Below are 57,030 nucleotides of genomic sequence, written 5' to 3' on the forward strand. Positions count from 1 at the left end.
TGGGTGTTTTTTATTCTAAAAGGCGAGTTTTCACTACTATTCTACCTCCATACACCCTGTAATCGCCCTGAATAAGGAAAAAAGATGAGCTCAATGAGAAGCTACAAAGGTATAAAGCCTGAACTTGGTGAGCGTGTTTACGTTGACCCAACCTCTGTTTTAGTCGGTGATATCCGAATTGGCGATGATTCTAGCATTTGGCCATTGGTAGCAGCGCGAGGCGATGTAAACCACATTCACATTGGTGATCGAACGAATATTCAAGATGGCAGTGTTTTGCATGTCACCCATAAGAACGCCGAAAACCCAAACGGCTACCCATTGATTATTGGTAATGACGTTACGATTGGCCACAAAGTGATGCTGCACGGTTGTGAGATCCACGATCGTGTTTTGATTGGTATGGGAGCTATTGTTTTAGATGCTGTTGTAATTGAGTCAGAGGTGATGATCGGAGCAGGCAGTTTAGTGCCACCTGGGAAAGTATTAGAAAGTGGCTACTTATATGTTGGAAGCCCAGTAAAACAAGCTCGCCCTCTATCAGAAAAAGAACGAGCTTTCTTGCAAAAGTCTGCCAACAACTATGTGCAAAACAAAAACGACTACTTAAATGAAGTAAAAGACTTGAACTAAAGCCCTGTTAACCGATGATGATATGGCCTTCTTCGTTGAAGGCTTCATCTTCTATTAGCTCTTCAGCCATTTCTTCTAGGTCGAATCGGTAATCAGTAAACACTTTAATTGCCGCTTGCTCAGTTTCAATCAGTGAACCACTGAGCTTTTCTAACTTTTGTTTCGTCACAAAGCACTCTATTAGTGCGCCTGATTGTTGCGCCGAAAAGTTTACCGATTGTGATACTTCATCCCATGATTGAATATCTGGGAATAAGATGGATTGATTCATCGCTTATTGACCTTCAAGGTTCTTTCTTAGTTCTCTGAGAATTTGTTTGGCACCAGGACGTAAGCCACGCCAGAGCATAAAGCTTTCCGCAGCCTGCCCAACTAACATTCCAAGACCATCATACGCATGAGCGGCGCCATTATCTTTTGCCCATAAGTTAAAGCTCGTCACCCCTTTGCCATAAATCATGTCATAGCTTGTACTGTTAGCGGCAAAGATGGAGGATGAAATAGTCGGCAGTTCACCACTTAGAGAAGCGGATGTGGAGTTAATGATGACATCATACTCTTCATCAATACTTGCCATCTCTTTGGCGAGGATAGGACCGTGAGAGACAAACAGCTCTGCAAGCTCCTGTGCTTTACTAAAGGTACGGTTGGTAATGGTTAAAGAGGTCGGCTTTTGATCAAGTAGTGGCTTAATAACACCACGAGCTGCACCACCAGCGCCAATAATTAGGATTCGCGCGCCTTCCAATACAACCTGATGCTGAAGCAGATCTTGCACTAAACCTGCACCATCAGTGTTGTCACCGATGATTTCACCATCGTCTAACTTCTTGAGGGTATTTACCGCGCCTGCTAACTGAGCCCGTTCTGTCAATCGACTAGCAAATTGATAAGCATCTTCTTTAAATGGCATAGTGATGTTGCACCCCTTGCCACCTTCAGCAAAAAACACCTTCGCCGCGTCAATAAAACCATCAACAGGTGCACTTTCTGCGGTGTACACCAAAGATTGATTAGTTTGACGAGCAAACAAGGTGTGAATGAATGGCGACTTACTGTGTCCGATAGGATTACCAAACACGGCATAGCGATCGATTTGCTGGGTCATTTCCTTACCTTTGTTCCTTACTTAGATATAGAGAAAACAGGGCCACCTGATTACAGATGACCCTATCACTATCTATCTATATAGAAAAGGAGATTCCGTGCTTACCACTCTCGTGGCGTTAGGTATCGCTCGTAAAGTTCAGCTTCTGGCGATCCCGCTTCTGGCTCGTAGCAGTACTCCCAGCGAGCGAGCGGCGGCATTGACATCAGAATCGACTCAGTACGCCCACCACTTTGTAAACCAAATAAGGTGCCACGGTCATACACTAAGTTGAACTCTACGTAACGGCCGCGACGATATAGTTGGAATTCACGCTCACGCTCACCATACTCGATCTCTTTACGACGAGAAACGATCGGCAAGTAAGCCTGGCAATAGCCTTCACCCACTGCTTTGATGTAAGCAAAACACTTATCAAATTCCCACTGGTTTAGATCATCAAAGAACAAACCGCCAACACCGCGAGTTTCATTACGATGTGGTAGGAAGAAGTATTTGTCACACCATGCTTTATGCTCTTGGTAAACATCGTCACCAAATGGCGCACAAAGCAGTTTTGCAGTGTCGTGCCATGATTGGCAATCTTCTTCAAATGGATAGAACGGCGTTAGGTCAAAACCACCACCAAACCACCAAATTGGGTCTTCGCCATCTTTTTCTGCAATAAAGAAGCGGACATTGGCGTGTGAAGTCGGTACATAAGGGTTTTTAGGGTGAATAACCAAAGAAACACCCATGGCTTCAAAACGACGACCCGCTAGCTCTGGGCGATGCGCTGTCGCAGATGCTGGCATTTCTTTCCCTTCCACATGCGAGAAGTTCACGCCTCCCTGCTCGAAAACAAGGCCATCACGCAAAACACGTGAGCGACCACCGCCCCCCAGACGCTCTCCTTTTTCACGTTGCCATGCATCTTCGACAAAGACGGCCTTTCCATCTTCTTGTTCTAACTGCTGACAAATGGAGTCCTGAAGTGACATCAAGAACTGCTTTACGGCGTGCTTATCGATCGCTGACATACGTTATTACCTATTACGTGAAACCTAATGATGGCTGGCTAGCAGGGTTAACCCTGTCTTAATATTTGTGAAGTTTTGGCGTCACGAATCTCGCTGGGTTTATCACGACCGCTGGTCTCGCCACGAAGAATGGCGACCAGCTTATCCCCCAACTGCTCTTCGACTTCTTCCGTGGTCATACACGGTGGTAAGCCGGAAAGATTCGCGCTGGTAGAGGTTAACGGCTTTCCGAATGCATTACACATTTTTTGCACCAAAGGATGATCAGTCACACGAACCGCAATTGAATCAAACTGCCCTGAAACCCAGTTGGATACTTTATCGCTCGCTGGCATGATCCAAGTGTATGGGCCTGGCCAAGTGGCATGAACAGTCTGTAATTGTTCTTCAGTCAACTGAGATTCATCAATATAAGGCAAGAGCTGATCATAACTTGCCGCGATGAGAATCAGCCCTTTTTCTACCGGACGCTGCTTGAGCTCTAATAGCTTTTGAATTGCTTCTGGGTTATCTGGATCACATCCGACACCAAAAACCCCTTCTGTTGGATAGGCAATCACTTCGCCTTGCTTGAGTGCGTTGAGCACTTGTTCAAAGTTATCCACCGACTACTTCCTATTTGTTTGACTGTGTTGTTTTCACTAAGTGTACAAATATTCATTCTCAGACACTAAAGCAATTTTTTTATAAAATGTATCAATAGCGCCAACAACAAGACGCAAACGTTTGCTTGAGATAAAAATCCCCGTATAATGCGCACAAATTTATAGCTCACCTAATTTTTTGCAGCTTAAAGGAGTTTGAGATGAAAGTCGGTATCATCATGGGTTCTAAATCCGATTGGCCAACCATGAAACTAGCAGCATACATGCTAGATCAATTTGGCGTGCCTTACGAAACAAAAGTCGTGTCAGCACACCGAACTCCTCAATTACTGGCTGACTACGCTAGTGGCGCAAAAGAACGCGGCATCAAAGTTATCATCGCAGGCGCAGGTGGTGCAGCCCACCTACCAGGTATGGCGGCGGCGTTTACTAGTTTGCCAGTGCTTGGGGTTCCCGTTCAGTCTCGTGCACTGAAAGGTATGGATTCATTGCTTTCTATTGTACAGATGCCAAAGGGAATTGCGGTTGGTACATTGGCGATTGGCGAAGCGGGCGCAGCAAACGCCGGTATCCTAGCAGCGCAAATCCTAGGCACTCATGATGAAAACATCATGGCGAAGGTAGAAGCATTCCGTAATGAGCAAACGGAAACAGTTCTCGCAAATCCAAACCCTGCAGAGGATTAATCAGATGCATGTACTGGTTCTTGGTGCGGGTCAGTTGGCTCGTATGATGTCTCTGGCTGGTGCGCCACTGAATATTCAAATTTCAGCTTACGATGTCACCAGCGGTGATGTCGTTCACCCTTTAACTCAACAGGTACTTGGCCATGGCTTGGAAAATGCGATTACGCAAGTTGATGTGATTACTGCCGAGTTCGAGCATATTCCACATGACGTGCTCAAGGTTTGCGAAGCGAGCGGCAAGTTCCTACCAAGTACGCAAGCCATCAAAGCAGGTGGTGATCGCCGTATTGAAAAAGCACTGCTTGATGATGCCGGCGTGCGCAACGCGAAATACTACGTCATTGAAACTCGTGAAGACTTTGACCGCGCAATTGAACACGTTGGTATGCCAATGGTTCTGAAAAGTGCATTAGGTGGTTACGATGGTAAAGGCCAATGGCGCTTAAAAGAAGCTTCTCAAGTCGACGACATTTGGACTGAGATGTCGGAGTGCATCGCGGCAACACCAACTCAAGCGATTGTTGCTGAAGAGTTTGTTCCTTTTAACCGCGAAGTATCACTGGTTGGTGCTCGAAGCAAAGATGGCAGTGTGGAAGTGTATCCTCTGGCAGAGAACGTCCACACCAACGGTGTATTGAGTCTTTCTACTGCGATTGATGCGCCAGGGTTACAGGAACAAGCAAAGCAAATGTTCACGGCAGTCGCAGATAGCCTAGATTACGTTGGCGTATTAGCGCTTGAGTTCTTTGATGTCGATGGGGCACTTTTAGTGAATGAGATTGCTCCACGCGTGCACAACTCTGGTCACTGGACACAGCAAGGTGCAGAAACGTGTCAGTTTGAAAACCATCTGCGCGCAGTGTGCGGCTTACCATTAGGCAGTACGAAATTGGTTCGTGAAACCTCAATGATTAATATTCTTGGTGAAGACACACTACCAGAAGCATTGTTATTAATGGATGGTTGCCACATTCATTGGTATGGCAAAGAGAAACGTGCAGGTCGCAAGATGGGACACATCAACGTGTGTGGCGACTACCCAGGAGAATTGCACCGTAGGTTGTGCGCTCTGGCAGACATCTTAGACCCAATAGCTTTCCCAGCCGTGCAAGCGTTCGCTAAACAGCCTCAACACTAACGTTTGGCAGCAAAAAAATAAAAAAAGGGTCGCACGATGCGACCCTTTTTAATTCCTTTGATGTATTTACCCTTGTTGGGTGTGCTGGCACTTACGGTTGGCACATTGCAATTTCACACCACTGGCGAGTTTCTTCTCCACCAACAAAGTAAAACCACATTCTTCGCATCGCCCCTTGACCGGAGCAAGGTTCACAGCAAATTTGCATTTAGGGTAGTTGTCACACGCGTAGAATGTTTTGCCAAATCGGGTTTTACGCTCAACCAAATGTCCTTTGCCACATTCAGGGCAAGCGTGTTGCTCTTGTGACTGCGCCTCTGGCTCTGGTTGATTAATCGACTCAATATGATGACAAGCCGGGTAATGGCTACAACCAACGAACATACCGTAGCGCCCTTGGCGGAGAACCAACTCATTGCCACACTCAGGACAAGGCACACCCAACTCTTTCACGATGTGACCATCATTGCTGTGTAGCGGTTTAATGTAATCACAGCTTGGGTAATGGTTACAGCCGAGAAATGGGCCATGTTTTCCGTGCTTGAGAGTCAGCTCACCACCACATTTTGGACACGGCTCGTGTTCCAAAGCGTGTTCATGGGCAGAGAAAAGGGTGTTGTCGATTTTACTACTCATACTTACCGTTTCGTGAAAAACACACAAAAAGACAAGCTCGCGTTTATTCTAGTTAAACTCGAACTTGCCCAGATGGTTAGTGAAGAATCCCTTGTTCCTTGGTGTACAACAGCTCTTCCATTAGCGTGTAAGCGTTTTCGTTGCCAGGCACATTAAACAGCACCATCAGAATGATCCATTTGAGATCTTCAAGCTCAAACTCACTCGTTTCTAATCCCATCACTCGGTCAATCACCATTTCGCGAGTTTCTGTGGTTAACACATTGATTTGCTCGAGAAACAATAGAAAACCTCGGCATTCCAAATCTAAACGCTGCATCTCTTTCGCTGTGTAGATACGAGTTGATGACGAAGCCATGCAAGTCGAGATTGCAGAAGAGGTGTCACTTTGCTGCAATGCGGCAAGCTCTTCTAACCAGACAAGGGCTTTGTAGATATCTTTTTGTTGGAAGCCTGCACGAAGCAACTCTTCTTCCAACTCGTCTTGTTCGACCTGTAACTCTGCATCGCTATGGATGTAGGTTTCGAATAGATACATCAGTATATCCATCATCATAGCTAGCCCCTCCCCTTTCGAATATAGCCACCTGAAACCGCAACGACATGCCCAGAGAGTTCTAACTCTAAGAGCTGCATCATGACTTCTTGGACAGGTATATTGGTCCTGTTTGCAAGAATATCAACCGGTGTAGCTTCACTTCCTACGTTAGCTAACAGCTGAGGAAATGGCAATTCTTCTTCATCATTTAACGTAGAAAATAAATCGGTACTCTGATTAATAGACCAATCAAGCAAGGACTGTATTTCATCTAAGACATCTTTCGTCTTTTCTACGAGGCAAGCGCCATGACGTATCAACTGGTTTCCACCGCAGGCATTGGGGGCATTGATTGACGCTGGCAGCGCAAATACTTCTCGACCTTGCTCAAGCGCGTAACGAGCTGTAATTAACGAGCCGCTCTTTTTCGCCGCCTCGACGACCAGTACACCAAGCGATAATCCACTAATAATACGATTACGACGCGGGAAGTTTTCTGGACGCGGCTTGGCATTAGGCCGAAACTCAGACACCAAGGCCCCATGTTCAATAACACGTTGCGCTAAACCACGATGACGTGCCGGATAAATATTTTCTAAGCCAGATCCTAGCACCGCAATCGTCTTACCACCCGCTTGCAACGCACCATCATGCGCATGACCATCAATGCCTAAAGCGAGACCACTGGTGACAATAAAATCGTGCTGAACAAACTCTGCAGCAAACTGACGTGCATGCTGTAATCCATCAATACTCGCATTTCGACTGCCAACCATCGCGATTTGTGGCTGAGAGAGACAAGTAGGGTTTCCTTGAACAAAAAGTAGAGGTGGCGGTGCAACGATTTGTTTGAGTTGAGGTGGATAACGCGGGTCAGTCAGTGTCAGGATATGATGATTTGTAGAAGCCTCAAGCCAGCTTAAACAAGCATCGACTTCTTTATCTGTTGAAGCCCAAGCTTGAATTTGCTTAGTTGTTAACCCAAGTTGTTGTAGCTGTTCAGGAGAGAAGTTTACGATGTTACGTGGCGTGTCTCTTGCCAGTAGCTTATTCATTTTGACGCCGCCAATGCCTGGTAAACAACTCAGTTTTAACCAGGCAGCGAGATCATCGTTATTTCGTCGATTCATCGATGGTTAATTCGTCCGCCAACGGTGACACCACCGAAATATCTTGGTTAATGGGTTTAGTACTGTTAGTGATCAGTGCCAAGCTAAAGTACTCATAAGGACGAATGACCAGCAACTCACCAACTTTGCTTTGAGGCAAAGTAATTTTCTTATCAAGCACGCCAAACTCTTTCTTGAACTCATCGCCGTCTTTGTAAACTGGGTGCGCGTCTTCTTTTAAATCAAACACACTGCCTTGCTTCAGATTGTCTGACGTGCCTTTATCAATCACCACGACTTGGTTAGTTGAACTAAAGCGAATACCTTCGATATTACCTAGCAACTTTGCCGAACTGCCTTGTGGCGACGGCAGCGGGTAGAACGTAGTCGTGAAGTCAGTATTCTCAACCGATTGATTTGGCAACGCGATATCGTTACGTAGAATTTCTTGCATCTGCGATGTAAGCTTCAAACCTGAATAATCACTCGAAGCTTCAACGAGCTCGCCTTTGGCAATCAAACGCAGCGCGGTAATCTCTTCGGACACATCGTCACGCGAAAAGGTAGCTACTGGTCGGTAAATAGCCCAACCTGTCGCGGTCTGATTACCATTGATATACAGCACATCTTCTGCAGTCAGATACTTACTGCCTTTGCTGCTACCCATCACTTTTGCTGCACTGTTCAACGCATCTTGATCCAGCAACCGATCCGATTTGAGGTAAGGCATCACCAAACCTTCCGCGACCGTTGGTACCGCTTTCTTTTCCGTGATACGTGCTTTCGGGCTCAGCTTCTTAACCGGTTTTAGGCTCAATACGGGCTGACCGTTAATCCACACCAAAGACAGCTTGTCACCGGGATAAATTAAATGAGGGTTGTCGATTTCCGGGTTTACTTGCCATAAACGAGGCCACAACCACGGGCTATCCAAGTACATGGCCGAAATATCCCATAGCGTATCGCCCTTCACGACTACATATGTTTGTGGCGCATCATCTTTAACAGTCAGTGGGTTTGCATCCACATTTGCTACAGCGTTGAAAGAGAAAAGTAACGGCAACGTAACACTGGCAACGTTGCGGAAAATTCGATTCATGACCCTCGTCCTTGGTCTATTAAGCAGGAACCAGAATGGAAATTGGTGCAAGGATGCTGTCATTTAGGCTATAAAATGTCTAGAATTGAGCCAACAAGGTTTGTGCTGTTTCGGCACAGTTCAATATTTCGAGTGAATATGTCTGTATTACAAGTATTAACATTCCCGGATGATCGCCTGCGCACAGTCGCAAAGCCTGTTGAAGCGGTGACACCTGAGATTCAAAAAATCGTCGATGACATGATTGAAACCATGTACGACGAAGAAGGTATTGGCCTTGCTGCAACGCAGGTTGATATCCACAAACGTATCGTAGTGATTGATATTTCAGAAACTCGCGATGAGCCGATGGTGCTAATCAACCCTGAGATTCTGGAAAAGCGTGGCGAAGATGGCATCGAAGAAGGCTGTCTGTCGGTACCAGGTGCACGCGCACTTGTGCCTCGCGCTGCAGAAGTTACCGTTAAAGCACTGGATCGTGATGGCAAAGAGTTCACCTTTGAAGCCGACGACCTGCTAGCGATTTGTGTTCAACACGAGCTTGATCACCTACAAGGTAAGCTGTTCGTGGATTACCTATCGCCACTGAAACGCAAACGCATTCAGGACAAGCTAGCAAAAATCAAACGCTTTAACGAGAAGCAGCAAAACGCTTAATCTCGAACCATACCAATTAGAAGGAAGTCTACCTTGAGTCAGTCTTTACGAATTGTCTTTGCAGGTACTCCGGATTTCGCCGCCCGTCACTTGGCGGCGTTGTTGTCTTCGGAGCATGAAGTCATCGCGGTTTACACAAACCCAGATCGTCCAGCGGGTCGTGGCAAAAAAATGGCTGCGCCACCGGTAAAACAACTGGCGCTAGAACACAATATCCCGGTTTACCAACCTGAAAGCTTTAAGTCCGACGAAGCCAAACAAGAACTTGCCGATCTGAACGCCGACCTCATGGTTGTCGTGGCGTACGGTATGCTGCTGCCACAAGCGGTTCTTGATACCCCTAAACTGGGTTGTATCAACGTACATGGTTCTATCCTACCTCGTTGGCGTGGTGCGGCTCCAATCCAACGCTCTATTTGGGCGGGCGATGCAGAAACTGGCGTGACCATCATGCAGATGGACATCGGTCTCGACACTGGTGATATGCTGAAGATTGCAACTCTGCCAATCGAAGCGACAGATACCAGCGCTTCAATGTACGAAAAATTGGCTGAGCTTGGCCCAGAAGCCCTGATTGACTGCCTAGCAGACATTGCTGCGGGTAAAGCAGTGCCAGTGAAGCAAGACGATGAGCTCGCGAACTACGCGAAAAAGCTCAGCAAAGAAGAAGCACGCATCAACTGGAACGACGATGCGGCGCACATTGAGCGCTGCGTTCGTGCATTTAACCCATGGCCAATGAGCCACTTTGAGGCGGTAGAAAACAGCATCAAAGTATGGCAAAGCCGTGTGGCAGAGCAAACCAGTGACAAGCCAGCCGGCACCATCGTACAAGCAGATAAAACCGGTATTTATGTTGCGACAGGCAACGGCGTACTGGTGCTAGAGCAACTGCAAGTTCCTGGCAAAAAAGCCATGTCAGTTCAGGATATTCTGAATTCGCGTGCGGCTTGGTTTGAAGTTGGCACTCTGCTGGTTTAAGCCATACTAGGGGTTATTATCCCCAATTATACGAACTTTTAGAGGGCAGAGATGCCCTCCTTTACTTTAAGGTACTCATCATGAATGTTCGCGCTGCGGCTGCTAACGTCCTGTATCTTGTCGTCGACAAGGGCCACTCACTTTCAAGCGCTCTTCCAGCGGCTCAACAAACGGTACGACCTCGTGACCACGCTCTGTTACAAGAGATCTGTTACGGTGCGCTACGTTACCTACCTCGCCTAGAAATGATCGCAAACCAATTGATGGATAAGCCGCTAAAAGGCAAACAACGTGTATTCCATCACCTAATTCTGGTTGGTATTTACCAACTGAGCTTCATGCGCATTCCTGCGCACGCAGCTGTCGGTGAAACGGTTGAAGGCACTAAAGAGCTGAAAGGTCCTCGTCTGCGTGGTTTGATTAACGCTGTATTGCGTAACTACCAGCGCAACCAAGAAGAACTCGACCAAATGGCCGTCAGCAACAACGCTGGCAAGTACGGTCACCCAAGCTGGTTACTAAAACTGCTGCAAGAGGCCTACCCAAAGCAATGGGAAAGCATTGTTGAAGCGAACAACCAAAAAGCACCAATGTGGCTGCGTGTGAACCATCAACACCACACTCGTGATGAATACCTTGCGCTGCTCAAAAATGAAAACATTGATAGCACGCCACACACAGAAGCAATGGACGCCATAAAATTGGCCGCACCATGTGATGTGATGAAGCTACCTGGTTTTGAAAAAGGTTGGGTTTCGGTCCAAGATGCGGCGGCGCAGCTCTCGATCAACTACCTAAAACCACAAGACGGCGAACGGATTTTAGATTGCTGTGCTGCGCCAGGTGGCAAGACGGCGCACATTCTAGAGCGCACGTCGGGCAGTGAAGTGGTCGCGATTGACTGCGACGACACACGCTTGAAACGTGTGCATGAAAACCTGAAGCGTCTCAACCTTCAGGCAAAAGTGGTTTGCGGTGATGCGCGTAATCCACAAGAATGGTGGCAAGGCGAGCAATTTGATCGCATTTTGCTGGATGCCCCATGTTCTGCGACTGGCGTGATTCGTCGTCACCCAGACATCAAATGGCTACGTCGTGCAGACGACATCGCCGCATTAGCAGAGCTACAAAGTGAAATTTTTGATGCCATGTGGACGCAACTGAAGCCCGGCGGCACCATGGTTTACGCGACTTGTTCAATCACACCGCAAGAAAACGTGGAGCAAGTAAAAGCGTTTTTAGCACGTACCGCGGATGCGCAACTGCTGGATTCTGATCCCGACCAGCCTGGTCGTCAAATTCTACCAGGCGAAGAAGATATGGATGGTTTCTACTACGCAGTGCTAACTAAAACACACGCGTAACAGCATGCTAAATAGGGCGATTGAAGTGATTTCAATCGCCTTTTTCAGATACGAGAAAAGAGTATGAAGATCATTATTCTTGGTGCAGGTCAGGTTGGCGGCACACTGGCAGAAAACCTAGTGGGTGAAAACAACGACATCACCATCGTCGACAATAATGCCGACCGACTGCGTGAATTGCAGGACAAATACGACCTACGTGTGGTCAATGGCCATGCGAGCCATCCAGACGTGCTACACGAAGCTGGCGCGCAAGACGCCGATATGCTCGTCGCAGTAACCAACACTGATGAAACCAACATGGCCGCCTGTCAGGTCGCGTTCACTCTATTCAATACCCCAAACCGCGTTGCGCGTATTCGCTCTCCAGAATATCTGGCCGAAAAAGAAGCCCTGTTTAAATCTGGTGCTATTCCTGTTGATCACCTTATCGCACCAGAAGAACTCGTTACGAGCTACATCGAACGTCTGATCCAATACCCAGGCGCGCTGCAAGTGGTGAGCTTTGCTGAACAGAAAGTCAGCCTAGTGGCGGTGAAAGCTTACTATGGTGGCCCGTTGGTGGGTAACGCGCTGTCTGCTTTGCGTGAGCACATGCCGCACATTGATACTCGTGTGGCGGCGATTTTCCGTCAAGGCCGTCCGATTCGCCCACAAGGCACCACCATCATTGAAGCCGACGATGAAGTGTTCTTCGTTGCAGCAAGTAATCATATTCGCTCAGTGATGAGTGAGCTTCAGCGTCTAGAAAAACCGTACCGCCGCATCATGATTGTTGGCGGGGGTAACATCGGCGCAAGCTTGGCAAAACGCCTAGAGCAAACTTACAGCGTGAAACTGATTGAGCGTAACTACCAGCGTGCAGAAAAGCTCTCTGAGCAACTAGAAAACACCATCGTGTTCTGCGGTGATGCGGCAGACCAAGAGCTTCTCTCGGAAGAGAACATCGACCAAGTCGACGTTTTCATCGCGCTGACCAACGAAGATGAAACCAACATCATGTCTGCAATGTTGGCAAAACGCATGGGCGCTAAAAAAGTGATGGTGCTGATCCAACGTGGCGCTTATGTAGACCTGGTACAAGGCGGCGTAATTGATGTAGCAATCTCACCTCAGCAAGCCACTATTTCAGCCTTGCTAACGCACGTTCGTCGCGCTGATATCGTAAACGTGTCCTCACTTCGCCGCGGCGCTGCGGAAGCGATTGAAGCCGTCGCTCACGGTGATGAAAGTACATCTAAAGTGGTTGGACGTGCGATTGGAGATATAAAGCTTCCACCTGGGACCACCATTGGTGCTATCGTTCGTGGCGAAGAAGTTCTTATTGCCCACGACCGTACGGTCATCGAGCAGGATGACCATGTGGTGATGTTCCTGGTCAACAAAAAATACGTATCAGACGTCGAAGCGCTATTCCAGCCGAGTCCATTCTTCCTCTAGGATTTTCCTATGGTCAACTTACGTCCCGTACTGTTTGTTATCGGGCTGGTTTTATCCAAACTGGCCCTGTTTATGTACGTGCCGACTTTGGTCGCTTTCTTTACCGGTACGGGGGGATTCCTCGATTTCGCCCAAGCCGTTGTGATCACGCACCTTGCCGCCTTCATCTGCCTAACGATAGGTCGAACCGCCAAGTTCAAACTCAGCGTACGCGATATGTTCCTCATCACCAGTTTGGTTTGGACCATCGCGAGTGCGTTTGCCGCCTTGCCATTTGTGTTTATCAACCACATCAGCTTCACCGACGCCTACTTCGAAACGATGTCGGGTATCACCACGACGGGCTCAACGGTGCTCAGTGGCCTAGACAACATGGCGCCGAGCATATTGCTGTGGCGCTCTATTTTACAATGGCTTGGTGGCATTGGTTTTATCGTGATGGCGGTAGCAGTGTTACCTATGCTGAATGTCGGTGGTATGAAGCTATTCCAAACCGAATCATCAGATTGGTCGGATAAAAGTAGTCCAAGAGCGAAAACGGTCGCCAAAAACATCGTAGCGGTTTATTTAATGCTAACGGGCTTATGTATTTTGGGCTACTTGGTCACTGGCATGAACCTGTTCGAAGCAATCAACCATGCCTTTACTACGCTATCGACGGGTGGATACTCTACATCTGATGGGTCAATGAACCACTTCTCTAATGGCGCACACTGGGTGGCCACTACCTTTATGTTCTTAGGTGGTTTGCCGTTTTTGCTCTTTATCGCCGCGTTACGTAAACGCCGTATTGATGTGTTGGTTAACGACGCTCAAGTTAGAGGATTTGCGTACCTGTTCGTATTCTCAAGCTTAGTGATTTCAGCTTGGTTAGTGATTCGAGATGGGTACACCATTTTGGATGCCCTGCGAGTGTCGATGTTTAATATTGTCTCTGTCGTCACCACAACTGGCTTTGGCTTAGAAGACTTCACCGCATGGGGCGCATTACCCACTACTCTTTTCGCATTCTTAATGATGGCGGGAGCATGCTCAGGATCAACGTCTGGCGGGATCAAAATCTTCCGCTTCCAAATTGCGATGACGCTGCTAAACAAACAAATGATGAAGTTGATTCACCCTTCAGGGGTGTTTGTACAGCGTTATAACCAGCGACCGGTGAATGATGATATTGTTCGCTCAGTGGTGGCATTTGGCTTGATGTTTTTTATCACCATTATCTTTATCGCGGGTTGTTTAAGTGCTCTTGGCCTCGACCCTGTGACCAGTATTTCTGGCTCAATCACCGCCGTTGCCAATGTTGGCCCTGGTATGGGCAGTGTGATTGGCCCGACAGGCAACTTCGCGCCTCTGCCCGATACTGCCAAATGGCTCTTAAGCTTTGGGATGTTAATGGGCCGCTTGGAAATTCTGACTATTCTTGTACTGTTCTTTCCTGCGTTTTGGCGCCGCTAAGCAGACTCTAATTAAAAGGTATAACAATGAAAACATGGATTACTCTGGCGACCCTACTTGCCGCCTCATCCACATACGCCGCCGAGGTCATCACTTTAGCCGATGGTCGAGAAGTGAAGTTGAACGATGACTTTACCTGGGAGTACGTCATGAAAAAACCGGCGCAGCAAGCGACGGAGACACAAACAACAGCAAGCGTAGTTGAAACAATCGCAGCTCCTGCGATTGCGACAATTCCTGTGGTAACGAAAACCGTTGGCACGACCGTGGTGGTAAACGCCAAAAAGCCAACCATGCAGCTATCAGATTCAGGTGTGGATGTATTGATTGGTTCAGCAAGCTATCAAAGCGGTGAGCTTATTTTGCCTACATCAATCACTAACCAAAGCTCTCAATCTGTCATTCAAGTGGAAGTTGAGGTGCAAGTGTTTGATATGTCTGGTCAGCAACTGGCAAAAGAAAACGTGACGGTTTGGCAATCCATCAAGCGCATTGCGGATACCTACCTGCGACCACAGCAAGCGGAACAAGGTAAGAGCATTAAATTGGCTGTACCGCAATCACAGCAATACCAGTTTTCTGCCAAAGTGCTAGAGGTAAAAACTCGCTAATACGTGTTTAATATTCTTTGTTGAGCCTATCGGCTAGATAGGCTCAACAAAGTAATAAATAGCAAAGAAATGGCACACGCAGCCAGCCAAAACAAAGCCGTGCCAAATCGCATGGTTAAAGGGAATGCGCTTCGCAACGTAGAAAATCACCCCCAGTGAATACACAATTCCACCAGCGGCAAGCAGTGTAAGTCCGCCGACATCCAAGTTAATAGCTAATTGATAAATCACAATCAACGATAACCATCCCATCACCAAGTACGTCATCAAAGAAAGCTTTTTAAATCGATAGACGAACGCAACTTTCATGATGATGCCGATCAACGCAATGCTCCAAATAACGATCATCAACCCAAATGCTAGAGGTGTTCTTAAGCTGACTAACAAGAAAGGGGTATAGCTGCCTGCTATCAAAAGATAAATAGCACAGTGGTCGAAGGTTTTTAGCCAACGTTTCGCTTTGGGATAAGGGATCGCATGATAGAGCGTCGAGGCCAAAAATAGCACGATAATACTCGCACCATAAATCGCCATACTGGTAAGCGTTAAAGTGTCAGCTTGATGGTCTATGGCTTTAACTAACAGCAGTATCAAGCCAACAATACCAAAAATCATCCCTATACCGTGGGTGATGGTATTGGCCAGTTCTTCACGTTGACTGTATTGAGGTTTCTGCAGTTCGGACATCAATGCGCCTATACTAGAGTTTGAAATTTGCTCTAGTATGGCACATTAGGCTTACACGTGTAAGCTTAAATTAAGACTCATGAACGGCAGTAGTTTGATCGAGATAATTGAGTACCAGTTCGCCAACTTGATCTGGCTTAGTCGTGGCAGGGATGGTCAGCTCTCGCTTGAGTTTGCCACTACCCAGTAAGCTCGCGAGCATGCCACCTTGCCCCTTGCGTGTGCGGTCAACTTCAAACCACAACTTGAGCTCTTGCTCACTGCGGTGGGCAACAAATTCTAATTCGCGCCACACGCCGTGGTAAGGTCCGTCGGTTGGCACCAGTTCAAACTCTTGCACAAATGGTAGATCGAATCCTTTCACTTCCTCGCATTCCACCTGGCGAATTCGTAAACCTTGCGCTTCAAATGCAGATAGTACCGCATCCATCAGTGGATCAGGTCGGACGGTGAGGATGTCTTTATCAGTCGGATCCAAAGCAGCAGCAACGTCTAAGCCAGTTTCTAACCATACTTTGGCATCACCAATGGTGACAGGCGTGTTCCAAGGCACATCGAGCTTAACATCGAAGGTACGCTCTTCGCCGGAATGGATGGTAAATGCGTAAGGGAGACTCCACTTAGCAAGCACATGAGTTTGAGGTACTCGGCGCATGCTGTGTCCTTCTCGCGCACCACGGTCATCAGGGGCTTCTGCGATGTAGCGGCAACAGAGTTTTAAATCAATGTTGTCGATCGCTTGTTCAGTCGCACCACCATATACATGGATCGACACATCCACACTTTGACCTGGGTATAGCACGTCTTGGTTTAAGATTGAGTCGACCTTCGCGCTCCCAATCCCAAAACTGGCAAGTGTCTTCTTCAAAAATGACATAGGCACCTCCTTCATCGAGATCTCATACTACTACTGCTGATCGTGGGATCAAACAAAAATTGCCTCGAACATCGCGACAAAATGACAAAATCTAAACAATTCAATTGCTCAACTATCGACCAATTATTACAAGGATGCTAATCTTACACTTGATATGCATGCATATCGGTATTCCTGACTCATTAACTGGATTGGCGAGAGCCAGAAGAGTGATTCTTCAATCTTGTTGGAGCCTAGCTCATAATGATTCAGGCCATTACATCGGCAATGGATATGCCTGACAGTTAGGTAAATTAATGCGCCCAACAACAGTCAGGTTCGCACACACTAATACTAGTGCAATGCGCCGCCGCAGTGGCTTTACTACTGCACCAAAGGCAAAGCAAGTTGCGCCAGCAATGACATTGGTTGAGAAGACAGCAATGATGTCGAGTGTTCCGGCCAAAGTTATCAAAGCAGCTTAATCAAAAGCGCGGCGCCAGCTGCGCTTTTTTCTTTGCACGCGACTCATAAAGCTTCAAAGACTTAGAACAAACTACAGTGAAAGAGATAGTTTTTCCTATTTGGTCTTCGCAAAGCAATTTGGTACCTTTACTGCTAATTACACCTATAAATTCTGTGGAGAAAGAAATGAAGTGTCATCGCATTGAAGAGCTGCTTGAGCTACTAGAGCCTGAATGGCATAAAGAGCAAGAGCTGAACCTATTGCAGTTCATCGTTAAGCTGGCAAAAGAAGCAGGCTATGAAGGAAAGCTAGAAGATCTGACCGACGATGTACTGATCTACCACCTTAAAATGCGTAATAGCAGCAAAGATGAAATGATCCCTGGACTCAAAAAAGACCAAGAGGACGATTTTAAAACGGCGATCCTACGCGCTCGTGGCATCATCAAATAACCAGCTCAACAGCCAGTATTCTTTAAGCGACTCTCTCTGTGAGTCGCTTTTTTATAACCAAAGTTTTTAGTCCCACAATTGGTTATAACTGTTCAGCCAATTATCAGGTTAACTGTACTGATTTTTGTTGTTAAACATTGACTGCGTTAAAGAAACGGAATTGTTATTGATTGTATAATCGCCGTTCATCAGTATTTACTAAAATAATTATGTTCGGTCATCTTTATGACGGAACGAGCAGCAATGTCATCGAGCGACATCAATAGAAATGACGCCGTACATTATAAAAGCCTAAGAAGGATGAGTGCATGAGTCAGGACAAGATCGATATCAAAGATGTGACTCCTAAAACCTATAATCCCAAAACCCACAAAGGAAACGGGGATCGGTTTAACCCAAGTAATCGCATCTATGTACGCGAAAGTAAAGGAACTTACCAGAAACTACGTCGTTACGGTGGTTGGTTCTTACTACTTCTCTTCGCTTTGATACCGTGGATTCCTTACGGTGAACGTCAAGCGATCTTGCTCGATATTGGCAACCAGCAGTTCAACTTTTTCGGTACCACCCTGTACCCACAAGATCTTACCCTACTCGCCTTGCTGTTTGTGATCGCGGCGTTTGGGTTGTTCTTTATTACCACCTTCTTAGGTCGGGTTTGGTGTGGCTATCTCTGCCCACAAACCGTCTGGACCTTCATGTATATCTGGTTTGAAGAGAAGCTCGAAGGTAGTGCCAATAAACGCCGTAAACAAGACTCCAATAAGCTGACGGCGAATTTAGCGATGCGTAAAACCGTCAAACATATAGCTTGGTTTGCCATTGCACTCGCCACTGGTTTTACTTTTGTTGGCTACTTCGTACCAATGAAGCAATTGGTTATCGACTTTTTCACCTTTAACGCCAACTTCTGGCCCGTCTTTTGGGTAATGTTCTTTGCCATTTGTACTTATGGTAATGCTGGTTGGATGCGTTCCATCATGTGTATTCACATGTGTCCTTACGCGCGCTTCCAATCTGCCATGTTTGATAAAGACACCTTCATCGTTGGCTACGATGCAAAACGTGGGGAAAAACGTGGCCCACGTCCGCGTAAAGCCGATCCAAAGCAGCTTGGTTTGGGTGATTGTATTGATTGTGATTTGTGTGTGCAGGTGTGCCCAACAGGTATCGATATTCGTGACGGCTTGCAGTATGAATGTATCAACTGTGGCGCCTGTATTGATGCGTGTGACAACACCATGGATCGCATGGGCTACGAGAAAGGCCTAATTAGTTACACCACCGAACATCGCTTATCGGGTAAGAGTACCAAAGTCATGCGTCCGAAGCTGCTAGGCTATGGTGCCGTACTACTCGTCATGGTCGGTCTTTTCTTTGCCCAAATTGCAGCGGTAGACCCAGCCGGCATGAGTGTTATTCGCGACCGTAACCAACTGTTCCGCGTTAATAGCTCGGGAGAAGTAGAAAACACCTACACCCTCAAAGTGATCAACAAAACTCAGCAAGTGCAAGAGTACTCGTTGGATGTTGAAGGGCTATCCGATGTAAGCTGGTATGGTAAGCAGACAATTCAGGTCCAGCCAGGTGAGGTATTAAACCTGCCAATGAGTCTTGGTGCCGATCCTGACAAGCTAAACTCTGCGATTACGACAATTCAGTTTATACTCACCGATAAGAGCAACGAATTCACTATTGAAGTAGAAAGCCGTTTTATTAAAAAACTATAGCGCTACTTCAGTGACTAACGGAAAAAGGCTCAGTAATGAGCCTTTTTGTTTATATGTCCCAAAGTATGTTTAACTTTGACGCCCTTACCCCAGACTTTATGTGGTACGCGTTAGAAAGCATCGGCGTTCGCGCAGAATCAGGCTTTCTTCCCCTCAATAGCTACGAAAACCGTGTTTATCAATTCACTGACGAAGAGCGTCGTCGTTATGTCGTCAAGTTTTACCGTCCTGAACGTTGGAGCAATGAACAGATCCAAGAGGAACACGACTTTACTTTAGAGCTGATTGGCAATGAGATCCCCGTCGCACCACCTGTGCGCATCAACGGTGAAACCCTGCATCACTATCAAGGCTATGCTTTTGCGCTGTTTGATAGCGTGGGTGGTCGCCAATACGAGGTTGACAATTTAGATCAGCTCGAAGGTGTAGGGCGTTTCCTTGGCCGAATCCATAAAGTCGGCAGCCGCCAAGCCTTCCAACATCGTCCTACTATTGGCTTACAAGAATACCTGTATCAACCAAGAGAGATTCTGCAAAACGCCAATATGATTCCAATGCACTTGGAGAACAGCTTCTTCAATGACTTGGATATGCTGATCAAATCAATTGAAAGCCACTGGCAAGAAGGTTTCAATATGATTCGTTTGCATGGCGATTGCCACCCAGGCAATATTTTGTGGCGAGATGGCCCTATGTTTGTTGATTTGGATGACGCTCGTAACGGCCCTGCAGTACAAGACTTATGGATGCTACTGAACGGTGAACGCCAAGACAAACTGATGCAGTTGGATATTGTTTTAGAGGCTTACCAAGAGTTTTGCGACTTTAATCCTGCAGAATTGAAACTAATCGAGCCACTTCGCGGTCTACGAATGGTGCACTATATGGCATGGCTAGCAAAACGTTGGCATGACCCTGCATTTCCTCTCGCTTTTCCATGGTTTAATGAGCCAAAATACTGGGAAGGTCAGGTCCTTGCATTTAAAGAGCAGATCGCCGCTTTAGAAGAAGCACCGCTGTCTTTAATGCCTCAATGGTAAGTCAGGCCAAAAATTCAAAAATGGAGATATTTCGATGAAAAAACTGTTCGCACTGTTTTCTATGCTGATGTTAAGCCTGTCGGCACATGCAGCGCAATTCAAAGAAGGTGAACATTACAAAGTATTGGATCTTGAGGCATCAAAAAAACCTCTTGTGACGGAGTTTTTCTCTTTCTACTGCCCGCACTGTAATAGCTTTGAACCGGTTATCCAGCAACTGAAAAAGCAGTTACCAGAAGGTACTAAGCTATTAAAAAACCACGTTTCTTTCATGGGTGGCAACATGGGCCCATCAATGAGCAAAGCCTACGCAACGATGGTTGCATTAAAAGTGGAAGACAAAATGGTGCCAGTGATGTTTAACCGCATCCACAATCTAAAGAAAGCACCACGTAATGATGAAGAACTTCGTCAAATCTTCCTTGATGAAGGTGTAGATGCGAAAAAATTCGATTCTGCATTCAAAGGCTTCGCGGTTGATTCAATGGTTCGCCGTATGGACAAGCAATTTGAAAACAGCGGTCTAACCGGCGTTCCTGCGGTTATCGTTAACAACAAATACCTAGTTCAAGCACAAAGCATCAAAACGATGGATGAGTACTTCTCTCTGGTGAACTACTTGCTGACACTAAAATAAGCACATCGATATCAATCAAAAGGGGAGCACGTCGCTCCCCTTTTGTTTACTTGTAAATCTCTTGTAGTAACCGATCTTTTTCTTGCCACACATCACTCAGCCATTGTTGAAATTGCCGCTTATAGGGCTTATCGTTGAAGTAATCACCAAGCACTCTTTCATCAACGGGTAACACATTTACACGCACAACCACCTTGCTCATGCGGCCCATCAATAAATCCTTGAACGGTTTATGCGTATTTTCTGGGTACGCCAACGTAACGTCGATAATGCTCTCGAACTGTTCCCCCATCGCCGCTAACGTGTACGCAATCCCGCCCGATTTTGGTTGCAGCAAATATTGATAGTTTGCTTTACTCTTACGCTGCTTTTCTTCGGTAAATCGGGTTCCTTCGACATAGTTAACCACTGTGGTTGGAGTGTGTTTGAATTTAGCGCACGAGCGACGTGTCGTTTCTAAATCTTGACCTCGCTTATGAGGATTGCGGATCAGATACTCTCGCGAATAGCGACGCATAAATGGCATGTCGAGCGCCCAACACGCCATCCCGATGAAAGGCACATACAGCAGTTGTTGCTTGAGGAAAAACTTCGGCATGGGAATACGGTCTTTAAACACGCAGCAAAGCACAACAATATCTGTCCAACTGAGATGATTACTGATCAGCAGATACCACCCGTCTTTTTTAAGCGCTTCACCGCCCTGAACATCCCACTCAACACGGTTAGATACCGCCAGAATGCACGCATTAACGGTAGCCCATAACCACATCACCTTATTGGCACAAACGGTCGCTATCGCTTTTAGCTTTACGCCAGGAAGCAATATTTTAAATACAGCGATAACACAAATTGCGAGTGAACAAACCGCAGAATTGAGAATCACAAAAGAAGCGTTAAAAAAAAATAACAAATATGCCAACATGATAGTCAAACAACAGTGATAATGTGTGAAGAATAAAACAGCGTGTAATTATACTGCGCCTTTGCCACATTGGAACATGCGTGGAAATGGTCAGATTTGTTACCGCAACCAATATGTGCACCACTCATTCGACAACAAGGAGATAACGAATGAAACCAAGGCTACTTCTCTTGCCTTTGGCCTTTGTCGTCAGTTCTGCTCAGGCTCAACTCGCTGAAACCGCAGGTTTTGGCGGTGAAATTTCGCTGAATGCCGGATTCATATCATCAGAATCCAATTTCAATACAGAAAATAGTAACACCATCGATTCTCTCGATAAGCGTGCCGATAGTGACAGTTCCGTTATCGCTGCACCGCTAGGGAGTGTGACATACACCTTTGGTAGCCGACTCAACCACCAAGTTTACGCCGGTACCACACGCTCAGATGTCGCGGTAGGTACACTCGCTTTTCAGTTGGGCTATCAACACGAGCTACAATCTGGCACCGTGCTCGATGTTTCCTATCTGCCGACGGTACTCAAAGGCGAAACTTGGCGCAACCCTTATCAAGTAGGAACCGCACGTAAAGAGACGGATGTTGACGGCAATGCGTATCGCTTTCAGATCAAAGGGTTGATTGATAAGAACTTCAACCTTGATCTTGCTTATGCTGATAAAGACATCGAGCAGGAGGCAGTGACAGACCGCTCACTTGCTCGCGATGCTAACCTTTACTATGTCAAAGGCGACTATCGCATTCCACTCAACCAAACATCTATGTTGCAACCCGCTTTCACCTACATCAATCAAGATGCCGACGGTAAGGCGGAGTCATTTGATTCGTACGGATTTGACATTAGCTGGTTTAAATTTATCAACCGTCATCGATTGGCCCTCACCGCGGGTTATGCATGGAAAGACTATCAAGCAGCTAGCCAAACTTTTGCTAAAACACGAAATGACGACACCATCAGCCTATTTGCGGCCTACGAATATCAAAACGTATTTGACTGGCAAGACTGGTCGTTCATTTCTTTAGCCGGCTATAGCCAAACTGACTCGAATATCACGTTTTATGAGGAGAAAGAGTACCTATTGTCGCTTGGTCTCAACTACACCTTCTAACGTCCTTCATCGCAACAAGGTGCTTACAACACTTGTTGCGATGACACTTTGCTGTCTATACCGCTTGCGCCGTAAGCTGTTTCAGCAAACGGTCCATCGCTCGATACCCAAGAGCCTCGGCCAAGTGCGTTCGTTCAATTTGCTCCGCCCCATCCAGATCGGCGATTGTTCGCGCCACTTTGATAATACGATGATATGCACGAATCGAGAGCCCTAAACGATGCAAAGCGGTTTCAAGAAACTCAGCATCACTCTTATGCAAGGGACAAAACGCCTCAATTTCTCGACTACCTAGCAGTGCATTGACCTTACCACTGCGGTTTAGCATATTGTTACGCGCATGGCTCACACGCGCTTTTACGATAGCAGTCGGCTCACCGCGATCACCACCTTCTGCTAATGTCCCTTTGGGCAAAGCTGGGATTTCTAAAGACATATCAAAGCGATCTAACAGTGGTCCAGATAATCGACCAAGGTAGCGCAAAATAGCTTGTGGATTGGTGCGCGCTTGATTGCCTTCGTAATATCCTGTCGGGCTTGGGTTCAAGGCTCCGACTAATTGGAAACGAGCCGGAAAGCGTGTTTTACCTTGCGCTCGAGAGATAATGATCTCTCCAGATTCGAGCGGTTCGCGTAACGAGTCCAGAACTTTACGATCAAATTCGGGCATTTCATCGAGAAACAATAACCCGTTGTGGGCTAAAGAGATCTCCCCTGGTCTGGGTACCGAACCACCGCCGACTAATGCCGCCATTGAACTTGAATGATGCGGAGAACGAAACGGACGCGACTTCCAGTTATGCTCATTAATTTCACTCTGAGTCAACGATGCCACCGAAGCGGTTTCCATTGCTTCTTCGTCACTCATTTCCGGTAATAAGTCACACAAACGCGAAGCCAACATCGTTTTTCCAGTACCTGGCGGGCCAAGGAAAAGTAAGTTGTGGTTTCCAGCGGCAGCAATCTCCAGTGCTCGCTTACCTTGTTGTTGGCCAATAATATCTTGTAAGTCTCGACCATGTTTTTCGATCGTTTTTCGCTTAGGCGTTTGAAAAAGATTCAGTCGATGTTGACCACAAAGCTCGGCACATACTTCCAGTAATGATTGGGCCGATTTATGTTGTTCCTTCCCCACCAGCGCCGCCTGATCGCCATTCACATGTGGGACGACCAAATGACGTTGAATCTTACTGGCTTCCAGCGCAGCAGGCAGCACACCTTTCACAGGTCTCAGACCACCAGATAACGCTAACTCACCAACAAATTCGTAGTTTTTGAGCTTATCTGTCGCGATTTGCTCCGAAGCGGCCAAAATTCCCAATGCAATAGGAAGATCAAAACGCCCTCCCTCCTTGGGTAGATCTGCCGGAGCCAAGTTCACGGTGATCCGCTTAGCAGGAAATTGAAAGTTAGAATTAATGATCGCACTGCGTACGCGATCTTTGGACTCTTTTACCGTTGTCTCTGGCAAGCCTACTAAGGTAAACCCTGGCATGCCGTTGCTGATATGAACTTCTACACTAACCGATGGCGCTTGCACCCCGACGCTTGCTCGACTATGAATGATTGCCAGCCCCATACGTTCCTCAATTTTTTTGAACACTCTGTAAACAAATGTTTTATCTAGTTGGTTATGTTATATACCGCGTCCCAATTGAGAGTTAATGTGAAAAAAGAATGACTTTTTGCTTGTCATGCAGCGGAATTGTGTGATACCACTAATGACGCAAACAATTTCGTAGAACATTACACAACATTTTTTAACGAAAAAAGAACGACAGACAGATGAACCTTTTCGCTCATATCAACGCACTGCTAGCCCTGATTATCGTGGTCATTATTGGCACCGCGCGGGGTATTGTGGGCGAAAGGTAACCACAAATTACAAAAAACCCCCGCACTGAAAAGTCCGGGGGTTTTTTTACAACTACAAGTTGTCATCTGTCTAACCCTCGGACAGTTTAACGGGAAGAATGGGAGTGCACATGAAGTGCAATAAATATGACAATCGCTACGAGCCACAACGTAGCAAAGGAGGTTTACGATGACTGGTGCACAACTTGTCGTAGCCGCTTTAAGACAGCAAGGCATCGAAACCGTTTTTGGCTACCCCGGCGGGGCCATCATGCCAATCTATGATGCTTTGTATGACGGTGGGGTGGAACACATCCTATGCCGTCACGAGCAAGGGGCCGCTATGGCAGCTATCGGGATGGCTCGTTCCACTCAAGACGTTGCTGTGTGCATGGCAACTTCTGGCCCAGGAGCCACTAACCTTGTTACCGGCCTTGCCGACGCTTTCCTTGACTCCGTACCTCTAGTTGCCATCACAGGCCAGGTTGCTAGCTCTCATATCGGTACCGATGCATTCCAAGAAATGGATGTGATCGGAATGTCCCTAGCCTGTACTAAGCACAGCTATCTCGTGACCGAAATTGAAGATCTAGCTCCGACACTTGCCGAAGCCTTTGAGGTCGCAAAAACCGGTCGTCCGGGTCCTGTCATTGTCGATATCGCCAAAGACGTTCAACTCGCTCAAGCACCTACAGACCTTCTTCCTCCATACATAGCACCAGCAATCGAAGATGTCAGCGCTGAAGATATCAAACGTGCGCAAGATGTGCTGGCAGCATCTACTCGCCCAGTGTTGTATGTTGGTGGTGGCGTGCAACTTGCGAAAGCAACCGATGCAGTACGCGAATTTCTTCGCTTAAACCCAATGCCTGCAGTTAGCACATTAAAAGGCCTCGGTACCATTGAACGCCATGATCCTCACTATCTTGGTATGTTGGGTATGCATGGCACCAAAGCCGCTAACCTAGTGGTTCAAGAAGCCGATCTATTGATTGTGGTTGGCGCGCGTTTTGATGACCGTGTGACGGGTAAGCTCGATACGTTTGCACCAAATGCGAAAGTGATTCACATCGACATTGATGCTGCGGAGATTCATAAACTGCGCCACGCCAACGCACCATTACGTGGCGACATCAACACCATTCTCCCTCAGCTAGAACTGACTCAAGATATCTCACCGTGGGTTCATCACAGTGAAAGTCTGCGCAGCGGCTTTAAGTGGCGTTACGACCACCCGGGCGAGTTAATCTACGCACCGCTATTGCTTAAACAGCTGTCTGACATGATGCCAGATAGCTCAATTGTCTCGACCGACGTCGGTCAGCACCAGATGTGGGCAGCGCAACATATCCAGCCACGCGAACCACAAAATTTCATCACTTCTGCTGGCCTTGGCACCATGGGCTTTGGCTTGCCAGCGGCGATGGGTGCTGCAGTCGCACGTCCTGATGATCAGTCTATCCTTATTACAGGTGACGGTTCATTTATGATGAACGTTCAGGAATTGGGCACGCTGAAGCGTCGTCAGATTCCAGTGAAGATTGTCCTTCTTAATAACCAACGTCTTGGCATGGTTCGCCAATGGCAGTCATTGTTCTTTGACGGTCGCCACAGTGAAACCATTCTTGATGACAACCCAGATTTCGTGATGTTAGCAAAAGCGTTCGATATCCCGGGCAAAACCATCACCAAGAAAGAAGAAGTCGAACCTGCTCTCAAAGAGATGCTAGCGAGTGAAACTTCTTACATGCTTCACGTTTTGATTGATGAAGAAGAAAACGTGTGGCCATTGGTGCCACCTGGCGCATCAAACAGTGATATGTTGGAAAATACATAGGAGACAATCGCATGGACAGATATTTACTCGACATCAAAGCCGATGACAAACCGGTACTGTTGGAGCGCGTTCTACGTGTGATTCGTCACCGAGGCTTCGTGATCAAACAAGTCGCTGCTACGCAAAACCACGAAAGCAAAGTAGCCAGCGTCGAGATCATCGTCGACAGCGATCGACCAATCTCGTTTTTGATCAATCAAATAGAGAAGTTGTGGGACGTTCGTAAGGTTGAGGTGCTAAAAATCCGCAACGATGAACTGCCAAATCACAACTTACAACAACACGTAAGTGCATAAGGAAGGCAACAAATGGCAACGAAAACTGCAGATTTCATTTGGTTTAATGGTGAGATGGTTCCATGGGCAGAGGCGAACGTTCACGTTCTGACTCACGCAATGCACTATGGTACATCCGTGTTTGAAGGCGTGCGCTGTTACAACACACCAAAAGGCCCAATTGTCTTCCGTCACCGTGAGCATGCACAACGTCTAAAAGATTCTGCCAAGATTTACCGCTTTCCGATCCCTTTCTCTGTAGAAGAAATCATGGAAGCGACCCGCGAAACACTGCGCCAAAACAAACTCGACAGCGCTTACATTCGTCCATTGGGTTTTGTCGGTAATGTTGGCTTAGGCGTATGTCCACCAGTTGGCACTGAGATGGATCTAATCATTGCAGCATTTCCTTGGGGCTCTTACTTAGGCGAAGAAGCGCTAGAAAAAGGTGTCGATGCGATGATTTCAAGCTGGAACCGCGCTGCGCCAAACACCATCCCAACTGCAGCTAAAGCAGGCGGTAACTACCTATCTTCACTACTGGTTGGTGGTGAAGCGCGTCGTCACGGTTACGACGAAGGTATTGCGCTAAGCGTAGATGGTTACCTATCGGAAGGGGCTGGTGAAAACATCTTCGTTATCAAAGATGGCGTAATCACCACACCACCAGCAACTAGCGCGATTCTACCGGGCATCACTCGCGACTCGATCATGACAATTGCACGCGATAAAGGCTACGAAGTCCGTGAAGCGAACATTGCTCGTGAAGCCCTTTACCTTGCCGATGAAGTCTTCATGACAGGTACTGCGGCTGAGATTGTACCAGTGGCAACCATCGACAAGATTGAAGTGGGCACTGGTAAGCGCGGCCCTATCACTAAAGAACTACAAGCAGCCTACTTTGGCCTATTTGACGGCACCACGGAAGATAAGTGGGGCTGGTTAGACTATGTGTACCCAGAACAGAAGTAAGAAGGATTAGGAAATGCCAAAATATAGATCAGCTACCACCACACATGGTCGTAACATGGCGGGTGCACGAGCACTGTGGCGTGCAACGGGTGTGAAAGAAGAAGACTTCGGTAAACCAATCATCGCCGTTGTAAACTCGTTTACTCAATTTGTTCCGGGTCACGTACACCTGAAAGACATGGGTCAGCTTGTAGCACGCGAAATCGAAAAAGCTGGCGGTATTGCGAAAGAATTCAACACCATCGCGGTTGATGATGGTATCGCAATGGGTCACGGCGGCATGCTGTACTCACTGCCTTCACGCGAACTGATCGCAGACTCTGTGGAGTACATGGTCAACGCGCACTGTGCCGATGCCATGGTATGTATCTCTAACTGTGACAAAATCACTCCGGGAATGTTGATGGCATCTATGCGTCTCAACATCCCGGTTATCTTTGTTTCTGGTGGTCCAATGGAAGCGGGTAAAACCAAGCTTTCTGATCAGATCATCAAACTAGACCTTGTAGATGCGATGATCCAAGGCGCGGATCCAAAAGTGTCTGATGAGCAAAGTGAGCAGATCGAACGTAGCGCATGTCCAACGTGTGGATCGTGTTCAGGCATGTTCACCGCAAACTCGATGAACTGTCTAACAGAAGCCCTGGGTCTTTCTCAGCCGGGCAACGGTTCTATGCTGGCGACGCACGCAGACCGTGAACAGCTGTTCCTTAATGCAGGTCGTCGCATCGTTGAACTGACTCGTCGTTACTACGAGCAAGATGACGAATCAGCACTGCCTCGCAACATCGCTACGTTTGATGCCTTCGAAAACGCAATGGCACTGGATATTGCAATGGGTGGCTCAACCAACACCATTTTGCACCTACTTGCCGCGGCGCAAGAAGGTGAAGTGGATTTCGATATGGAAGATATCGATCGCCTATCACGCCAAGTACCACACCTATGTAAAGTGGCACCATCTACCCAGAAATATCACATGGAAGACGTGCACCGCGCTGGTGGTGTAATGGCTATCCTTGGTGAGCTTGACCGTGCAGGTCTTCTACACAATGATGCGCGCACCGTGCTTGGCCTTTCGATGAAAGAGCAGCTGGCGAAATACGACATCATCCAAACTGAAGACGAAGAAGTACTCAAGTTCTACCGCGCAGGTCCTGCAGGTATTCGTACTACACAAGCATTCTCACAAGATTGTCGCTGGGATCGACTTGATGATGATCGCGCTGAAGGTTGTATTCGTGCCAAAGACAATGCTTTCAGCCAAGAAGGTGGCCTAGCCGTTCTATCAGGCAATATCGCATTAGATGGTTGTATCGTTAAGACTGCTGGTGTGGATGAGAGCATTCATAAATTCACTGGCCCAGCCGTAGTATTTGAAAGCCAAGAAGACGCCGTAGAAGGCATCTTGGGTGGCAAAGTAAAAGCTGGCGACGTGGTAATTATCCGTTACGAAGGCCCTAAAGGTGGTCCGGGCATGCAAGAAATGCTTTACCCAACCACTTATCTAAAATCGATGGGCCTTGGCAAAGAGTGTGCACTTCTGACTGACGGCCGTTTCTCTGGCGGCACATCAGGTCTGTCAATCGGTCACGCCTCTCCTGAAGCAGCAAACGGCGGTGCAATTGGTCTGGTAAAAGAAGGCGATATGATCGCAATTGATATTCCAAACCGTTCAATTTCACTCCAAGTGTCTGAACAAGAACTTGCTGAGCGCCGTGCAAAACAAGACGAACTAGGCTGGAAACCAGTTGACCGCCAACGTGAAGTTTCATTTGCACTCAAAGCGTACGCGAGTATGGCAACCAGTGCTGACAAGGGTGCAGTACGAGACAAGTCGAAGCTAGAGGGCTAGCAATGATGGAAGCTCAACCCGAAAAACAAGTGAACCAAACTGGCGCAGATTATCTGCGCCAGATCTTGCGTGCTCCTGTGTATGAAGTCGCGACTGTCACACCTTTGCAAGAGATGCCTCGCCTTGCTGCTCGTATTGGCAACAATGTGCAAATCAAGCGTGAAGATCGCCAACCCGTACACTCGTTCAAATTGCGCGGTGCATACAACATGGTGGCGAGTTTATCTGAAGCACAAAAAGCCGCTGGTGTCATTGCAGCATCGGCAGGTAACCACGCACAAGGCATGGCGCTTTCTGGTACTAAGCTTGGCATTAAGACCACTATCGTGATGCCAAAAACCACACCAGACATCAAAGTCGATGCGGTACGCAGCTTTGGTGGCAATGTGGTGCTGCACGGCAGTAACTTTGATGAGGCCAAAGCCGAGGCAGAGCGTCTATCCGAGTTAAACGGGTACACCTTTGTCCCACCGTTCGATCATCCACTGGTGATTGCTGGTCAAGGCACCATCGGCATGGAAATGCTGCAACAAAATGGTCACCTTGACTACATCTTCGTTCCTGTCGGTGGTGGCGGTTTGGCTGCGGGTGTTGCAGTACTCGTGAAGCAGCTCATGCCAGAAATCAAAGTGATTGCGGTCGAGCCAGAAGATTCTTCATGCCTCAAAGCGGCATTGGATGCAGGTGAACCAGTAGTATTAGACCAGGTCAGCATGTTTGCCGATGGCGTTGCAGTAAAACGCATTGGTGAAGAGACGTTTCGTCTATGCCAAAAGTACATTGATGGCCATATTGCAGTCTCTAGCGATGAAATCTGCGCAGCAGTAAAAGACATCTTTGAAGACACCCGTGCGATTGCAGAGCCTTCTGGCGCGCTTGCTCTGGCGGGCTTGAAGAAGTTTGCTGAACTGAACAAGCTGAAAGACAAAAACCTAGGTACGGTATTGTCTGGCGCAAACACCAACTTCCACGGTCTGCGTTATGTTTCTGAACGCTGCGAGCTTGGTGAAAAACGTGAAGGTCTGCTTGCCGTCACCATCCCTGAGCGTCAAGGTGCTTTCTTTGAGTTCTGTAATCTCATTGGCGGCCGTGCCGTGACAGAGTTTAACTACCGCTACAACGATGACTCATTGGCAAATATCTTTGTCGGTGTGCGTTTGCAAGGCGGTCAGGAAGAGCTAGAACATATCATTCGCGACTTACGTGATGGTGGCTACCCAGTGGTTGATTTGTCTGATGATGAAATGGCGAAGCTGCACGTGCGCTACATGATTGGTGGTAAGCCGTCTAAGCCGCTTAAAGAGCGCCTCTACAGCTTTGAATTCCCAGAGTATCCTGGGGCGCTACTTAAGTTCTTAAGCACACTCGGTACTCATTGGAATATCAGCTTGTTCAACTACCGTAACCACGGCGCTGACTACGGACGCGTTTTATGTGGTTTCGAGTTAGATGAAAGCGATTTAGCTCAGTTTTCTGCACATTTACGTGAACTTGGCTATCAATGCAAAGACGAGACAGACAACCCATCGTATAAGTTTTTCTTGTCATAAAACGCCACATTTTAAACATATCAATGAAAACACCTCGCTAATGCGAGGTGTTTTTTATGACTGTAACCAATCTTTATGTAGCTGATTAGGCGACCCAAGATAGTCCACCATCCACTGGATCAATTTATGATTATCATCTTTGCGCCATACTAAGCAGCAGTGACTGAGCGGTTTATCATCCGGCATGACCTTCTCCACCAGCACACCATCATTGATTAAGGGTGTTGCAATATGACGTGGCATGTAACCCACGCCCACCCCATTTTTTAAACATTCAATCGCACTATACCAATTGGGCAATAATAATCGGCGTTGTTGCGGATAATGGCCAGTATGGCGTTTTGGCAGCACGTTCGAAGTATCATCAAGACAGATCGCCGGAAATTGACTCACAAACACTTCAGTAAGCACTTGTTGTCGAACGCAAGGATGAGCGGGTGACATTACAAATGCCCAATCTAATACGCCCATATCTTTGACTTCAAAATCTCCCCCAACGGGAACCGCAGATGTCGCGCCAACGACAATGTCGGCTCGACCTTGTGCTATGGCTTCCCAAGAACCATTGAAGACCTCCATATTGATCTGCAATTCAGCAAATTCAAACTCGCGATAGAAATCTTCCACCAAAGGTTTGAGTTTTTCTAACTTCACCACGTTATCTAAGGTCAGCTTTAACGTGCTTTTCCATCCTTGAGCCGCTCGCCGCGTTTGTGCTTTCACCTCTTCCATTTGACGCAGCAAAGAGCGCGCCTCGGCCATAAAAAGTTCACCCGCTGGAGTTAGCTCGACTTTCCTTGGTAAACGTCGAAACAGCACCACATCTAAATCTTGCTCGACCTGCCTTACTCCATAGCTGATGGCTGAGGGGACTTTATGCAATACCTCAGCCGCAGCGGTGAAACTGCCTAAACGGGCAACCGTATCCAGCATTTCCAAAGACGCTTTAGAGAACATGATTTAACCTTTCAAAAAATTTGATTGATAACCAACAATTTTAGCGTTTTATTTTCTCAAAATCGAAAAATAGAATAATAAGGTAAATAAATCACGGTTGGCGCCAACTGATGTTGATTAAAAAATGATTAAATAATTTGACTGGTTGAATCATGAAAATCTCAAAACTACAGCTCATTTATCTGGCAGCATTATCGATGCTTGGCTTCGTTGCTACCGATATGTATCTGCCAGCATTCAAAGCGATGGAAATCGACTTTGCAACAGGCCCTGAGCAAATTGCGCTCTCTTTAACGGTATTCCTCGTTGGTATGGCGATTGGCCAGCTAATGTGGGGATTGGCATCCGATAAATTTGGCCATCGTAATACACTCGCAGCCGGGTTGGTGCTATTTACTATCGCGTCATTCGGTTTGGCTTTCTGTGATCAAGTATGGCAACTACTCACACTGCGCTTTATCCAAGCTATCGGTGTGTGTGCACCAGCCGTGATCTGGCAGGCTATGGTCATTAAACGCTACTCAAGCAGTAGCCAACAAATTTTTGCGACAATCATGCCACTCGTCGCGCTATCACCAGCACTAGCACCTCAATTAGGGGTTGTGTTGGCAGATAACTTCGGCTGGCACAGTATCTTTATTACGCTAACACTGGTTGGTGTCTTTTTGGTCTTTGCGACCATGGCACAAAAAGACGAGAAAGCAGAAATCAAACAAACCAGTATGTCTGCCGACATCAAAGCGCTGCTGAGTTCTAAAAAATACCTTGGCAACGTGTTTATGTTTGCGACGGCTTCAGCTGCATTCTTTGCTTACCTAACTGGGATGCCAGAAATCATGGCGCAACTGGGCTACGAAGCAAAAGATATTGGTTTGAGCTTTATCCCACAAACCATCGCGTTTATGGCTGGTGGCTACTTAGGTAAAGTAGGCGTTCGAAAATTTGGTGATGAAAAGGTTCTGCGCCAACTGATTGGCCTATTTAGTGTCGCGGCATTAATGATTTTCATTGCTTCACAGTGGGATCTGTCATCGATTTGGCCTATTCTTGCGCCATTCTGTTTGATTGCCGTTGCTAACGGCGCGCTGTACCCAATCGTGGTAAACCGTGCATTGGCCAGCGCACAACAGAGCCCTGCAACAGCAGCAGGTCTGCAAAACAGCCTGCAAATCTGTGTAAGTAGCTTCTCAAGTGCATTGGTAGCCGCAATGGCAAGCCAAGCTCAGATGGTTACTGGCATCGCAATCATCATCTGTATGGGTGGGCTGTGGATGGGATACATTCTGTCGAATCGCGAATTATCCAAGCACTTTACGACTCCTGACAACGCCCGAGTCGTGAGTGAAGACGAACTTTAATCGTTCAGATAATAAAAAGAGCCGCGCAATGCGGCTCTTTCTGTTTATAAGCTTTTCAACCCCCATTTCTTGGCAGTCTGCTTAAAAAAGCCTTGAGTCTTTTTCAACTCTACCCAGTGATTGATGTAATTAATCCATACTTGATCGTCTTGCGGCAACAACATAGCAATTGGGGTTGGTTTACGCGGTGCGGTCACTGGCACTATCGCCAATTGTTTAAACTTATCCACCAACGTCGCTGCTTCCACATTGGACGTCACCGATACATCGGCCCTGCGAGCTAGTAGTTCTTGGAAGTCGCGCGCTGGCGCTTCAATAACAATATGCTGAGCAGACGGGAAGAACTCTTTCACCATTTTTTCTTGTACCGTACCTAACGTCGCCGCGACTTTTACTTCTGGTTTATTAAAATCCGCCCAATCAGAGAATTTGGCGAGATCTTTCTTTTGCACCACAGGTACAAAGGCAAGGTAGAAATATGGCTGGCTATATCCAGCTACTTTCGCGCGAGACATGTTCAGAGATGCGCTGCCAGTAATATCGTATTTGTTGGCGGTAATGCCATTAACTAGCGTCTTCCAATCCGTGGGCACATACTCCACTTTTACACCGAGATCTTTAGCAAGTTCTGTTGTTACATCGATATCGAAGCCACGATAACTGTTTGTCGCGGGGTCTTTCATCGTCATCGGATTCCAATCTCCCGTCGTTCCAACTCGGAGTACGCCATTGTCTAAAATGGATTGAAGACGGCTTTCAGCGTGAGCGACTTGAGTCGCAGCAAGCAAACACATTCCTAGCACTAGTAAAATCTTTCTCATTTTTATTCCCTTAAAAATAATGACCTTATACGGTTTAATAATTAACCTTTATTAGAGCTCTACTGATAACATAGCAGCAACAAAGGAAGTTTTTTAGTTAATTCAGGGAGTAAATGTGACGTTTCGAACTCTATGGCTATTTTCATTGCTATTACTCACTGGTTGTTCAGATTATCAATGGGGCTGGTATGTACTTGACCCTTCGACGGATCAAGGGCTCACCAATCTAAAGTTTTTAATCGCTGGGTTTAATGACACCATTCAGGTATCACTCCTCAGTATGTTATTTGCGATGAGCTTGGGCCTGATCGTTGCGTTACCCGCTCTGTCGGACTCTGCCTCTCTGAAGTGGATAAACCGTATTTATGTCGAGGTGATCCGTTCAGTGCCAGTTTTAGTCTTACTACTTTGGGTGTATTACGGCATGCCTACGCTATTGGATGTCTCACTCAATCACTTTTGGGCGGGTGTTATTGCACTGACTATCGCTGAGAGTGCGTTTATGGCGGAAGTGTTTCGCGGTGGGATACAAGCTATCAGCCGTGGCCAGCATGAAGCAGCTGAGTCTTTGGGCTTAAGCTATTGGCAAAAGATGCGCTTGGTAATTCTTCCCCAAGCGTTTCGACAAATCCTCCCTCCACTGGGCAATCAATTTGTCTACATTCTCAAGATGAGTTCTTTAGTCAGCGTGATTGGTTTAAGCGATCTCACTCGCCGTGCTAATGAGCTGGTAGTGAATGAGTACTTACCCCTAGAAATTTATACCTTCCTCGTTTTGGAGTACTTGTTGCTCATCCTATTTGTATCTCAAGCCGTTCGTTGGCTCGAAAAACGTATTGCTATTCCTAGCTACTAACGATGAAGCCTGAGCTAGAAACAACAAAGCCGCTCTTGTTGAGCGGCTTTGACAGTATAGCGATAGAGTGAGTGCAGGTAATGTTTATTTCTGTTTTACAGGACGCTGCCAGCCAGTAATTTTGCGCTCTTTGACGCGAGTAATTACTAACTCACCTTCTTCAACATCTTTTGTTAGTGTCGTGCCTGCACCGATGGTTGCGCCATCAGCGATAGTGACAGGCGCCACCAGCTGGCTATCAGAACCAACAAAAACATCATTACCGATGATGGTTTTAAACTTGTTCGCACCATCGTAGTTACAAGTGATAGTACCTGCACCGATGTTAGTACGTTGACCGATCTCTGCATCACCTAAGTAAGTTAGGTGGTTCGCTTTTGAACCTTCTCCGATGCGCGCATTTTTCACTTCAACGAAGTTACCCACATGGGAATCGTTACGCATTTCAGCACCAGGACGAAGGCGAGTAAATGGACCAACCGTACATTCTTCACCAACCGTTGCACCTTCAATCACACTGTAAGGGCGAACGATGGTGTTGTCGTCGATTTCACAATCTTTCAGTACACAACCCGCACCGATAACCACGTTATCACCCAGTGAAACTTTACCTTCGATGATAACATTCACGTCGATTTCACAGTCCATACCGCACTGTAACTCACCACGCAAATCAAAGCGTGCTGGATCGCGTAGCATGACACCTTGCTCTAGTAGTTTCTGAGCTTGCATTGACTGGAAAGCACGCTCTAGACGAGCAAGCTGTGCGCGGTCGTTGACCCCTTCCACCTCAATGGCATTGACTGGGTGTACTGCCTCAACGGCACGACCTTCATCGTGTGCAGCTGCAATAACGTCAGTTAGGTAGTATTCGCCTTGTGCGTTGTTGTTGTTTAAGCCAGACAACCAACGCTTAAGATCCCCACCAGTCGCAACCATCACGCCAGTGTTGATCTCTTTAATTTGTTTTTGTTCTTCTGTTGCATCTTTTTGCTCAACGATCGCCACAACAGGACCATTCTTACGGATAATACGACCGTAGCCTGTCGGGTTATCTAGAATCACTGTTAGTAGCGCAATACCGCCTGTTGGCTGTGCATCTAATAGGTTTTCAATCGTTTCAGCTGAAATCAGTGGAACATCACCGTAAAGCACCAGTACTTTTTCATCGTCTTCAAACTTCGGAGACGCTTGATCAACCGCATGACCTGTACCTAGTTGCTCCGCTTGCAGTACCCAGTTTACAGGCTCTTCTGCTAGCGTTTGCTGCATTTGATCACCACCGTGACCATATACTAAGTGGATGTTTTGTGCGCCAAGACCTGTACATGTATCAATCACATGTTTTGCCATTGGCTTCCCTGCCAAAGTGTGTAGCACTTTAGGCATGTTTGAATACATACGGGTACCTTTACCCGCAGCAAGGATCACAGCACTGAATTTCATTAATAACCTATTGACGTTCTATTTTAATTGGGCGTTATTTTAAACACCTTGGAAGGATTAGTTAATGGTGGGATGTAAATTTCCAACTAAAATTAATCAAAAAGGCGACCAATTGGCCGCCTTTTTTCATGCAACGTTGCTAATTGAGCTTAGCGACGCTTTTTTGTCAGCTCGATAACTCGTAGCTGAGCAATGGCTTTAGCCAGTTCACTGGCCGCTTGTGCGAAGTCCATGTCACCATGCTGATTCTGGATTTGCTCCTCAGCGCGGCGTTTGGCTTCTTCTGCCTTCGCTGCGTCTAGCTCTTCACCACGGATAGCTGTATCAGCTAGTACAGTCGCTGTACCAGGCTGAATCTCTACCATACCACCAGAAACATAAATAATTTCTTCGTGGCCGTGCTGTTTCACAATACGCACCATACCAGGCTTGATAGCGGTCAGCAGCGGTGTGTGACCATGGAAAATACCAAGTTCACCTTCGCTACCGGTCACCTGAAACGTTTCAACACGACCAGAGAAGATTTTCTTCTCAGCGCTTACTACGTCTAGGTGAAAGGTTATTGCTGCCATATCGCCTCCTAGTTAGCCTTATAGCTTCTTCGCATTCTCAATAGCATCGTCGATGCTACCGCAGTACATAAATGCCTGCTCAGGAATGTCGTCGTATTCACCAGCTAGTAGGCCTTTAAAGCCACGTAGAGTCTCTTTTAGAGGTACGTAAATACCAGGGTCACCTGTAAATACTTCTGCTACGTGGTAAGGCTGAGTTAGGAAACGCTCAATCTTACGTGCACGAGATACAACTTGCTTATCTTCTTCAGATAGCTCGTCCATACCTAGGATAGCAATGATATCTTTCAGCTCTTTGTAGCGCTGAAGAGTCTGCTGAACACCACGAGCAACTTCGTAGTGATCTTGACCAACGACTAGTGGATCAAGCATACGAGATGTTGAATCTAGCGGGTCGATCGCAGGGTATAGCCCCATTGCAGCGATGTTACGGTTAAGTACAACCGTTGCATCCAAGTGCGCGAACGTTGTTGCTGGAGACGGGTCAGTCAAGTCATCCGCTGGTACGTATACCGCCTGTACAGACGTGATAGAACCTGATTTCGTTGACGTGATACGCTCCTGGAGTACACCCATCTCTTCTGCAAGAGTTGGCTGGTAACCTACCGCAGAAGGCATACGACCTAGTAGTGCTGATACCTCTGTACCTGCAAGTGTGTAACGGTAGATGTTATCAATGAACAGTAGTACGTCACGACCTTCGTCACGGAAACGCTCTGCCATTGTTAGACCAGTCAGTGCAACACGTAGACGGTTACCTGGTGGCTCGTTCATCTGACCGTAAACCATCGCTACTTTTGATTCTTCAGGCTTCTCAACGTTTACAACGCCCGCTTCCTGCATCTCGTAGTAGAAATCGTTACCTTCACGAGTACGCTCACCAACACCAGCAAATACTGATAGACCTGAGTGCTGTAGTGCGATGTTGTTGATAAGTTCCATCATGTTAACGGTCTTACCTACACCTGCACCACCGAATAGACCGATTTTACCACCCTTAGCGAATGGACAAATTAGGTCGATTACTTTAACGCCCGTTTCTAGAAGTGCAATTTCGTTTGATTGCTCTTCGTAGCTTGGTGCACTACGGTGGATAGAGTAAACCTCTTCCGCACCCACTTCACCACGCTCGTCAATCGCGTCACCTAGGACGTTCATGATACGACCTAGAGTTTTAGTACCTACTGGTACTGAAATTGGAGCGCCAGTGTTAACCACTTCTACTCCACGACGTAAACCATCAGAGCTACCCATTACGATACAACGAACTACGCCACCGCCTAGCTGTTGTTGAACTTCAAGAACTAGACGCTCTTTTGAGTCCGTTACGTTTAGAGCGTCATATACACTAGGTACATCGCTCTGTGGGAACTCTACGTCGACTACCGCACCGATGATCTGTACGATCTTACCTGTAGCCATCGTTAATCCTCTAAACTATTTCGTTTTACCTAAGCTTAAACCGCAGCTGCACCACCAACGATTTCTGATAGTTCTTGTGTAATCGCAGCCTGACGGGCTTTGTTGTACACAAGTTCCAAATCGTCAATCAAACTGGTTGCGTTATCCGTTGCAGCCTTCATCGCAATCATTCGAGCCGCTTGCTCACAAGCAAGGTTCTCAACCACACCTTGGTATACCTGAGACTCTACGTAACGCACTAATAGCGTATCCAGTAGAGGTTTTGGTTCAGGCTCATAGATGTAGTCCCATGAATGCTCACGCTGCATCTCTTCGCTGTCCGATTTAGGCAAAGGTAGCAATTGATCGATCGTTGGTTGCTGAACCATAGTATTTACAAACTTGTTGAATACTACATATAGACGGTCCAGTTCACCTTCATCGTATTTCTTCAGCATTACGCCAACAGAGCCGATTAGGTCTTGTAGGCTTGGATTATCTCCAAGACCAGAAACCTGTGCCGCAACTTTTGCGCCACCATGTTTAAAGAAAGCTGTTGCTTTTGAGCCAACAACGGCTAGCTCAATCTCAGCACCTTTCTCTCTCCATGCTTGCATGTCTGTAACGGCTTTTTTGAACACGTTAATATTCAAACCACCACACAGACCACGGTCTGTCGAAACGATGATGTAACCAACACGTTTAGCTTCACGCTCTTCTAGGTACGGATGACGGTACTCTAGGTTTGCGTTAGCCACATGACCGATCACTTTACGCATTGTTTCAGCGTATGGACGAGAAGCTTCCATTGCATCTTGAGAACGACGCATTTTTGAAGCTGCTACCATTTCCATCGCTTTCGTAATTTTCTGAGTGCTTTTAACACTACCGATTTTATTACGTATCTCTTTTGCGCCGGCCATCGTTACTCTCCGTTAGTTGGTGGCAGAAACTGCCACCGACCTAATTACCAAGTTTGGGTTGCTTTGAAGTCGTCAGTCAGTTTCTTCAACTGAGCTTCGATTTCATCGTTGTAAGCGCCAGACTTGTCGATCTCAGCTGCTAGTTCAGCGTATTGACCGCGAGCGTACGATAGTAGAGCCGCCTCGAAATCTAGAACTTTGTTAAGTTCTACATCATCAAGGTAACCGCGCTCTGCCGCGAAGATAGTTAGAGCTTGGTCAAATACAGACATTGGAGCATACTGCTTCTGCTTCATTAGTTCTGTAACTTTTTGACCATGGTCTAGCTGTTTCTTCGTTGCGTCATCAAGGTCAGAAGAGAACTGAGCAAATGCCGCTAGTTCACGGTATGCAGCTAGTGCTGTACGGATACCACCTGATAGTTTCTTGATGATTTTCGTCTGAGCTGAACCACCTACACGAGATACTGAGATACCTGGGTCAACAGCAGGACGAACACCAGCGTTGAATAGCTCAGTTTGTAGGAAGATCTGACCATCGGTAATCGAGATTACGTTAGTCGGTACGAATGCTGAAACGTCACCTGCTTGAGTTTCGATGATAGGAAGAGCAGTCAAAGAACCAGTCTTACCTTTCACTTCACCGTTAGTGAAACGCTCTACGTACTCTTCGTTTACACGAGCTGCACGCTCTAGTAGACGCGAGTGTAAGTAGAATACGTCACCTGGGAATGCCTCACGGCCTGGTGGACGTTTAAGTAGTAGAGAGATCTGACGGTAAGCTACCGCTTGCTTAGATAGATCATCGTAAACAATCAGTGCGTCTTCACCGCGATCGCGGAAGTATTCACCCATCGCACAACCTGCGTAAGGCGCTAGGTATTGAAGCGCTGCAGATTCAGAAGCTGATGCAACTACAACGATAGTATTTTGTAGTGCGCCGTGCTCTTCTAGTTTGCGAACAACGTTAGCGATAGTCGATGCTTTCTGACCGATTGCTACGTAGATAGAGAAAATACCAGAGTCTTTCTGGTTGATGATCGCGTCGATCGCCAGTGCTGTTTTACCAATCTGACGGTCACCGATGATAAGCTCACGCTGACCACGACCGATTGGGATCATTGAGTCAACTGACTTATAACCAGTTTGCACAGGTTGGTCTACCGATTTACGGTCGATTACACCTGGTGCGATCACTTCTACAGGCGAAGTCATTTTCGCTTCGATTGGACCTTTACCATCGATAGGCTCACCCAGCGTATTTACTACGCGGCCTAGTAGTTCTGGACCAACTGGCACTTCAAGAATGCGGCCAGTACCTGTAACTTTCATGCCTTCCTTAAGGTCAGCATATGGGCCCATTACAACCGCACCAACCGAGTCACGCTCAAGGTTAAGTGCCAGTGCATAACGGCCACCCGGTAATTCAATCATTTCACCTTGCATCACGTCCGCTAGGCCGTGGATGCGGATGATACCATCGCTTACCGATACGATAGTACCCTCGTTGCGAGCTTCACTAACAACTTCGAAAGATTCGATACGTTGTTTGATCAGATCGCTAATTTCCGTGGAATTAAGTTGCATGCTCCAATCCCCATTAAGACTGCAATGCATCGCTCAGGCGGTTCAAACGACCACGCGCTGAGTCATCGATGACTAGGTCTCCGGCTCGAATAATAACCCCACCAAGTAGGGTCTCATCTACACTGCAATTCAGCTTCACTTTGCGTTCAAGACGCTTTTCAAGTTTGCTGCCAATGTTTGCAAGTTGTTCATCAGAAAGCTCTGTTGCTGAAATAACTTCAACATCAATTTCTTTCTCATGTTCTTTTTTCAGAGTAAAAAACTCTTTACAAACATCAGGAAGGGCCGCTAAACGACCATTCTCAGCCATTACCTTCAAAAGGTTTTGACCGTGCGCATCAACTTGTTCGCCGCAAACTGCAACAAAAATTTCTGCCATTTTGTCAGCAGAAACCGAACCCGTTAGTAGTTCGTTCATTTGTTCGTTTTTGGCCACTTCAGCAGCAAAAGATAACATTTGGCCCCATTGGTCCAACTGGTCTTTCTCTAAAGCAAAGTCGAAGGCTGCTTTAGCATAGGGGCGTGCGATAGTAGTCAAATCAGACATATGCGCCCCCAGACTTAAAGTTTTGCAGTAATGTTGTCGAGAATATCTTTTTGCGCATCTTTATCGATAGAACGCTCAAGGATTTTCTCAGCACCAGCTACAGCCAGAGTAGCAACTTGTTTGCGCAGCTCATCGCGTGCACGATTGCGTTCAGCTTCAAGTTCTGCTTCTGCTTGCGCTAGGATTTTCTGGCGTTCTGCCTGAGCTTCCTCGCGAGCTTCATCAAGAATTTGAGACTTACGCTTGTTCGCTTGTTCGATGATCTCAGTTGCTGTGCGCTTCGCTTCTTTCAATTGATCAGAAGCGTTGGCTTGTGCTAGATCCAAGTCTTTCGCAGCACGTTCTGCTGCTTGAAGACCATCAGCAATTTTCTTCTGACGCTCTTCGATCGCTTGCATCAATGGTGGCCATACATACTTCATGCAGAACCACACAAATAGTGCGAACGAGATTGCTTGACCTAGCAGAGTTGCGTTTATGTTCACAACAGCTACCCCTCTATTTGGACTTAGTGTTAATCAGTGACAAGCGATAATCGCCCGTCCCGAGTTAAAGGTGATTAACCTAGTTGACCAACGAATGGGTTTGCGAAAGTGAATAGTAGCGCGATTACGATACCGATCATTGGAACCGCATCAAGTAGACCCGCGATGATGAACATCTTAACTTGTAGCATAGGAGCCATTTCTGGTTGACGTGCAGCACCTTCTAGGAATTTACCACCTAGCAGTGCGAAACCAATCGCTGTACCAAGAGAAGCAAGACCGACGATAATACCTACGGCGATTGCAGAAAAGCTCAGTAAAGTTTCCATTACTATCTCCAATTTATAGTTGTTGGCTTAGTGCCCAAATAAAAAGCTTTAAAAAAATTAATGATCAGGATCTTCGTGTGCCATTGACAGGTAAACAATTGTCAACATCATGAATACGAAGGCTTGAATCGTAATAACCAAGATATGGAAGATTGCCCACGGTAGTGAACCCATCCATTGTAAGTACCATGGTAGCATTGCCGCACAAAGAATGAATACAACCTCACCCGCGAACATGTTACCGAATAGACGCATACCAAGTGATAGAGGTTTCGCTAATAGCGATACCACTTCAATTAGTAGGTTAAACGGAATCATCAGTGGGTGATTGAATGGATGTAGTGCAAGTTCTTTTGCGAATCCACCTAGACCTTTTACTTTGATGCTGTAGTAAATCATCAATGCAAAAACGCCTAGAGCCATAGCCATGGTGATATTCACATCAGCAGACGGTACAACCTTAAGGTAAGGAATACCTAGCCAATGCTCTGCTGGGTATGGTAAGAAGTCGATAGGAACTAAGTCCATCACGTTCATCAAAAATACCCAACAAAAGATAGTCAGTGCTAAAGGCGCGATCAGTGGGTTGCGTCCATGGAACGTGTCTTTGACGTTATCGGCGACAAATTCAACGATCATTTCTACAGCACACTGAAGCTTACCCGGTACACCCGCTGTTGTTCTCTTTGCTACTTTGTAAAAAATTCCGAGGAAGATTAAACCAGTAAACCAAGAAAAAAACAGGCTATCGATATGTACGTTCCAGAAACTTGTCTCCGACCCTACTAAACCCAACTTGTATAGCGATAGGTTAGAAAGGTGGTGGGCAATGTAACCGGACGATGTTAGCGCTTCACCTGGCGCAGCCATAACTCATCCTATTTTTTGTTGTTAATGAATAGCACTGGTGCACAGATATTAATACCTAGTACCAGCAAATAGGTTAGTTTGAGGGGAACAAGTTCCACCTGCATATACATGTAGGCAACATAGAACAGTGCAACCGTGATGAGAATTTTCAGTACTTCACCCGTATAGAAGGAAGCAGCGATGCGCTTGGCAGCGCGAGCTCCACTAAACATGAAAGCACACAGCGCGAATACTGCATTGGCAACAACAAAAATGCCTCCGCCAATCAGCGCTGAAAATCCCCAGTCAGGATTTATGGCTACCGCCATTCCTGCTGCCACAAAAATAACCGCGCCAGACTGGATCATTAACAATTGCCTTGCGAGCTCTCGTCCTGGTCTAGCTAACGCAGCTACCATGTATTCGTACCTCTAGTAATATCCACTTCGCACTAAACTCTCTGTGCTGGGAAATTGGCGAAAATTATACGTTCAGTTCAACGTAAAGCAATTCGATTGCATCAAAAACTTACAGTTTTGTTTACAAAACGACAACTTTCGCACAAAATTCGATTAATTAGATTAATTGACCTAAATCAATTATCTCATCTAGGCCTCAAGCTTGGCAATTAGTTGGTCCAATTTGTGAGGCTCATCAAGACTTATCGTCAATTTCGCTTTTCCGTTTGCAGAACGGGTCAGAGAAACTTTTGCATCAAGCAGCTGACTCAATTTATGCGACATTTGCTCGGCTTCGGTATCCTCTTGTTGCCCTTTTTGCTCATTTTGTGGGGCTAAGCACTTTTTTACTAACTGTTCGGTTTGGCGAACAGTCATTTGCTTCTTAGCCACTTGTTGAGCTACTTCGACTTGCTGTTCGCCTTCTAACGCTAACAGAGCTCGAGCATGACCCATTTCCAATTTTTTATCTGCAACCAGACCTTTTACATCAACTTCCAACTGATTCAGACGTAATAGGTTACTCACCGTCGTTCTTGATTTACCAATCACATCGGCCACTTGCTGATGTGTCAGCGTGAATTCATCTTGTAGACGTTCAAGCGCTTGGGCTTCCTCAATCACATTCAAGTCTTCACGTTGAATGTTTTCAATCAACGCCATGGCGATGGCGGCACGATCTTCAACTTTTTTCACCAAACACGGCACGCGTTTTAAACCCGCCTGCCTTGCAGCACGCCAGCGGCGTTCACCTGCGATGATCTCAAACTGACCATTCTCGACCTGGCGAACCACGATTGGTTGAATAATGCCTTGTGATTGAATCGAAGCCGCTAGTTCTTCTAGCGCTTCAGGCGCCATATCTTTACGCGGTTGGTATACGCCCGGCTGCAATTGACCAATCGCTAAATCGGTTAACTCACCGTCTGCCGATAATTCTTGGCTATGCGATGCAATATGCTGTTTTTCACGAGCAAACGAACTGGTCGACAATAACGCATCCAGTCCTTTTCCGAGACCACGCTTAGACATGGGATTGAATTCCTTAGGTTAGAGTTAAACTGGGATTTCTTCGCGGCGGAGCATTTCGCCCGCTAGAGCAAGATACGCTTTGGCACCTGCGGAGTACTTATCGTAGTACATTGCTGGCTTACCGTGACTTGGCGCTTCAGCCAAACGAACATTACGCGGAATGACAGTACGGTAAACTTTATTCCCAAAGTGTTTTTTAAGTTGATCGGATACTTCATTCGATAAGCGGTTGCGTGGGTCGTACATGGTACGCAATAAACCTTCGATTTTTAGGTTTTCATTCACAACAGCCGCTAACTTGCTGATTGTATCCATAAGAGCAGTTAAACCTTCTAACGCAAAGTATTCACATTGCATCGGCACCAGCACAGAGTCAGCTGCCGCCATCGCATTGATTGTAAGAAGGTTTAGAGAAGGAGGACAATCAATAAAGATGAAATCATAGTTATCGCGAACTGACGACAATGCATTTTTTAGACGCACTTCACGAGCGAAAACTTCCATCAATTTGATTTCTGCCGCGGTTACGTCTCCGTTCGCCGCGATCAAATCATACTTCCCTGTTGTTTGGGTACAAACGACTTGATCGAACGGTGTATCTTCGACCAAAAGATCGTATGCGGTGGCGTCGACCATATACTTATCCACGCCACTGGCCATCGTAGCATTGCCTTGCGGGTCGAGATCGATCACCAAAACCTTGCGCTTTGTTGCCGCCATCGAAGCCGCTAAGTTAATGCACGTTGTTGTTTTGCCGACCCCACCTTTCTGGTTGGCGATTGCTACAATTTTACCCACGATTACCTCGCTAATTTTCCTTGCGCGATAAGATTACTAGATGACGATCACCTTCCAACTCAGGAACAGCCAAAGATATGATCTCTGTCACACTGCACCATTCAGGAAGCTGATCCATTTCATCTTTAGGGTGCTGTCCTTTCAGCGCTAGAAACACCCCGTGCTCTTGTTTCGGCAAATGGTGGCACCATTCCACCATGTCTGTCATTGAAGCAAAAGCTCGACTCAAAACGCCATCAAATTTTTCTTCAGGTTGGAATTCTTCGACGCGACTTTGAATTGGTGTCACGTTTTTCAGTCCTAATGTGTGCACGACTTGCTTGATAAAACGAATGCGTTTGCCAAGACTGTCGAGCAAAAAGAAGGTTTTCTCAGGGTTCATTATTGCCAAAGGGATGCCCGGTAACCCCGGACCAGTACCAACATCAATGAAGCGCTCACCGGGCAGGTGTGCGCTTACAACGATACTATCAAGAATATGTTTCACTAACATATCAAGCGGATCACGTACCGATGTTAAATTGTACGCTTTGTTCCATTTGTCGAGCAGTTCGACATAACCAACTAACTGCTCTCGTTGCTGTTCTGACACTTCCAAATCGGTTTTCGCGATCAGTGAATCCAGCTTTGTTCGCAATGCGCTCATTATTCTTCCTCACCTTTCTTCAGCAAACCATGCTTTTTCAAGTGAACAAGTAGAATAGAAATTGCAGCAGGCGTAATACCAGAAATGCGTGATGCAATACCGATGCTCTCTGGTTTGGCCTCGCTCAGTTTAGCAACGACTTCGTTTGATAAACCTTTTACATCGCGGTAATCCAAATCAGCAGGTAACTTGGTATTTTCGTGACGCAGTGATTTTTCGATCTCTTCCTGCTGACGCTTGATGTAACCATCGTATTTCACTTGAATTTCAACTTGCTCAGCCGCTTGCTGATCTTCAAGTGCAGGAGCAAACGCTTCAAGTTGCGTCAGTTGCGAATAAGTGATCTCTGGACGACGCAGAAGATCCTCACCACTCGCTTCACGGGCCATTGGGGTTTTCAGCAGCTTGTTCAGCTCATCAACACCCTCTGACTTCGGATTCATCCACGTTGCTTTCAAACGCTGACGCTCCGTTTCCATATTGTTGATTTTCTCGTTAAAGCGAGCCCAACGAACATCATCAATCAAGCCTAGCTCGCGCGCTTTTTCCGTTAAACGCAAATCGGCATTATCTTCACGAAGTAGCAGGCGGTATTCCGCACGAGAAGTGAACATGCGGTACGGCTCTTTGGTACCCATGGTCGATAAGTCATCAATCAACACGCCCATGTAAGCTTGGTCACGACGTGGGCTCCAGCCTTCTTTGTCTTGGCTAAACAAGCTTGCGTTTAGACCGGCCATCAAGCCTTGCGCTGCGGCTTCTTCGTAGCCAGTCGTACCATTAATCTGGCCAGCAAAGAACAAACCATGGATGAACTTCGTCTCGTACGTTTGCTTCAAATCACGTGGATCGAAGAAATCATATTCAATCGCATAACCTGGGCGAACGATGTGTGCATTTTCAAACCCTTTCATTGAGCGCACGATTTGTACTTGCACATCAAATGGCAAGCTGGTCGAGATACCATTAGGGTATAACTCGTGCGTGGTTAGGCCTTCTGGCTCAATGAAGATTTGGTGGCTGTTTTTGTCAGCGAAACGCATCACTTTGTCTTCTATAGACGGACAGTAACGCGGACCAATACCTTCAATCACACCTGCGTACATTGGACTGCGATCCAAGTTACTACGGATCACATCGTGAGTTTGTTCATTGGTGTGGGTGATGAAACATGGAATCTGACGCGGATGCTGTTCACGTTTGCCCATGAACGAGAATACAGGCGTTGGGTTATCACCATGCTGAGCTTCTAGCACTGAAAAATCAACAGTACGAGCATCAATGCGCGGTGGAGTACCTGTTTTTAAACGATCCACACGGAACGGCAGTTCACGCAGTCGATCCGCTAATGCGATCGATGGTGGATCCCCGGCACGACCACCAGACGAGCTTTCCATACCTATGTGGATCTTACCACCAAGGAAGGTACCCACGGTTAGCACAACGGCTTTCGCATGGAAGCGAAGTCCCATTTGAGTTACCACACCAACTGCGCGATCTTGTTCAACAATCAGATCATCAACTGATTGCTGGAACAACGTTAAGTTAGGCGCATTTTCTAATGCATTACGAACGTACGCTTTGTACAGAGCGCGATCGGCTTGAGCTCGAGTTGCTCGTACTGCAGGACCTTTGGAGGCATTTAGTGTACGAAACTGAATACCTGCATGGTCGATGGCTTCAGCCATCAAACCGCCCATAGCATCTACTTCTTTTACTAAGTGACCTTTACCAATACCACCGATCGCCGGATTACAAGACATCTGGCCTAATGTATCGATGTTATGGGTAAGGAGAAGCGTTTTTTGTCCTGTGCGTGCAGATGCGAGCGCGGCTTCCGTTCCTGCGTGTCCGCCACCGACAACAATGACGTCAAAGTTTTCGTGATAAAGCATGAACTGACCTCAGGTATTCAAAGGGATTTAATGGACAGATAAAGGAGCCGTATTTTACCTGCTTTATGCCAGAGAGAAAAACGTTTTCTCGTTTTATCCGTTTTAAGCTTCAAGATAAATATATATAAGATCTATATATATGATCTTTTATTAGATCTACTATTAGGATCGACCGTTTCTGTGGATAACCTAAAAATGATCAACAAGATCATGGATCTTCTTTGGATTATATCTTGTGATCATGATTGGATCAGATCGAGGATTACCTGGGATCAAAAGTGGTGGTTATACACAGGGGGTAAAATTGATCAAAGTTGTTATTGGGATAACTAAAGGAAAATCACTGGATCTTATTGTAGTTATCCACAGTCTGTTTGGTTGGTTTTTGAGCGGTTAAACAAAATAATTTGGTGGGAGTTATTCACATGGGAGAAAACAGAGTCGAATTTCGACTCTGTTGAAGGGAAAGTCGTGAGTTTAAAAACGTTCGATATTCTCTTTTAACCACATCTCTGCGGCGTCTTCTGGCACATCATGGCTCAGTACATCGATTTTAAAGCAATCTGCGAGAGGGGTTGCACCAATATCCTCTAATAAATCATAAGCGTGTTGACCAGCGGCACAGAACGTATCGTAGCTAGAGTCACCAATCGCAATCACCGCAAATTTTACATCAGTCATTTTTGGCGGTGTATTTTGTAATGCTGCGATAAAAGGTTGGATATTATCAGGATACTCACCAGCTCCATGTGTAGAGGTGATCACCAACCACGTACCTTGATTTTCGATATCACTGAGGGAAGGCTGGTTGTGGATCGTTGTTTCAAATCCATTCTCGTTGAATAGATCACTCAGGTGATCCCCTACGTATTCTGCGCCACCTAACGTGCTGCCTGTAATAATGTGGATCATACTTCTTCCTTATTGAATGCGACGGCTAAAGCTCATGGATGGCTTGCCGTACAAAAAGAAACGCGGTGTGAGTTAAGCTCAGCACCGCGCGTTCGATTATTTACTTCCCGATACAGAATGAAGAGAAGATTCGTCCCAGTAAGTCGTCAGAACTGAACTCACCGGTAATCTCATTGAGATGTTGTTGGGTGATGCGTAGCTCTTCAGCCAATATTTCACCTGCCATATAGCCTTCAAGCTGCTCCTGGCCTATTTGAAGGTGCTGTGCGGCACGTTCTAATGCATCGAGATGACGACGACGAGCCATAAACCCACCTTCACTGTTGCCAGAGAAGCCCATACACTCCTTGAGATGATCGCGCAGAGCTTCAACCCCTGCACCAGTCTTCGCTGACAAACGGATAAGAGTAGGGTTATTGACGTGGCAGATCCCCATATCTTCACCCGTTTGATCCGCTTTATTACGGATCACAGTTATGCCAATGTTGTCTGGTAGGCGATCCACAAAATCTGGCCAGATATCTTTCGGATCGGTGGCATCGGTTGTCGTGCCATCCACCATGAACAACACGCGGTCTGCTTGGGCTATTTCATCCCACGCGCGTTCGATACCGATTTTCTCTACTTCATCGGAAGCATCACGCAAACCTGCTGTATCAATGATGTGTAGTGGCATGCCATCAATATGGATATGCTCACGCAGTACATCACGCGTGGTTCCTGCGATGTCGGTTACGATTGCAGATTCTTTACCCGATAGCGCGTTCAGTAGGCTTGATTTGCCCGCATTTGGGCGACCCGCAATCACGACTTTCATCCCTTCACGCATAATAGCGCCTTGGTTAGCTTCTTTGCGCACCGCATCTAGGTTGTCGATGATGGCTTGTAGGTCACCAGCCACTTTACCGTCGGCCAAAAAGTCGATCTCTTCTTCAGGGAAGTCGATGGCTGCTTCAACATAGATACGCAAATGAATCAGCGACTCAACTAAGGTATTAATACGGCCTGAAAATGCGCCCTGTAAGGATTGCAGCGCCGATTTTGCTGCTTCTTCAGAACTGGCATCAATGAGGTCTGCAATCGCTTCGGCTTGAGCGAGGTCGAGCTTATCGTTCAGAAATGCGCGTTCAGAGAACTCACCAGGGCGAGCAGCTCGAATACCATCTATACCTAGAATGCGTTTTATCAGCATATCCATCACGACAGGGCCGCCATGGCCTTGCAGCTCAAGTACGTCTTCACCGGTAAATGAGTATGGGTTAGGGAAGTACAGTGCGATGCCCTGATCAAGCACAGTGCCATCTTCTGACTTAAACGGCAGGTACTCTGCGTAGCGGGGCTTTAGTGTTTTGCCAGTGACTTCTAACGCCACTTGGTTGGCTTTAGGGCCAGAAACTCGAATAATACCGACACCGCCACGACCAGGCGCGGTCGCTTGAGCGACAATCGTATCTGTAGTCATAATTTTGCCTTTTGAGCTGGGCTATAGGGAAGATACCTAGGGAGCCATCACAATTAATTAGCTGAATTGTAATCAGCCAAAAACAAAAAGGCGACCTTTTGGCCGCCTTTCTCAATCATTTCCTAAAAGGTTACTTGCTGTGTAAGCCTTTTTTCTCTAATCCTTTGTAGATCAGAGTTTGCTGGATAAGCGTTACGATGTTCGACACCAACCAGTACAGAACGAGACCTGATGGGAAGAACAAGAAGAAGAAGGTAAACATAACCGGCATAAAGGTCATGATCTTCTGCTGCATTGGATCCGTTACTGTTGTCGGGCTCATCTTCTGGATTAGGAACATTGACGCACCCATCAGTAGAGGCAGGATGTAGTAAGGGTCCTGCGCTGAAAGGTCATGAATCCAACCGAAGAATGGAGAGTGACGTAGCTCAACCGATTCCATTAGTGCCCAGTAAAGCGCGATGAAGATAGGCATCTGTAGGATAAGAGGTAAACAGCCACCTAGTGGGTTCACTTTCTCTTTCTTGTACAGTTCCATCATTTCTTGGCTCATGCGCTGACGGTCATCACCGATACGCTCACGCATTGCTTGCAGCTTAGGCTGTAGCATGCGCATTTTCGCCATAGACGTGTATTGCGCTTTTGTTAGTGGGTACATTGCACCACGAACGATGAAGGTCAGACAGATGATTGCCACACCCCAGTTGCCAACAAAGCTCTGGATGAATGAAAGCAACATATGAAGAGGCTTCGCAATGAACCATAACCAGCCGTAGTCCACTACTAGGTCTAGGTTAGGTGCCACTTCTGCCATTTCATCTTGCAGTTTTGGACCAACCCAAAGTGTTGCTTCAAACTTAGCCTGATCGCCTGTTGCGATAGTTTTGTTCGGCATACGAACGCCGATGTCGCCGAGGTTGCCAATTACACGAGTGTATAGGTTAGTACCTGGTTCGTTACGTGGGATCCAAGCTGCGGCAAAGTAGTGCTGAATCATTGCTGCCCAACCTTGGCCATCGGCTAGGTTAAGAGACAGGTTGCGATCCTGCATATCATCAAAGCTGTACTTCTTGTAACGCGTATCTTCTGTTGAGTATGCGCCACCACGGTAAGTAGGCATTGTGATGCTACCACCATCGTCCATTAGATTTTGACGTAGGTGAGCGTACATACCAAATGTTGCGTTGTTGCCTGAGTTGTTCACTACATCGTATTCAACATTAAGCGCGTAGCTGCCGCGTTTAAAGATGTAAGTTTTGGTGTATTCGATGCCGTTTGCAGTGAATGTCATCGGAACGCGAAGTTCATCTTGACCGTCAGCCATTGTGAAGCTGTCTGCACTTACGTTGTAGTGAGGGCGATTTGTGCTGCTCAAGTCGATACCTTGAGGACCCACTAGACCGCTTTGAGCGATAAATTGGTGACCTTGAGCGTCTTTAAGCAGAACAAAGGAATCTGATGAATCTAACTCAGCAGAGTATTCGTTAAGGTTGGCATGTACCACATCGCCACCAACGGTGTCGATCGACAGAGTTAAAACATCAGTCGTTACTGTGATAGTTTTTGCAGAAGCTTGCTGTTGACCAGGAACTGGGTCAAGTTCATCAGCAAAAGATGGTGCAGGTAGGGTGCTGCTTGATTGAGCCTGTTCAACTGCTTGAGGTTCTGGATTCTTTGCAACTTGCCATTGTTGAAACAGCAAAAAAGAAACCAGGGCCAAACCGATGAGCAGGATATTACGTTGAGAATCCATCGTTAGTTATCTCTGTCTTGTTTTTGGACTGGTGGAACGGGGTCATACCCCCCTTCATTCAAAGGGTGGCATTTTAATAGACGTTTGCCTGATAACCAACATCCTTTTACAAAACCGTGAGCTCTCAAAGCTTCTAGCGCGTAAGTGGAACAGGTTGGTGTGAACCGGCAACGAGGACCAATCAAAGGGCTGATAAACCAGCGATACAGATAAACGAGCCCAATGGCTATCCACGTGAAGGGCGAGACAGGCGTTGCCATAGCTTATCAAACAACTTAAAAATTTCCTCATTGCTTAAATCTTGCGCGCTTTTCTTTGCAATCACAACAAAATCTTTGTTTGGAAGCTGATGTTGATTGTTACGAAAGCTTTCACGAGCCAAACGCTTAAATCGGTTACGACCGACAGCCGTTTTGATTTGCTTTTTGGGAACCGCTAAACCTAATCGTGGGTGAGAAAGTTTGTTATTGCGAGCAATGATGGTGAAATGAGGCGAGCCAGCTCGATGAGCTTGCTGGAAGACGTTTTGATAATGCTCGGGAGTTAACAAACGTAACTCCCGATTAAACGCGTACGTGTTCAAAATAAACTAGCGATTATTTTGATAGGCGCGCACGGCCTTTTGCACGACGTGCGTTGATAACTTTACGACCGTTCTTAGTTGCCATGCGAGCACGGAAGCCGTGAGTACGCTTGCGCTTTAGAACTGTAGGTTGAAAAGTGCGTTTCATGATAATTACCTTTACTGATCAGTAGTTTTAGGTTCTTGTTAAACCCGGCGTGGGTATTTGCTTTCTTACATAAAGAAGCTCTTTATATAGAGAAGGACAACCGACGCCTCTCAACAAAGAGGCGGAATTGTAATCACACTCACATAATGTGTCAATGACTCAATGAGTACGAAATTCCGGCCGGGCGATTATACGTAGTGTGAGTAAAATCTCAAGGATCAATCGATCCTGATGCTTGATCGTTACTCTATTCCTACTTGGTTAAGGAATTTTTTCAAACGAGGATCTTGTGGATTATCGAAGATATCCTGTGGAGAACCTTGCTCAACGATATTGCCTTCCGCCATGAAGATCACTCTATCAGCTACTTCTTTCGCGAATTGCATCTCGTGCGTCACCACCAGCATGGTTTGATGCTGATTAGCTAACTTCTTCATTAATGAGAGAACTTCACCGACCCATTCAGGATCCAGCGCAGAAGTTGGTTCGTCAAACAACAGCAGTTCTGGTTGCAGCGCCATCGCTCGGCCGATACCCACACGTTGTTGTTGGCCGCCAGACAATGCCGCTGGATAACTATCGCCTTTATCCCCAAGACCGATGTCATCCAGAATTTGTTGCGCTCGTTTGAGAGCATCGGCTTTTTTCCAACCTCGAACGGTCACTAGACCTTCGGCAATGTTCTGGCGCGCATTCATGTGGGCAAACAGGGCATAGTTTTGGAACACAAAGCCAGTTCGACGACGCAGCGCTAATACTTCGGCTTTAGTGTGTTTTTGAGTATCAACGGAGATGTCATCTATCGTGATACGACCTTCATCTGCTTGTTCTAGAAAGTTCACCGTACGCAGCAAGGTTGATTTACCCGTACCACTTGAGCCGATAATCACGATGATCTCACCTTGCTTAATATCGAGGTCGATGCCTTTCAGCACTTCAGTCTCACCAAAACGTTTGTGAATATTTTCTAACTTAATCATCGTACGTACGCCTTATTCAGTTTTGCTTCTGCCCAGATTTGTACGCGAGTCAGAATCACCACCACGCCCCAGTAAATAAGAGCAACCGCAAGGAAAGCTTCAAAGAAACGGAAACTTGATGAGGCTTCCATCTGTGCTTTCGCCATGATTTCGGCCACACCAAGCGTGAAAGCAAGAGACGTTGACTTGATCATATCGATGAAATAGTTCATCAATGAAGGCAGTGCGACACGCGTTGCTTGAGGTAAAATCACTCGGCGCATTGCTTGGGATGTCGTCATACCGACCGATAAGCTCGCTTCCATTTGGCTGCGATCAATGCCAATAATGGCGGCACGAATACTTTCCGCCATATAAGCGGCAAAGTGCAGCGTTAAACCGATAACCGCTGCTGAAAAGGCGTCGATACCGACCATCAATGGAAAAATTTGCGGTAAGCCGTAATAGAGCAGGAAAAGCTGAACCAACAGTGGGGTGCCACGGAAGAAGCTGATGTACAGTTGGCTTAATTGATCCAGAACTGGCAGTTTAAATACGCGAATATTGGCTAAAATGACGGATAAAATCAGCGAAAACACCAATCCCCATGTCGCCATTTCCATGGTTGTGCCAAGATATTTCAGCAATATCGGCAGCAGTTCCAACATGTAATTAAAGTCAAATCCCATACGGCTTACCTAAAGGCTAGAGAAAAGAAAAGGTGGAAAACAAGTTCCACCTTTACGTAAGTTTATTTTAGTCCGAGAGTGATACCACTTTGCGGCCTAAAGTACAAAGAGTTCTTATTTCGTGATGTCAGCGCCAAACCACTTCACGGAAATTTTCTCTACTGTACCATCTGCGCGCATCTCAGCCAGTGCTTTGTTTACTTCTTCTTGCAGCTTACGACCTTTCTCGTTGTCAACGAAAGGCCATGCGTTTTGAATGGTCTCAAACGGTTCGCCTGCCAATTCCAGAGGAAGGCCAGTTTTCTTAATCAGCTCTAACGCAGAAAGACGATCCATTACAAACGCGTCTGCACGACCGAGCGCCACGTCATGTTCGATACCTGTGTCGTACGTTTTAATGTTGATCTTGCCGTCTTTGTCGTATTGACGCAGCAGTTGCTCAAAGTTAGAGCCTAGGTTCACCGCAACGGTCTTGCCCGCAAGATCGTCAACACCTTTGATGCTGTCGTTGCCTTTACGCACGGTAATTTGTGCGCCATCTACAACGTAAGGGTCAGCAAATAGGTATTTAGCTTTACGCTCGTCAGTCATGGTGATTTGGTTGGAGATCGTATCGATACGACCAGTTTCTAAAAGACCAAATAAACCAGAGAAGTTGGCTGTTACGTATTCGATTTTGTAATCGTTACGTTTACCGATTTCATCCCACATGTCGACTTCAAAGCCTTGTAGCTTGTCTTGCTTTACAAAAGTAAACGGGAAGTAGCGACCTGACATACCAACTTTGACTTCAGTAGCGGCTTGTACGGTTGCTGCCGACAGTGCAATGGCTGCAACGGCAACCTTAATCCAGTTTTTCATAATACATCTCCATAATTTTATGGTTGGAAATACTACTGTTAGTTAGCTCAATTAAATAAATAACCAAGAGCAATAACCTAGACCTGTGAGTTATTAGATAATAGAAGAAGAATGTTAAATGTGACGAAAATGCGAACTGAACCTAGCGAAATGATCGACAAAATCAACATTGGGAATAAAATAATACACAGACTTATCACCAATCGCTCGATCTTGTGAATTTTGCCCAATTGTGGATCGTTGTGTGGGCAAATTTGGGGCAAGGTGTGTTGATCTCATCAAGTTTGCAGAAATAATTGTGAATAACTTGGATCTTATTCACTGGATCGTCGATCAATCGCTGGCGATCTTGGTTATCAACAGGTAAAATTGCTAGTCTTTTCCGATAATTCAATTACTCAGTGGGGGCACCGTGTCATCTTCGCTTTGGCTGCAATGTTTGCAGCAGCTTCAAGAAGAGCTACCAGCTACAGAATTCAGCATGTGGGTTCGTCCGCTACAAGCGGAGCTCAATGACAATACTCTCACTCTATTCGCGCCAAACCGCTTTGTGTTGGACTGGGTGCGTGATAAGTATCTGAACAATATTACTCGCTTACTGCAGGAATACTGCGGTGGCGATATTCCTAACTTACGCTTTGAAGTGGGGAGCCGACCTGTCTCTGCTCCAAAACCAGCGCCGACACGTACGCCTGCAGATGTGGCTGCCGAGTCATCTGCACCTGCACAATTACAAGCGCGTAAGCCAGTACACAAAACCTGGGATGACGACGCTCAAGCGATTGCGGCTATCAATCACCGCTCAAACATGAACCCAAAACACAAGTTCGACAACTTTGTTGAAGGTAAGTCGAACCAACTGGGTTTGGCTGCGGCGCGTCAGGTATCGGATAATCCTGGTGCAGCATACAATCCGCTGTTCCTATACGGCGGCACGGGCTTGGGTAAAACACACTTGTTGCATGCGGTGGGCAACGCGATTGTGGATAACAACCCGAACGCAAAAGTGGTCTACATGCACTCAGAGCGTTTTGTGCAAGACATGGTGAAAGCGCTGCAAAACAATGCGATTGAAGAATTCAAACGCTACTACCGCAGTGTGGATGCACTCCTTATCGATGACATCCAATTCTTTGCTAATAAAGAACGTTCACAAGAAGAATTCTTCCATACCTTCAACGCACTATTGGAAGGTAATCAGCAGATCATTCTAACGTCTGACCGTTATCCTAAAGAAATTAATGGCGTTGAAGATCGTCTTAAATCTCGCTTTGGTTGGGGTCTTACTGTTGCGATCGAGCCACCTGAGCTTGAAACGCGTGTGGCGATCTTGATGAAAAAAGCTGAAGATCACCAAATCCACCTTGCTGATGAAGTGGCATT

The 57,030-nt window shown here is 46.6% G+C and carries 60 protein-coding genes (1 of these 60 only partly in view); 23 read left to right on the forward strand and 37 right to left on the reverse strand.

Going from position 1 to position 57,030, the window contains the following annotated elements:
• The first annotated feature begins 84 nt into the window (after positions 1-84).
• The gene (locus R7Q41_RS20790) at positions 85-633 is read left to right on the forward strand and encodes a gamma carbonic anhydrase family protein (RefSeq protein ID WP_158157070.1); all 549 of its coding nucleotides are present in this window, start codon (positions 85-87) and stop codon (positions 631-633) included.
• Between the two features lie 7 nt (positions 634-640).
• Here the strand turns inward: R7Q41_RS20790 and R7Q41_RS20795 are convergent, their stop codons facing one another.
• From R7Q41_RS20795 to R7Q41_RS20810, 4 genes are all read right to left on the reverse strand, one after another.
• Complete coding sequence (locus R7Q41_RS20795; RefSeq protein WP_005379090.1) at positions 641-904, reverse strand: DUF1488 domain-containing protein; 264 nt, start codon at positions 902-904, stop codon at positions 641-643.
• A 3-nt stretch (positions 905-907) separates the two neighbouring features.
• On the reverse strand, positions 908-1,741 hold the full coding sequence (gene aroE / locus R7Q41_RS20800) for a shikimate dehydrogenase (protein ID WP_033906569.1): 834 nt from the start codon (positions 1,739-1,741) through the stop codon (positions 908-910).
• Positions 1,742-1,842: 101 nt separating this feature from the next.
• Positions 1,843-2,760 carry an oxygen-dependent coproporphyrinogen oxidase gene (gene hemF / locus R7Q41_RS20805; protein ID WP_065274969.1) on the reverse strand — a complete coding sequence of 306 codons (918 nt, stop codon included), beginning with the start codon at positions 2,758-2,760 and terminating at the stop codon, positions 1,843-1,845.
• A 47-nt stretch (positions 2,761-2,807) separates the two neighbouring features.
• The gene (locus tag R7Q41_RS20810; RefSeq protein WP_005379084.1) at positions 2,808-3,365 is read right to left on the reverse strand and encodes an L-threonylcarbamoyladenylate synthase; all 558 of its coding nucleotides are present in this window, start codon (positions 3,363-3,365) and stop codon (positions 2,808-2,810) included.
• Positions 3,366-3,565: 200 nt separating this feature from the next.
• On the opposite strand from R7Q41_RS20810, the gene purE reads away from it, so the two are divergent.
• The gene (gene purE / locus R7Q41_RS20815; protein ID WP_215810055.1) at positions 3,566-4,051 is read left to right on the forward strand and encodes a 5-(carboxyamino)imidazole ribonucleotide mutase; all 486 of its coding nucleotides are present in this window, start codon (positions 3,566-3,568) and stop codon (positions 4,049-4,051) included.
• 4 nt (positions 4,052-4,055) lie between these two features.
• Positions 4,056-5,189 (forward strand): 5-(carboxyamino)imidazole ribonucleotide synthase, encoded by a 1,134-nt coding sequence (locus R7Q41_RS20820; protein WP_238764915.1) that lies wholly within the window; start codon positions 4,056-4,058, stop codon positions 5,187-5,189.
• 66 nt (positions 5,190-5,255) lie between these two features.
• Here the strand turns inward: R7Q41_RS20820 and R7Q41_RS20825 are convergent, their stop codons facing one another.
• The 4 genes from R7Q41_RS20825 to R7Q41_RS20840 all read right to left on the reverse strand — a co-directional run bounded on the left by R7Q41_RS20825 (position 5,256) and on the right by R7Q41_RS20840 (position 8,571).
• On the reverse strand, positions 5,256-5,825 hold the full coding sequence (locus R7Q41_RS20825; protein WP_017821580.1) for a type I DNA topoisomerase: 570 nt from the start codon (positions 5,823-5,825) through the stop codon (positions 5,256-5,258).
• 76 nt (positions 5,826-5,901) lie between these two features.
• On the reverse strand, positions 5,902-6,381 hold the full coding sequence (locus R7Q41_RS20830; protein ID WP_005379074.1) for a DUF494 family protein: 480 nt from the start codon (positions 6,379-6,381) through the stop codon (positions 5,902-5,904).
• Between the two features lie 2 nt (positions 6,382-6,383).
• Positions 6,384-7,493 carry a DNA-processing protein DprA gene (gene dprA / locus R7Q41_RS20835; RefSeq protein WP_053350676.1) on the reverse strand — a complete coding sequence of 370 codons (1,110 nt, stop codon included), beginning with the start codon at positions 7,491-7,493 and terminating at the stop codon, positions 6,384-6,386.
• Positions 7,477-8,571, reverse strand: coding sequence for a LysM peptidoglycan-binding domain-containing protein (locus R7Q41_RS20840; RefSeq protein WP_017635610.1), 1,095 nt, complete (start codon positions 8,569-8,571; stop codon positions 7,477-7,479). The genes dprA and R7Q41_RS20840 overlap by 17 nt, the downstream gene beginning before the upstream one ends.
• A 138-nt stretch (positions 8,572-8,709) precedes the next feature.
• Between R7Q41_RS20840 and def the strand changes: the two genes are divergently transcribed.
• From def to R7Q41_RS20870, 6 genes are all read left to right on the forward strand, one after another.
• Positions 8,710-9,228 carry a peptide deformylase gene (gene def, locus R7Q41_RS20845; protein ID WP_005379068.1) on the forward strand — a complete coding sequence of 173 codons (519 nt, stop codon included), beginning with the start codon at positions 8,710-8,712 and terminating at the stop codon, positions 9,226-9,228.
• A gap of 33 nt (positions 9,229-9,261) precedes the next feature.
• Positions 9,262-10,209, forward strand: coding sequence for a methionyl-tRNA formyltransferase (gene fmt / locus R7Q41_RS20850; protein ID WP_318144649.1), 948 nt, complete (start codon positions 9,262-9,264; stop codon positions 10,207-10,209).
• Between the two features lie 80 nt (positions 10,210-10,289).
• Complete coding sequence (gene rsmB / locus R7Q41_RS20855) at positions 10,290-11,573, forward strand: 16S rRNA (cytosine(967)-C(5))-methyltransferase RsmB (RefSeq protein WP_318144650.1); 1,284 nt, start codon at positions 10,290-10,292, stop codon at positions 11,571-11,573.
• A gap of 63 nt (positions 11,574-11,636) precedes the next feature.
• Positions 11,637-13,013, forward strand: coding sequence for a Trk system potassium transporter TrkA (gene trkA / locus R7Q41_RS20860; protein WP_005379062.1), 1,377 nt, complete (start codon positions 11,637-11,639; stop codon positions 13,011-13,013).
• Between the two features lie 9 nt (positions 13,014-13,022).
• Positions 13,023-14,468 (forward strand): TrkH family potassium uptake protein, encoded by a 1,446-nt coding sequence (locus R7Q41_RS20865; RefSeq protein ID WP_005386656.1) that lies wholly within the window; start codon positions 13,023-13,025, stop codon positions 14,466-14,468.
• Between the two features lie 26 nt (positions 14,469-14,494).
• Positions 14,495-15,079, forward strand: a complete 585-nt coding sequence (locus tag R7Q41_RS20870) for a DUF3157 family protein (protein ID WP_213971088.1) — start codon at positions 14,495-14,497, stop codon at positions 15,077-15,079.
• 33 nt (positions 15,080-15,112) lie between these two features.
• Here R7Q41_RS20870 and trhA read toward each other — a convergent pair whose 3' ends face one another.
• Together trhA and R7Q41_RS20880 are read right to left on the reverse strand one after the other, a co-directional pair.
• On the reverse strand, positions 15,113-15,766 hold the full coding sequence (trhA, locus tag R7Q41_RS20875; protein ID WP_005386658.1) for a PAQR family membrane homeostasis protein TrhA: 654 nt from the start codon (positions 15,764-15,766) through the stop codon (positions 15,113-15,115).
• 70 nt (positions 15,767-15,836) lie between these two features.
• A complete protein-coding gene (locus R7Q41_RS20880; protein ID WP_005379045.1) occupies positions 15,837-16,643 on the reverse strand; it encodes a sporulation protein in 807 nt (268 codons plus the stop codon).
• Between the two features lie 296 nt (positions 16,644-16,939).
• Here R7Q41_RS20880 and R7Q41_RS20885 point away from each other — a divergent pair, with 296 nt between their 5' ends.
• The 5 genes from R7Q41_RS20885 (at position 16,940) to R7Q41_RS20905 (ending at position 20,947) form a co-directional block, all read left to right on the forward strand.
• A complete protein-coding gene (locus tag R7Q41_RS20885; protein ID WP_005379043.1) occupies positions 16,940-17,107 on the forward strand; it encodes a hypothetical protein in 168 nt (55 codons plus the stop codon).
• Between the two features lie 166 nt (positions 17,108-17,273).
• A complete protein-coding gene (locus R7Q41_RS20890) occupies positions 17,274-17,540 on the forward strand; it encodes a YihD family protein (protein WP_033906580.1) in 267 nt (88 codons plus the stop codon).
• A 308-nt stretch (positions 17,541-17,848) separates the two neighbouring features.
• The gene (ccoG, locus tag R7Q41_RS20895; protein WP_033906581.1) at positions 17,849-19,270 is read left to right on the forward strand and encodes a cytochrome c oxidase accessory protein CcoG; all 1,422 of its coding nucleotides are present in this window, start codon (positions 17,849-17,851) and stop codon (positions 19,268-19,270) included.
• 53 nt (positions 19,271-19,323) lie between these two features.
• Positions 19,324-20,310: a serine/threonine protein kinase gene (locus R7Q41_RS20900; protein ID WP_005379037.1), complete on the forward strand. Its 987-nt coding sequence runs from the start codon at positions 19,324-19,326 to the stop codon at positions 20,308-20,310.
• 34 nt (positions 20,311-20,344) lie between these two features.
• Positions 20,345-20,947 carry a thiol:disulfide interchange protein DsbA/DsbL gene (locus R7Q41_RS20905; RefSeq protein ID WP_005379036.1) on the forward strand — a complete coding sequence of 201 codons (603 nt, stop codon included), beginning with the start codon at positions 20,345-20,347 and terminating at the stop codon, positions 20,945-20,947.
• A gap of 46 nt (positions 20,948-20,993) precedes the next feature.
• Here R7Q41_RS20905 and R7Q41_RS20910 read toward each other — a convergent pair whose 3' ends face one another.
• Positions 20,994-21,872, reverse strand: coding sequence for an acyltransferase (locus R7Q41_RS20910; RefSeq protein WP_017821568.1), 879 nt, complete (start codon positions 21,870-21,872; stop codon positions 20,994-20,996).
• Between the two features lie 149 nt (positions 21,873-22,021).
• On the opposite strand from R7Q41_RS20910, the gene R7Q41_RS20915 reads away from it, so the two are divergent.
• A complete protein-coding gene (locus R7Q41_RS20915; RefSeq protein ID WP_104975718.1) occupies positions 22,022-22,978 on the forward strand; it encodes a DUF2860 domain-containing protein in 957 nt (318 codons plus the stop codon).
• Between the two features lie 55 nt (positions 22,979-23,033).
• Here the strand turns inward: R7Q41_RS20915 and R7Q41_RS20920 are convergent, their stop codons facing one another.
• Positions 23,034-24,557, reverse strand: coding sequence for a YifB family Mg chelatase-like AAA ATPase (locus tag R7Q41_RS20920; protein WP_005383862.1), 1,524 nt, complete (start codon positions 24,555-24,557; stop codon positions 23,034-23,036).
• A 465-nt stretch (positions 24,558-25,022) separates the two neighbouring features.
• Here R7Q41_RS20920 and ilvG point away from each other — a divergent pair, with 465 nt between their 5' ends.
• From ilvG to ilvA, 5 genes are read left to right on the forward strand one after another with little or no spacing between them, the layout of a single operon-like run.
• Positions 25,023-26,669: an acetolactate synthase 2 catalytic subunit gene (gene ilvG / locus R7Q41_RS20925; protein WP_005378960.1), complete on the forward strand. Its 1,647-nt coding sequence runs from the start codon at positions 25,023-25,025 to the stop codon at positions 26,667-26,669.
• A gap of 11 nt (positions 26,670-26,680) precedes the next feature.
• On the forward strand, positions 26,681-26,965 hold the full coding sequence (ilvM, locus tag R7Q41_RS20930; RefSeq protein ID WP_005378958.1) for an acetolactate synthase 2 small subunit: 285 nt from the start codon (positions 26,681-26,683) through the stop codon (positions 26,963-26,965).
• Positions 26,966-26,977: 12 nt separating this feature from the next.
• Positions 26,978-27,916 (forward strand): branched-chain-amino-acid transaminase, encoded by a 939-nt coding sequence (gene ilvE / locus R7Q41_RS20935; RefSeq protein ID WP_005378953.1) that lies wholly within the window; start codon positions 26,978-26,980, stop codon positions 27,914-27,916.
• A 13-nt stretch (positions 27,917-27,929) separates the two neighbouring features.
• Positions 27,930-29,771: a dihydroxy-acid dehydratase gene (gene ilvD / locus R7Q41_RS20940; RefSeq protein ID WP_053308105.1), complete on the forward strand. Its 1,842-nt coding sequence runs from the start codon at positions 27,930-27,932 to the stop codon at positions 29,769-29,771.
• Positions 29,772-29,773: 2 nt separating this feature from the next.
• Complete coding sequence (ilvA, locus tag R7Q41_RS20945; RefSeq protein ID WP_318144651.1) at positions 29,774-31,321, forward strand: threonine ammonia-lyase, biosynthetic; 1,548 nt, start codon at positions 29,774-29,776, stop codon at positions 31,319-31,321.
• Positions 31,322-31,375: 54 nt separating this feature from the next.
• Here the strand turns inward: ilvA and punR are convergent, their stop codons facing one another.
• Positions 31,376-32,278, reverse strand: coding sequence for a DNA-binding transcriptional activator PunR (punR, locus tag R7Q41_RS20950; RefSeq protein ID WP_318144652.1), 903 nt, complete (start codon positions 32,276-32,278; stop codon positions 31,376-31,378).
• A 152-nt stretch (positions 32,279-32,430) separates the two neighbouring features.
• On the opposite strand from punR, the gene punC reads away from it, so the two are divergent.
• The gene (punC, locus tag R7Q41_RS20955; protein WP_054579443.1) at positions 32,431-33,636 is read left to right on the forward strand and encodes a purine nucleoside transporter PunC; all 1,206 of its coding nucleotides are present in this window, start codon (positions 32,431-32,433) and stop codon (positions 33,634-33,636) included.
• A gap of 44 nt (positions 33,637-33,680) precedes the next feature.
• Here punC and R7Q41_RS20960 read toward each other — a convergent pair whose 3' ends face one another.
• Positions 33,681-34,457 carry a transporter substrate-binding domain-containing protein gene (locus R7Q41_RS20960; RefSeq protein WP_005378944.1) on the reverse strand — a complete coding sequence of 259 codons (777 nt, stop codon included), beginning with the start codon at positions 34,455-34,457 and terminating at the stop codon, positions 33,681-33,683.
• A 115-nt stretch (positions 34,458-34,572) separates the two neighbouring features.
• On the opposite strand from R7Q41_RS20960, the gene R7Q41_RS20965 reads away from it, so the two are divergent.
• On the forward strand, positions 34,573-35,313 hold the full coding sequence (locus tag R7Q41_RS20965; protein ID WP_005383852.1) for an amino acid ABC transporter permease: 741 nt from the start codon (positions 34,573-34,575) through the stop codon (positions 35,311-35,313).
• Between the two features lie 84 nt (positions 35,314-35,397).
• Here R7Q41_RS20965 and glmU read toward each other — a convergent pair whose 3' ends face one another.
• From glmU to R7Q41_RS21080, 23 genes are all read right to left on the reverse strand, one after another.
• Positions 35,398-36,759, reverse strand: a complete 1,362-nt coding sequence (gene glmU / locus R7Q41_RS20970) for a bifunctional UDP-N-acetylglucosamine diphosphorylase/glucosamine-1-phosphate N-acetyltransferase GlmU (RefSeq protein WP_017635597.1) — start codon at positions 36,757-36,759, stop codon at positions 35,398-35,400.
• A gap of 149 nt (positions 36,760-36,908) precedes the next feature.
• Entirely contained in the window at positions 36,909-37,331 is a 423-nt protein-coding gene (locus tag R7Q41_RS20975) for a F0F1 ATP synthase subunit epsilon (RefSeq protein WP_005378937.1), read from the reverse strand.
• A gap of 18 nt (positions 37,332-37,349) precedes the next feature.
• Entirely contained in the window at positions 37,350-38,753 is a 1,404-nt protein-coding gene (gene atpD, locus R7Q41_RS20980; RefSeq protein WP_005378933.1) for a F0F1 ATP synthase subunit beta, read from the reverse strand.
• A 35-nt stretch (positions 38,754-38,788) separates the two neighbouring features.
• Positions 38,789-39,655 (reverse strand): F0F1 ATP synthase subunit gamma, encoded by an 867-nt coding sequence (gene atpG, locus R7Q41_RS20985; RefSeq protein WP_005378932.1) that lies wholly within the window; start codon positions 39,653-39,655, stop codon positions 38,789-38,791.
• Between the two features lie 44 nt (positions 39,656-39,699).
• Complete coding sequence (gene atpA / locus R7Q41_RS20990; RefSeq protein WP_005378931.1) at positions 39,700-41,241, reverse strand: F0F1 ATP synthase subunit alpha; 1,542 nt, start codon at positions 41,239-41,241, stop codon at positions 39,700-39,702.
• Positions 41,242-41,254: 13 nt separating this feature from the next.
• Positions 41,255-41,788: a F0F1 ATP synthase subunit delta gene (gene atpH / locus R7Q41_RS20995; RefSeq protein ID WP_005378930.1), complete on the reverse strand. Its 534-nt coding sequence runs from the start codon at positions 41,786-41,788 to the stop codon at positions 41,255-41,257.
• 14 nt (positions 41,789-41,802) lie between these two features.
• Positions 41,803-42,273, reverse strand: coding sequence for a F0F1 ATP synthase subunit B (atpF, locus tag R7Q41_RS21000; protein WP_005378929.1), 471 nt, complete (start codon positions 42,271-42,273; stop codon positions 41,803-41,805).
• A gap of 74 nt (positions 42,274-42,347) precedes the next feature.
• Positions 42,348-42,602 carry a F0F1 ATP synthase subunit C gene (atpE, locus tag R7Q41_RS21005; protein ID WP_002540812.1) on the reverse strand — a complete coding sequence of 85 codons (255 nt, stop codon included), beginning with the start codon at positions 42,600-42,602 and terminating at the stop codon, positions 42,348-42,350.
• A 57-nt stretch (positions 42,603-42,659) separates the two neighbouring features.
• Positions 42,660-43,472 (reverse strand): F0F1 ATP synthase subunit A, encoded by an 813-nt coding sequence (atpB, locus tag R7Q41_RS21010; RefSeq protein ID WP_005378922.1) that lies wholly within the window; start codon positions 43,470-43,472, stop codon positions 42,660-42,662.
• Positions 43,473-43,480: 8 nt separating this feature from the next.
• A complete protein-coding gene (locus R7Q41_RS21015; RefSeq protein WP_005378921.1) occupies positions 43,481-43,870 on the reverse strand; it encodes a F0F1 ATP synthase subunit I in 390 nt (129 codons plus the stop codon).
• 189 nt (positions 43,871-44,059) lie between these two features.
• The gene (locus tag R7Q41_RS21020; RefSeq protein WP_005383840.1) at positions 44,060-44,941 is read right to left on the reverse strand and encodes a ParB/RepB/Spo0J family partition protein; all 882 of its coding nucleotides are present in this window, start codon (positions 44,939-44,941) and stop codon (positions 44,060-44,062) included.
• A 24-nt stretch (positions 44,942-44,965) separates the two neighbouring features.
• Positions 44,966-45,739, reverse strand: coding sequence for a ParA family protein (locus tag R7Q41_RS21025; RefSeq protein ID WP_005383838.1), 774 nt, complete (start codon positions 45,737-45,739; stop codon positions 44,966-44,968).
• A gap of 10 nt (positions 45,740-45,749) precedes the next feature.
• Positions 45,750-46,385, reverse strand: a complete 636-nt coding sequence (gene rsmG / locus R7Q41_RS21030) for a 16S rRNA (guanine(527)-N(7))-methyltransferase RsmG (RefSeq protein ID WP_005378902.1) — start codon at positions 46,383-46,385, stop codon at positions 45,750-45,752.
• The gene (gene mnmG, locus R7Q41_RS21035; RefSeq protein ID WP_005378901.1) at positions 46,385-48,280 is read right to left on the reverse strand and encodes a tRNA uridine-5-carboxymethylaminomethyl(34) synthesis enzyme MnmG; all 1,896 of its coding nucleotides are present in this window, start codon (positions 48,278-48,280) and stop codon (positions 46,385-46,387) included. The genes rsmG and mnmG overlap by 1 nt, the downstream gene beginning before the upstream one ends.
• Before the next feature lie 477 nt (positions 48,281-48,757).
• Positions 48,758-49,192, reverse strand: coding sequence for an FMN-binding protein MioC (mioC, locus tag R7Q41_RS21040; protein ID WP_136976933.1), 435 nt, complete (start codon positions 49,190-49,192; stop codon positions 48,758-48,760).
• 100 nt (positions 49,193-49,292) lie between these two features.
• Positions 49,293-50,654 (reverse strand): tRNA uridine-5-carboxymethylaminomethyl(34) synthesis GTPase MnmE, encoded by a 1,362-nt coding sequence (mnmE, locus tag R7Q41_RS21045; RefSeq protein WP_318109299.1) that lies wholly within the window; start codon positions 50,652-50,654, stop codon positions 49,293-49,295.
• 130 nt (positions 50,655-50,784) lie between these two features.
• Complete coding sequence (yidC, locus tag R7Q41_RS21050) at positions 50,785-52,407, reverse strand: membrane protein insertase YidC (protein ID WP_005383834.1); 1,623 nt, start codon at positions 52,405-52,407, stop codon at positions 50,785-50,787.
• Between the two features lie 2 nt (positions 52,408-52,409).
• Positions 52,410-52,667 (reverse strand): membrane protein insertion efficiency factor YidD, encoded by a 258-nt coding sequence (gene yidD, locus R7Q41_RS21055; RefSeq protein ID WP_005378822.1) that lies wholly within the window; start codon positions 52,665-52,667, stop codon positions 52,410-52,412.
• Positions 52,634-52,957, reverse strand: coding sequence for a ribonuclease P protein component (rnpA, locus tag R7Q41_RS21060; protein WP_005394102.1), 324 nt, complete (start codon positions 52,955-52,957; stop codon positions 52,634-52,636). Before rnpA ends, yidD begins: the two co-directional genes overlap by 34 nt.
• A 46-nt stretch (positions 52,958-53,003) precedes the next feature.
• Entirely contained in the window at positions 53,004-53,138 is a 135-nt protein-coding gene (gene rpmH / locus R7Q41_RS21065) for a 50S ribosomal protein L34 (protein WP_005378825.1), read from the reverse strand.
• 242 nt (positions 53,139-53,380) lie between these two features.
• A complete protein-coding gene (locus R7Q41_RS21070) occupies positions 53,381-54,118 on the reverse strand; it encodes an amino acid ABC transporter ATP-binding protein (RefSeq protein ID WP_005378827.1) in 738 nt (245 codons plus the stop codon).
• Positions 54,115-54,786, reverse strand: coding sequence for an amino acid ABC transporter permease (locus tag R7Q41_RS21075; RefSeq protein WP_005378829.1), 672 nt, complete (start codon positions 54,784-54,786; stop codon positions 54,115-54,117). Before R7Q41_RS21075 ends, R7Q41_RS21070 begins: the two co-directional genes overlap by 4 nt.
• Before the next feature lie 114 nt (positions 54,787-54,900).
• Positions 54,901-55,647, reverse strand: a complete 747-nt coding sequence (locus R7Q41_RS21080) for an amino acid ABC transporter substrate-binding protein (protein ID WP_005378831.1) — start codon at positions 55,645-55,647, stop codon at positions 54,901-54,903.
• A gap of 412 nt (positions 55,648-56,059) precedes the next feature.
• Between R7Q41_RS21080 and dnaA the strand changes: the two genes are divergently transcribed.
• A protein-coding gene (gene dnaA / locus R7Q41_RS21085) for a chromosomal replication initiator protein DnaA (RefSeq protein WP_005378835.1) crosses the window boundary here: on the forward strand, positions 56,060-57,030 show its 5' portion. It continues 436 nt past the right edge of the window; the window shows 971 of its 1,407 coding nt (coding positions 1-971); the start codon lies at positions 56,060-56,062; its stop codon lies beyond the right edge, outside the window.

Source organism: Vibrio sp. 2096, from assembly GCF_033339595.1.
Lineage (GTDB): Bacteria > Pseudomonadota > Gammaproteobacteria > Enterobacterales > Vibrionaceae > Vibrio > Vibrio alginolyticus.

Coding starts and splice junctions, on each gene's coding strand:
- R7Q41_RS20790 (WP_158157070.1), top strand. CDS start 85: ATGAGCTCAATGAGAAGCTACAAAGGTATAAAGCCTGAACTTGGTGAG.
- R7Q41_RS20795 (WP_005379090.1), bottom strand. CDS start 904: ATGAATCAATCCATCTTATTCCCAGATATTCAATCATGGGATGAAGTA.
- aroE (WP_033906569.1), bottom strand. CDS start 1,741: ATGACCCAGCAAATCGATCGCTATGCCGTGTTTGGTAATCCTATCGGA.
- hemF (WP_065274969.1), bottom strand. CDS start 2,760: ATGTCAGCGATCGATAAGCACGCCGTAAAGCAGTTCTTGATGTCACTT.
- purE (WP_215810055.1), top strand. CDS start 3,566: ATGAAAGTCGGTATCATCATGGGTTCTAAATCCGATTGGCCAACCATG.
- R7Q41_RS20820 (WP_238764915.1), top strand. CDS start 4,056: ATGCATGTACTGGTTCTTGGTGCGGGTCAGTTGGCTCGTATGATGTCT.
- R7Q41_RS20825 (WP_017821580.1), bottom strand. CDS start 5,825: ATGAGTAGTAAAATCGACAACACCCTTTTCTCTGCCCATGAACACGCT.
- R7Q41_RS20830 (WP_005379074.1), bottom strand. CDS start 6,381: ATGATGATGGATATACTGATGTATCTATTCGAAACCTACATCCATAGC.
- dprA (WP_053350676.1), bottom strand. CDS start 7,493: ATGAATCGACGAAATAACGATGATCTCGCTGCCTGGTTAAAACTGAGT.
- R7Q41_RS20840 (WP_017635610.1), bottom strand. CDS start 8,571: ATGAATCGAATTTTCCGCAACGTTGCCAGTGTTACGTTGCCGTTACTT.
- def (WP_005379068.1), top strand. CDS start 8,710: ATGTCTGTATTACAAGTATTAACATTCCCGGATGATCGCCTGCGCACA.
- rsmB (WP_318144650.1), top strand. CDS start 10,290: ATGAATGTTCGCGCTGCGGCTGCTAACGTCCTGTATCTTGTCGTCGAC.
- trkA (WP_005379062.1), top strand. CDS start 11,637: ATGAAGATCATTATTCTTGGTGCAGGTCAGGTTGGCGGCACACTGGCA.
- R7Q41_RS20865 (WP_005386656.1), top strand. CDS start 13,023: ATGGTCAACTTACGTCCCGTACTGTTTGTTATCGGGCTGGTTTTATCC.
- R7Q41_RS20870 (WP_213971088.1), top strand. CDS start 14,495: ATGAAAACATGGATTACTCTGGCGACCCTACTTGCCGCCTCATCCACA.
- trhA (WP_005386658.1), bottom strand. CDS start 15,766: ATGTCCGAACTGCAGAAACCTCAATACAGTCAACGTGAAGAACTGGCC.
- R7Q41_RS20880 (WP_005379045.1), bottom strand. CDS start 16,643: ATGTCATTTTTGAAGAAGACACTTGCCAGTTTTGGGATTGGGAGCGCG.
- R7Q41_RS20885 (WP_005379043.1), top strand. CDS start 16,940: ATGCGCCCAACAACAGTCAGGTTCGCACACACTAATACTAGTGCAATG.
- R7Q41_RS20890 (WP_033906580.1), top strand. CDS start 17,274: ATGAAGTGTCATCGCATTGAAGAGCTGCTTGAGCTACTAGAGCCTGAA.
- ccoG (WP_033906581.1), top strand. CDS start 17,849: ATGAGTCAGGACAAGATCGATATCAAAGATGTGACTCCTAAAACCTAT.
- R7Q41_RS20900 (WP_005379037.1), top strand. CDS start 19,324: ATGTCCCAAAGTATGTTTAACTTTGACGCCCTTACCCCAGACTTTATG.
- R7Q41_RS20905 (WP_005379036.1), top strand. CDS start 20,345: ATGAAAAAACTGTTCGCACTGTTTTCTATGCTGATGTTAAGCCTGTCG.
- R7Q41_RS20910 (WP_017821568.1), bottom strand. CDS start 21,872: ATGTTGGCATATTTGTTATTTTTTTTTAACGCTTCTTTTGTGATTCTC.
- R7Q41_RS20915 (WP_104975718.1), top strand. CDS start 22,022: ATGAAACCAAGGCTACTTCTCTTGCCTTTGGCCTTTGTCGTCAGTTCT.
- R7Q41_RS20920 (WP_005383862.1), bottom strand. CDS start 24,557: ATGGGGCTGGCAATCATTCATAGTCGAGCAAGCGTCGGGGTGCAAGCG.
- ilvG (WP_005378960.1), top strand. CDS start 25,023: ATGACTGGTGCACAACTTGTCGTAGCCGCTTTAAGACAGCAAGGCATC.
- ilvM (WP_005378958.1), top strand. CDS start 26,681: ATGGACAGATATTTACTCGACATCAAAGCCGATGACAAACCGGTACTG.
- ilvE (WP_005378953.1), top strand. CDS start 26,978: ATGGCAACGAAAACTGCAGATTTCATTTGGTTTAATGGTGAGATGGTT.
- ilvD (WP_053308105.1), top strand. CDS start 27,930: ATGCCAAAATATAGATCAGCTACCACCACACATGGTCGTAACATGGCG.
- ilvA (WP_318144651.1), top strand. CDS start 29,774: ATGATGGAAGCTCAACCCGAAAAACAAGTGAACCAAACTGGCGCAGAT.
- punR (WP_318144652.1), bottom strand. CDS start 32,278: ATGTTCTCTAAAGCGTCTTTGGAAATGCTGGATACGGTTGCCCGTTTA.
- punC (WP_054579443.1), top strand. CDS start 32,431: ATGAAAATCTCAAAACTACAGCTCATTTATCTGGCAGCATTATCGATG.
- R7Q41_RS20960 (WP_005378944.1), bottom strand. CDS start 34,457: ATGAGAAAGATTTTACTAGTGCTAGGAATGTGTTTGCTTGCTGCGACT.
- glmU (WP_017635597.1), bottom strand. CDS start 36,759: ATGAAATTCAGTGCTGTGATCCTTGCTGCGGGTAAAGGTACCCGTATG.
- R7Q41_RS20975 (WP_005378937.1), bottom strand. CDS start 37,331: ATGGCAGCAATAACCTTTCACCTAGACGTAGTAAGCGCTGAGAAGAAA.
- atpD (WP_005378933.1), bottom strand. CDS start 38,753: ATGGCTACAGGTAAGATCGTACAGATCATCGGTGCGGTAGTCGACGTA.
- atpG (WP_005378932.1), bottom strand. CDS start 39,655: ATGGCCGGCGCAAAAGAGATACGTAATAAAATCGGTAGTGTTAAAAGC.
- atpA (WP_005378931.1), bottom strand. CDS start 41,241: ATGCAACTTAATTCCACGGAAATTAGCGATCTGATCAAACAACGTATC.
- atpH (WP_005378930.1), bottom strand. CDS start 41,788: ATGTCTGATTTGACTACTATCGCACGCCCCTATGCTAAAGCAGCCTTC.
- atpE (WP_002540812.1), bottom strand. CDS start 42,602: ATGGAAACTTTACTGAGCTTTTCTGCAATCGCCGTAGGTATTATCGTC.
- atpB (WP_005378922.1), bottom strand. CDS start 43,472: ATGGCTGCGCCAGGTGAAGCGCTAACATCGTCCGGTTACATTGCCCAC.
- R7Q41_RS21015 (WP_005378921.1), bottom strand. CDS start 43,870: ATGGTAGCTGCGTTAGCTAGACCAGGACGAGAGCTCGCAAGGCAATTG.
- R7Q41_RS21020 (WP_005383840.1), bottom strand. CDS start 44,941: ATGTCTAAGCGTGGTCTCGGAAAAGGACTGGATGCGTTATTGTCGACC.
- rsmG (WP_005378902.1), bottom strand. CDS start 46,385: ATGAGCGCATTGCGAACAAAGCTGGATTCACTGATCGCGAAAACCGAT.
- mnmG (WP_005378901.1), bottom strand. CDS start 48,280: ATGCTTTATCACGAAAACTTTGACGTCATTGTTGTCGGTGGCGGACAC.
- mioC (WP_136976933.1), bottom strand. CDS start 49,192: ATGATCCACATTATTACAGGCAGCACGTTAGGTGGCGCAGAATACGTA.
- mnmE (WP_318109299.1), bottom strand. CDS start 50,654: ATGACTACAGATACGATTGTCGCTCAAGCGACCGCGCCTGGTCGTGGC.
- yidC (WP_005383834.1), bottom strand. CDS start 52,407: ATGGATTCTCAACGTAATATCCTGCTCATCGGTTTGGCCCTGGTTTCT.
- yidD (WP_005378822.1), bottom strand. CDS start 52,667: ATGGCAACGCCTGTCTCGCCCTTCACGTGGATAGCCATTGGGCTCGTT.
- rpmH (WP_005378825.1), bottom strand. CDS start 53,138: ATGAAACGCACTTTTCAACCTACAGTTCTAAAGCGCAAGCGTACTCAC.
- R7Q41_RS21070 (WP_005378827.1), bottom strand. CDS start 54,118: ATGATTAAGTTAGAAAATATTCACAAACGTTTTGGTGAGACTGAAGTG.
- R7Q41_RS21075 (WP_005378829.1), bottom strand. CDS start 54,786: ATGGGATTTGACTTTAATTACATGTTGGAACTGCTGCCGATATTGCTG.
- R7Q41_RS21080 (WP_005378831.1), bottom strand. CDS start 55,647: ATGAAAAACTGGATTAAGGTTGCCGTTGCAGCCATTGCACTGTCGGCA.